50 protein-coding genes and 3 pseudogenes are annotated in these 52,924 nt (G+C 54.5%); 32 read left to right on the top strand and 21 right to left on the bottom strand.

Features of this window, described 5'->3' with window-relative positions; translation table 11 throughout:
• Window positions 1–371: 371 nt before the first annotated feature.
• Window positions 372–1,055 (bottom strand): dimethylsulfonioproprionate lyase family protein, encoded by a 684-nt coding sequence (locus tag AB9F29_RS19030; RefSeq protein ID WP_335586594.1) that lies wholly within the window; start codon window positions 1,053–1,055, stop codon window positions 372–374.
• A gap of 171 nt (window positions 1,056–1,226) precedes the next feature.
• On the opposite strand from AB9F29_RS19030, the gene AB9F29_RS19025 reads away from it, so the two are divergent.
• Complete coding sequence (locus tag AB9F29_RS19025) at window positions 1,227–1,934, top strand: IS6 family transposase (RefSeq protein WP_335586612.1); 708 nt, start codon at window positions 1,227–1,229, stop codon at window positions 1,932–1,934.
• An 88-nt stretch (window positions 1,935–2,022) separates the two neighbouring features.
• Here the strand turns inward: AB9F29_RS19025 and AB9F29_RS19020 are convergent, their stop codons facing one another.
• A complete protein-coding gene (locus tag AB9F29_RS19020) occupies window positions 2,023–2,256 on the bottom strand; it encodes a hypothetical protein (protein ID WP_369756832.1) in 234 nt (77 codons plus the stop codon).
• Window positions 2,257–2,416: 160 nt separating this feature from the next.
• Here AB9F29_RS19020 and AB9F29_RS19015 point away from each other — a divergent pair, with 160 nt between their 5' ends.
• Entirely contained in the window at window positions 2,417–3,142 is a 726-nt protein-coding gene (locus AB9F29_RS19015; protein WP_335586596.1) for a Crp/Fnr family transcriptional regulator, read from the top strand.
• A gap of 29 nt (window positions 3,143–3,171) precedes the next feature.
• Here the strand turns inward: AB9F29_RS19015 and AB9F29_RS19010 are convergent, their stop codons facing one another.
• From AB9F29_RS19010 to atpD, 16 genes are all read right to left on the bottom strand, one after another.
• Complete coding sequence (locus AB9F29_RS19010; protein ID WP_369756831.1) at window positions 3,172–4,131, bottom strand: carbamate kinase; 960 nt, start codon at window positions 4,129–4,131, stop codon at window positions 3,172–3,174.
• Window position 4,132: 1 nt separating this feature from the next.
• Window positions 4,133–5,134 carry an ornithine carbamoyltransferase gene (argF, locus tag AB9F29_RS19005; protein WP_335586598.1) on the bottom strand — a complete coding sequence of 334 codons (1,002 nt, stop codon included), beginning with the start codon at window positions 5,132–5,134 and terminating at the stop codon, window positions 4,133–4,135.
• 10 nt (window positions 5,135–5,144) lie between these two features.
• A complete protein-coding gene (gene arcA / locus AB9F29_RS19000; RefSeq protein ID WP_335586599.1) occupies window positions 5,145–6,368 on the bottom strand; it encodes an arginine deiminase in 1,224 nt (407 codons plus the stop codon).
• A complete protein-coding gene (locus AB9F29_RS18995; RefSeq protein ID WP_369756830.1) occupies window positions 6,365–7,813 on the bottom strand; it encodes a YfcC family protein in 1,449 nt (482 codons plus the stop codon). The genes arcA and AB9F29_RS18995 overlap by 4 nt, the downstream gene beginning before the upstream one ends.
• Before the next feature lie 113 nt (window positions 7,814–7,926).
• The gene (locus AB9F29_RS18990) at window positions 7,927–8,304 is read right to left on the bottom strand and encodes a hypothetical protein (RefSeq protein WP_335586601.1); all 378 of its coding nucleotides are present in this window, start codon (window positions 8,302–8,304) and stop codon (window positions 7,927–7,929) included.
• A gap of 1 nt (window position 8,305) precedes the next feature.
• On the bottom strand, window positions 8,306–8,710 hold the full coding sequence (locus AB9F29_RS18985; RefSeq protein WP_369756829.1) for a hypothetical protein: 405 nt from the start codon (window positions 8,708–8,710) through the stop codon (window positions 8,306–8,308).
• 124 nt (window positions 8,711–8,834) lie between these two features.
• On the bottom strand, window positions 8,835–9,080 hold the full coding sequence (locus AB9F29_RS18980; protein WP_369756834.1) for a hypothetical protein: 246 nt from the start codon (window positions 9,078–9,080) through the stop codon (window positions 8,835–8,837).
• 159 nt (window positions 9,081–9,239) lie between these two features.
• Window positions 9,240–10,079: a F0F1 ATP synthase subunit gamma gene (locus AB9F29_RS18975; RefSeq protein ID WP_369756828.1), complete on the bottom strand. Its 840-nt coding sequence runs from the start codon at window positions 10,077–10,079 to the stop codon at window positions 9,240–9,242.
• Window positions 10,076–11,620, bottom strand: coding sequence for a F0F1 ATP synthase subunit alpha (locus AB9F29_RS18970; protein WP_369756827.1), 1,545 nt, complete (start codon window positions 11,618–11,620; stop codon window positions 10,076–10,078). Before AB9F29_RS18970 ends, AB9F29_RS18975 begins: the two co-directional genes overlap by 4 nt.
• Entirely contained in the window at window positions 11,610–12,344 is a 735-nt protein-coding gene (locus AB9F29_RS18965; protein ID WP_369756826.1) for a F0F1 ATP synthase subunit delta, read from the bottom strand. Before AB9F29_RS18965 ends, AB9F29_RS18970 begins: the two co-directional genes overlap by 11 nt.
• A gap of 4 nt (window positions 12,345–12,348) precedes the next feature.
• Window positions 12,349–12,594, bottom strand: a complete 246-nt coding sequence (locus tag AB9F29_RS18960) for a F0F1 ATP synthase subunit C (protein ID WP_039001729.1) — start codon at window positions 12,592–12,594, stop codon at window positions 12,349–12,351.
• Entirely contained in the window at window positions 12,594–13,307 is a 714-nt protein-coding gene (locus tag AB9F29_RS18955) for a F0F1 ATP synthase subunit A (protein WP_369756825.1), read from the bottom strand. Before AB9F29_RS18955 ends, AB9F29_RS18960 begins: the two co-directional genes overlap by 1 nt.
• Complete coding sequence (locus AB9F29_RS18950; RefSeq protein WP_369756824.1) at window positions 13,304–13,615, bottom strand: ATP synthase subunit I; 312 nt, start codon at window positions 13,613–13,615, stop codon at window positions 13,304–13,306. The genes AB9F29_RS18955 and AB9F29_RS18950 overlap by 4 nt, the downstream gene beginning before the upstream one ends.
• Complete coding sequence (locus AB9F29_RS18945) at window positions 13,591–13,872, bottom strand: AtpZ/AtpI family protein (protein ID WP_082802260.1); 282 nt, start codon at window positions 13,870–13,872, stop codon at window positions 13,591–13,593. The genes AB9F29_RS18950 and AB9F29_RS18945 overlap by 25 nt, the downstream gene beginning before the upstream one ends.
• A complete protein-coding gene (locus tag AB9F29_RS18940; RefSeq protein WP_335586607.1) occupies window positions 13,869–14,279 on the bottom strand; it encodes a F0F1 ATP synthase subunit epsilon in 411 nt (136 codons plus the stop codon). Before AB9F29_RS18940 ends, AB9F29_RS18945 begins: the two co-directional genes overlap by 4 nt.
• Window positions 14,276–15,739: a F0F1 ATP synthase subunit beta gene (gene atpD / locus AB9F29_RS18935; RefSeq protein ID WP_369756823.1), complete on the bottom strand. Its 1,464-nt coding sequence runs from the start codon at window positions 15,737–15,739 to the stop codon at window positions 14,276–14,278. The genes AB9F29_RS18940 and atpD overlap by 4 nt, the downstream gene beginning before the upstream one ends.
• Before the next feature lie 239 nt (window positions 15,740–15,978).
• Here atpD and AB9F29_RS18930 point away from each other — a divergent pair.
• From AB9F29_RS18930 to AB9F29_RS18800, 27 genes and pseudogenes are all read left to right on the top strand, one after another.
• Window positions 15,979–16,685 (top strand): annotated as a pseudogene (locus tag AB9F29_RS18930) (IS6 family transposase).
• 109 nt (window positions 16,686–16,794) lie between these two features.
• Window positions 16,795–17,476, top strand: a pseudogene (locus AB9F29_RS18925) (IS6 family transposase).
• A 245-nt stretch (window positions 17,477–17,721) separates the two neighbouring features.
• Entirely contained in the window at window positions 17,722–18,378 is a 657-nt protein-coding gene (locus AB9F29_RS18920) for an ABC transporter ATP-binding protein (protein WP_335586609.1), read from the top strand.
• A complete protein-coding gene (locus AB9F29_RS18915) occupies window positions 18,375–20,753 on the top strand; it encodes an FtsX-like permease family protein (RefSeq protein ID WP_369756822.1) in 2,379 nt (792 codons plus the stop codon). The genes AB9F29_RS18920 and AB9F29_RS18915 overlap by 4 nt, the downstream gene beginning before the upstream one ends.
• Window positions 20,743–21,783, top strand: coding sequence for a lipocalin-like domain-containing protein (locus AB9F29_RS18910; RefSeq protein WP_369756821.1), 1,041 nt, complete (start codon window positions 20,743–20,745; stop codon window positions 21,781–21,783). The genes AB9F29_RS18915 and AB9F29_RS18910 overlap by 11 nt, the downstream gene beginning before the upstream one ends.
• A gap of 98 nt (window positions 21,784–21,881) precedes the next feature.
• A pseudogene (locus tag AB9F29_RS18905) lies at window positions 21,882–22,549 on the top strand (IS6 family transposase).
• Window positions 22,550–22,767: 218 nt separating this feature from the next.
• Complete coding sequence (locus AB9F29_RS18900) at window positions 22,768–23,223, top strand: hypothetical protein (RefSeq protein WP_369756820.1); 456 nt, start codon at window positions 22,768–22,770, stop codon at window positions 23,221–23,223.
• 141 nt (window positions 23,224–23,364) lie between these two features.
• Window positions 23,365–24,621: an ABC transporter substrate-binding protein gene (locus AB9F29_RS18895; protein WP_369756819.1), complete on the top strand. Its 1,257-nt coding sequence runs from the start codon at window positions 23,365–23,367 to the stop codon at window positions 24,619–24,621.
• Window positions 24,622–24,693: 72 nt separating this feature from the next.
• Window positions 24,694–25,707: an iron-containing alcohol dehydrogenase gene (locus tag AB9F29_RS18890; RefSeq protein ID WP_369756818.1), complete on the top strand. Its 1,014-nt coding sequence runs from the start codon at window positions 24,694–24,696 to the stop codon at window positions 25,705–25,707.
• A gap of 653 nt (window positions 25,708–26,360) precedes the next feature.
• Entirely contained in the window at window positions 26,361–27,203 is an 843-nt protein-coding gene (locus AB9F29_RS18885) for a helix-turn-helix domain-containing protein (RefSeq protein WP_369756817.1), read from the top strand.
• Window positions 27,204–27,328: 125 nt separating this feature from the next.
• Complete coding sequence (locus AB9F29_RS18880) at window positions 27,329–28,342, top strand: branched-chain amino acid ABC transporter permease (RefSeq protein ID WP_369756816.1); 1,014 nt, start codon at window positions 27,329–27,331, stop codon at window positions 28,340–28,342.
• A gap of 4 nt (window positions 28,343–28,346) precedes the next feature.
• Window positions 28,347–29,417 carry a branched-chain amino acid ABC transporter permease gene (locus AB9F29_RS18875; RefSeq protein WP_369756815.1) on the top strand — a complete coding sequence of 357 codons (1,071 nt, stop codon included), beginning with the start codon at window positions 28,347–28,349 and terminating at the stop codon, window positions 29,415–29,417.
• Window positions 29,414–30,214, top strand: a complete 801-nt coding sequence (locus AB9F29_RS18870; RefSeq protein ID WP_369756814.1) for an ABC transporter ATP-binding protein — start codon at window positions 29,414–29,416, stop codon at window positions 30,212–30,214. Before AB9F29_RS18875 ends, AB9F29_RS18870 begins: the two co-directional genes overlap by 4 nt.
• On the top strand, window positions 30,207–32,348 hold the full coding sequence (locus tag AB9F29_RS18865; RefSeq protein WP_369756813.1) for an ABC transporter permease: 2,142 nt from the start codon (window positions 30,207–30,209) through the stop codon (window positions 32,346–32,348). The genes AB9F29_RS18870 and AB9F29_RS18865 overlap by 8 nt, the downstream gene beginning before the upstream one ends.
• A gap of 3 nt (window positions 32,349–32,351) precedes the next feature.
• A complete protein-coding gene (locus tag AB9F29_RS18860) occupies window positions 32,352–33,176 on the top strand; it encodes a phosphoenolpyruvate hydrolase family protein (protein ID WP_369756812.1) in 825 nt (274 codons plus the stop codon).
• 25 nt (window positions 33,177–33,201) lie between these two features.
• The gene (locus AB9F29_RS18855; protein WP_369756811.1) at window positions 33,202–35,937 is read left to right on the top strand and encodes a flotillin domain-containing protein; all 2,736 of its coding nucleotides are present in this window, start codon (window positions 33,202–33,204) and stop codon (window positions 35,935–35,937) included.
• Window positions 35,937–36,374, top strand: coding sequence for an SRPBCC family protein (locus AB9F29_RS18850; RefSeq protein ID WP_369756810.1), 438 nt, complete (start codon window positions 35,937–35,939; stop codon window positions 36,372–36,374). The genes AB9F29_RS18855 and AB9F29_RS18850 overlap by 1 nt, the downstream gene beginning before the upstream one ends.
• Before the next feature lies 1 nt (window position 36,375).
• Entirely contained in the window at window positions 36,376–36,819 is a 444-nt protein-coding gene (locus AB9F29_RS18845; protein WP_369756809.1) for an SRPBCC family protein, read from the top strand.
• A complete protein-coding gene (locus AB9F29_RS18840) occupies window positions 36,820–37,599 on the top strand; it encodes a xanthine dehydrogenase family protein subunit M (protein WP_369756808.1) in 780 nt (259 codons plus the stop codon).
• On the top strand, window positions 37,599–38,081 hold the full coding sequence (locus AB9F29_RS18835) for a (2Fe-2S)-binding protein (protein WP_369756807.1): 483 nt from the start codon (window positions 37,599–37,601) through the stop codon (window positions 38,079–38,081). Before AB9F29_RS18840 ends, AB9F29_RS18835 begins: the two co-directional genes overlap by 1 nt.
• Window positions 38,081–39,913, top strand: coding sequence for a xanthine dehydrogenase family protein molybdopterin-binding subunit (locus AB9F29_RS18830; protein WP_369756806.1), 1,833 nt, complete (start codon window positions 38,081–38,083; stop codon window positions 39,911–39,913). Before AB9F29_RS18835 ends, AB9F29_RS18830 begins: the two co-directional genes overlap by 1 nt.
• A gap of 1 nt (window position 39,914) precedes the next feature.
• Window positions 39,915–40,940: a xanthine dehydrogenase family protein molybdopterin-binding subunit gene (locus tag AB9F29_RS18825; protein WP_369756805.1), complete on the top strand. Its 1,026-nt coding sequence runs from the start codon at window positions 39,915–39,917 to the stop codon at window positions 40,938–40,940.
• A complete protein-coding gene (locus AB9F29_RS18820) occupies window positions 40,940–41,821 on the top strand; it encodes an AAA family ATPase (RefSeq protein ID WP_369756804.1) in 882 nt (293 codons plus the stop codon). Before AB9F29_RS18825 ends, AB9F29_RS18820 begins: the two co-directional genes overlap by 1 nt.
• Window positions 41,818–42,915 carry a VWA domain-containing protein gene (locus AB9F29_RS18815; RefSeq protein ID WP_369756803.1) on the top strand — a complete coding sequence of 366 codons (1,098 nt, stop codon included), beginning with the start codon at window positions 41,818–41,820 and terminating at the stop codon, window positions 42,913–42,915. Before AB9F29_RS18820 ends, AB9F29_RS18815 begins: the two co-directional genes overlap by 4 nt.
• Window positions 42,912–43,787, top strand: a complete 876-nt coding sequence (locus tag AB9F29_RS18810; RefSeq protein ID WP_369756802.1) for an amidohydrolase — start codon at window positions 42,912–42,914, stop codon at window positions 43,785–43,787. The genes AB9F29_RS18815 and AB9F29_RS18810 overlap by 4 nt, the downstream gene beginning before the upstream one ends.
• 16 nt (window positions 43,788–43,803) lie before the next feature.
• Window positions 43,804–44,652 carry an N-acyl homoserine lactonase family protein gene (locus AB9F29_RS18805; RefSeq protein WP_369756801.1) on the top strand — a complete coding sequence of 283 codons (849 nt, stop codon included), beginning with the start codon at window positions 43,804–43,806 and terminating at the stop codon, window positions 44,650–44,652.
• A 20-nt stretch (window positions 44,653–44,672) separates the two neighbouring features.
• Window positions 44,673–46,274 (top strand): isochorismatase family protein, encoded by a 1,602-nt coding sequence (locus AB9F29_RS18800; protein ID WP_369756800.1) that lies wholly within the window; start codon window positions 44,673–44,675, stop codon window positions 46,272–46,274.
• Between the two features lie 68 nt (window positions 46,275–46,342).
• Here AB9F29_RS18800 and AB9F29_RS18795 read toward each other — a convergent pair whose 3' ends face one another.
• Window positions 46,343–46,750 carry a GFA family protein gene (locus AB9F29_RS18795; RefSeq protein ID WP_369756799.1) on the bottom strand — a complete coding sequence of 136 codons (408 nt, stop codon included), beginning with the start codon at window positions 46,748–46,750 and terminating at the stop codon, window positions 46,343–46,345.
• Between the two features lie 102 nt (window positions 46,751–46,852).
• On the bottom strand, window positions 46,853–47,692 hold the full coding sequence (locus AB9F29_RS18790; RefSeq protein ID WP_369756798.1) for a fumarylacetoacetate hydrolase family protein: 840 nt from the start codon (window positions 47,690–47,692) through the stop codon (window positions 46,853–46,855).
• A 357-nt stretch (window positions 47,693–48,049) separates the two neighbouring features.
• Here AB9F29_RS18790 and AB9F29_RS18785 point away from each other — a divergent pair, with 357 nt between their 5' ends.
• Window positions 48,050–48,757, top strand: coding sequence for an IS6 family transposase (locus tag AB9F29_RS18785; RefSeq protein WP_369756797.1), 708 nt, complete (start codon window positions 48,050–48,052; stop codon window positions 48,755–48,757).
• Here AB9F29_RS18785 and AB9F29_RS18780 read toward each other — a convergent pair.
• Window positions 48,702–49,229 (bottom strand): exopolysaccharide biosynthesis protein, encoded by a 528-nt coding sequence (locus AB9F29_RS18780; RefSeq protein ID WP_369756796.1) that lies wholly within the window; start codon window positions 49,227–49,229, stop codon window positions 48,702–48,704. The two genes, AB9F29_RS18785 and AB9F29_RS18780, sit on opposite strands and share 56 nt — an antisense overlap.
• A gap of 426 nt (window positions 49,230–49,655) precedes the next feature.
• On the opposite strand from AB9F29_RS18780, the gene AB9F29_RS18775 reads away from it, so the two are divergent.
• Both AB9F29_RS18775 and AB9F29_RS18770 read left to right on the top strand, forming a co-directional pair.
• Window positions 49,656–50,729, top strand: coding sequence for a YcjF family protein (locus tag AB9F29_RS18775; RefSeq protein ID WP_369756795.1), 1,074 nt, complete (start codon window positions 49,656–49,658; stop codon window positions 50,727–50,729).
• The gene (locus AB9F29_RS18770) at window positions 50,716–52,290 is read left to right on the top strand and encodes a GTPase family protein (protein ID WP_369756794.1); all 1,575 of its coding nucleotides are present in this window, start codon (window positions 50,716–50,718) and stop codon (window positions 52,288–52,290) included. The genes AB9F29_RS18775 and AB9F29_RS18770 overlap by 14 nt, the downstream gene beginning before the upstream one ends.
• The last annotated feature ends 634 nt before the right edge of the window (window positions 52,291–52,924 follow it).

Genomic DNA, 52,924 nt, shown 5'->3' with positions numbered 1-52,924 from the left:
CATCGCTGAGAGGAAAGGCCAGCGGTCACATGCACCGCGTCAACAGGCCGGACACATGACCGCAACCTGCAACGATCAAAATCAGCTCAAATAAATCCTTGCAAAACAGGGGCCGTCAACACATGACACCACCGTCCATACATGGCACCACCCTTGGAGCCAATGAGGAAGAAGCGAGAGGGAATTCATCCATTGCCCGGCAGGCGATTGTAAAGCAATCTGCCGAATGGGGGGCTCGCGGCGACGATACTTCGGGCCGCATTCAGAAGCCGGATATACGTCAGAAACCGTGAAACCTATCCAGATCTAACTAAGGTGTTGCAAAAAGGAGGGGTCCATAAATGTCCACACATGATAGCACCACTCTGCCACTACTTTGATCTCCGAAAATTCATGGTATTTGAAGTTAGAATCTCGGGCGGTGCGATCCAAGCATATGCGAGCAGTGCCGGATCGATATCGGAAACGGTTATCCGGTGTAGTTGTTCGGGCGGGTTGAATATCATAGATCCAGGGGTGTAAACGCCCTGATGGTTCTCGCTGACGGCACCAGAAAGGCAGACATAACTCTCTGTAATGCCATTGTGTGCATGAGCGGGATAGGTGCATCCTGGTGCAAAAAGGACTACTCCAAGAATCACCTCGGTCGTGCGGATCGGCCCCTTGGGGCCCGCAATCTCGGCATAACCGTACTTTTGAGCTAAGCCCTTGGGAATTTTCTCGTAACCGTATTCCCAAGAAAGATCGTCACGTACAGCGTCAAGTGCTCGGACCATCGACACCATTTGATCCTTCCGACCAAGGTCAATGGAGCGACGCAAATGATCCGTTACTGGCAATCGGTCTGGGGTGCGCAAAACAACGGGAGGATTTGCCTTGATGACGCGCCCAATTGCTTCTCGAACAGCGCGCTGGTGGCTCCGTATCTTGGTGCTCCCACCGGACGCGATTTTCCGGTAAAGATCATAGTATTCCCTTAAAAGGTAACGCATATCGACGGCATCATTTAGCCGTAGTTGTGTTTGGGGTGGTGTTGGATCTTGGTCTAGTGTCATGGCTGTGCTCTTTATTTGTAGGCAGAGAAAATTTTAGGCAACTATGCGAAAGAGAGTGATTAAAACCTCACATTGACAGCACGAATTGAAATTTTGAGCAATATGTTTCATTATGTCATTGTCAGAAGAAACTGCCTTGAGCGGTGCGGGGCAACCAACTAGCGTTTGATTATAACAAAACGCTCTCCTTTTCGCTATTTCAAAACGAGCCCTAAGCTTATTTGCTTAGCGGCGATGCTTTACGTCCGATTTCCGCTCTCACTTCGAAACGTAGAGGATTTACTCCACGAGAGAGGTATTGAGGTGAGCCACCAAACGGTGCGATTTTGGTGGAACAGGTTCGGGCCAATGCTTGCTTCAGAGATACGGAGGAAACGAGTGGAACGATTGAGGTCCTGGCCTCAATGGCAGTGGCACCTAGATGAGGTTTTTGTAAGGATAAACGGTGAGAGGCACTATCTTTGGCGTGCGGTTGATAGCGAAGGCGAGGTGTTAGAAAGCTACGTGACCAGGCGTCGAGATCGGGCCGCGGTCCTTAAATTCATGAAGAAAGCAATGAAACGGTACGGCCAACCTGAGGTAATAGTCACTGACAAGTTACGTTCCTATAGCGCGGCGATGAAGGTCATCGGGAATTTGGCCAGACAGGAAACGGGGCGTTGGAAAAACAATCGGGCTGAGAATTCACACTTGCCGTTCCGACGACGAGAACGAGCGATGCAGCGCTTTCGCCGAATGCGAACATTGCAGAAATTTGTTTCTGTTCACGCCTCCGTTTTCAACCACTTCAACAAAGATCGCAGCCTTTTCCAAAGAGTTCATTTCAAAGCAAACCGCACCGCCGCTCTGGCTGAGTGGCGCGGTCTTTGCGCGGCATAAAGGGCAGTTTCTCTGTCCTTGCAGAGACGAGTTCGAATTGGTCTTACAGCACCTAGGCGCGTACGGCCTATTCCAAGGTGAGATTCTACTATTTGCGGGAGAAATCACCACCAGAGAGGATGCGATTAATTAGGCTTGCCACAGCCTTGTGCGTTTCAAGGTCAGCCTCTGAGCCGTCAGCATTTTCATGTGTAGCAGACGCGTCCTTGAGAACCCCTAAAATTTCGCTTTCGGGCAGGACTTTTGCGTCGTTTAGCGCAAGAAGTAGCGCTTCGCAGATCGACAAGGCCGCGATTCCTGAATAGGCTTCATGGTCAGGCATGTTTTACTGCCTCTGATAAAGAAGGTACCCGATATTCAGGGTGTTTGAATTGCTCTCTGAACAGGTATACAGATAATCCCTAAGTTGCACTGATCCACATCAGCAAATAGTGCCCTTTTTTCGGAAGAGTTCGCTGTGACTCGAAATGAGGACGACATTGATGAATAATGCCTATTTGGTTCGTAAGTTGGGGGCCTTTGTCGCCCTATCCGAAACCGAACTTGCATCCCTTGAAGCCCTGCACAAGCGGCGACGGGTTTTTACCGTCGGGCGCGATCTGGTGCACCAAGGGCAATCGGAACATACGGCCTATGTTCTCGCGTCGGGCTGGGCTTGCTCGTATAAAATTCTGCACGATGGCCAACGCCAGATTATCGACTTTCAGATTCCAGGTGATTTTTTGGGTCTGCGCAGCGTTTTACTACATATGTCGGATCACAGCATTGAGCCGATCACCGATATTGAAGTCTCCGAATTTTTGGTCTCGGACTTAATGGAGGCCTTCACCCAAACGCCCCGCTTGGCCATGGCGATCCTCTGGGCCGCGTCCCGTGATGAAGCGATGGTGGTTGAACATCTGGCGGATATCGGACGGCGGAGCGCGGCGGAACGGATGGCGCATTTCCTGCTGGAGCTCGGTGCCAGACTTGCGTTGGTCGGGTTGGGCAGTAAAAAAGGCTATGCTTGCCCCCTCACACAATACCTTTTGGCGGATGCCCTTGGCTTGACCGCAATTCACGTCAATCGCGTCCTACGACAGTTGCGCGAAAGCGGTTTAGTCACGTTTCGGGATGGGTACGTGACCTTCGATGCCTATGACCGCCTGACCGAATTCGCGGAGTTTGACCCAACCTATCTGGATCAGATTGGGCCGTTGTTGAGCTAAAGGTTGTACCGCAATTTTTAGTGCAGCCTTTAATCCAGCGCTCCGCCTTCGTTGTCCCAGACTTTAAGCGGTTTGGCCGCGTCCGACAGGATGTTGGTTCCGGCGCGCTGCTCCAGAATTGCGCGGGCGTCCGACAATTGGCCGATTCCGGCAAATGCGCCGCCACCTTGCACAAAGGCTACCGCAGCACTGACCTTGGGTCCCATTGAGCCGGGGGCAAGATCGAGTTTGGCCAAGGCCTTGGGGGTGGTCATTCCGATCAGGTGCTGGTTGGCTTGGCCGAAATTCTCAAAGACGGCCTCTACATCTGTAAGCAGCAAAAGCGCGTCCGCCTTAAGTTCCGTCGCAAGAAGCGCTGCCGTTCGATCCTTGTCGATCACGGCCTCCACTCCCTCCATCGCACCGTCCGCATTGCGCAGGACGGGAATGCCACCACCACCCGCACAAATCACGCAGTGATCCGCGTTGAGCAAAGCATTGATTGCCTCGATGCCCAGAATCCGCAGGGGCAGGGGCGAGGGCACCACGCGGCGCTGCCCGCCTGTGGCCTCGGTTACCATGGTCCAACCATGATCCGTCGTCGCGCGCCTTGCCTCGGACGCGGTATAAACAGGCCCGATGGGCTTGCTTGGCTTCTCAAAAGCGGGGTCTTTTGCGTCGATTTCAACGCGGCTTAACAATGTGGCACAGCGGGAGCCCGCAGGCAGGGCGTTCATCAATTCTTGTTCGATCAAATAGCCGATCATACCATCGGTTTCCGCCCCTAGCACATCCAACGGCCAAAGCTTTTCGGGATCATAGGCGGCCGCCTGAAGCGCGAGTAGGCCAACTTGTGGGCCGTTTCCATGGGCGACAATGATCTGATGATCGCGAGCTAGATCCGCAAGGGCCGTGGCCGCAATTCGCACATTCGCAAGTTGCGCCGCCGCCGTCATCGGCTGACCCCGTTGCAACAACGCATTCCCGCCAAGGGCAACAACTATGCGCATCCTATGCCCCCATCGTGGCGACGAGAACCGCCTTGATTGTGTGCATCCGGTTTTCGGCCTGATCAAACACAACCGAGGCAGCGGATTCAAACACCTCGTCCGTTACTTCCATGCAATCGATGCCGTATTTTTCAAAGGTCGCGGCGCCAACTTCTGTGTCGCGATTGTGGAAGGCAGGTAGGCAATGCAGGAACTTCGCGTAGGGGTTTCCGGTCTTTTCCATGACGTCGGCCGTGACGCGGTAAGGCGATAGAAGGGCGATCCGCTCTTCCCAAACCTCCTCTGGTTCCCCCATCGAAACCCAAACGTCGGTGTAAACAAAATCGGCGCCTTTTAGCCCCTCAGCGTGTTTTTCCGTCAGGGTAATCCGCGCACCGGAGGTTTCGGCAATTGTTCTGCATTGGGCGACGAGGTCAGGATTCGGCCAACAGCTTTTCGGTCCGCAGAGGCGAATATCCATACCTATCAGGGCAGCTCCAATCATAAGCGAGGAGCCCATATTATTGCCCGCGTCGCCCATAAAGCAAAAGGCGGTATCGGACAGATGTTTGTGCGTGAATTCGCGCATGGTCATTAAATCCGCGAGGATTTGTGTGGGGTGAAAATCGTCAGTTAGCCCGTTGAACACGGGTACACCTGAGAATTCAGCCAAAACTTCAGCATCCTTCTGGCCAAAACCACGATATTCGATCCCGTCATAAAATCGCCCCAACACGCGAGCGGTGTCTTTCATCGATTCCTTATGGCCGATATGACTTCCCGTGGGGCCTAAATAGGTTACATGCGCCCCCTGATCAAAGGCCGCCACTTCAAAACCGCTGCGTGTACGGGTGCTGTCTTTTTCAAAAATCAGGGCGATGTTTTTGCCCTGCAGTTTTTGCACCTCAAAGCCACCATTCTTAGCGGTTTTAAGGCTCGATGCCAGTTGCAGCAGGTGTCTGATCTCATCGGGGGTGAAGTCGAGAAGGGTTAAAAAGCTTCTGCCGTGTAGGTTCTGTGGCATAATAATATCCTTAAATTTCGTCGCGAATGAGGGGGCAGGTCATACAGTGCGAACCACCGCGCCCGCGCCCAAGTTCAGATCCGGGGATGGTGATGACCTCCACGCCTGCTTTGCGCAGCAAGGTGTTGGAATAGACATTGCGCTCGTATCCGACGACCACACCGGGCTCCAAACACAGAAGATTGTTGGCATCATCCCATTGCTCGCGGGCGGATTCATACGCATCTCCCCCCGTTGGAATGGTCCGAAGGGCTTTGATCCCAAGCGCATCGGCCACGACCTCAAGAAAGGGTTTTGCCTCCACTTCAACGGCGATGGTGTTGCCGTCGCCGGGGCGCAGGCTGGTACAGCGGATAGCGTCTGTGACCTCGGAAAAGACCGTAACAAGATCGCGGTCACAGAAGGTAAATACAGTATCGAGGTGCATCGCGCCGCGAGATTTGGGGAATTGGCAGGCGATAACGCGGGTTGCGCCGCCACTCGCAAAGAGGTTGCGCGCGATCTGGCTGACGGCCTGTGGCGTGGTGCGTTCGCCCATGCCAATCAGGACTGTGCCGTTGCCGATTGGCATGACATCGCCGCCTTCGACGGTCGCGGGGCCATGATCCTGCTTTGGGTCGCCCCACCAGATCGGAAAACCTGCATCCTTGAAATCTGGATGGAACCGATAGATCGCGGCAAGGTTCAGCGTTTCAAGGCGGCGTGCGGGCCAATGCATGGGGTTCAGGGTGACGCCGCCATAAATCCAGCACGTGGTGTCACGGGTGAAAATATGATTGGGCAGCGGCGGTAAAATGAAGTCGGCGGGGTCCAGCATCGGTGCGAGAACACCGTTGGACTTGATGGGAAGTTCGCCGCGACTCATGCCACCGATCAGGATGGTGGACAACAGATTTGCATCGACCTCCATCAGATGCGCCAGCAGATCATCAGCAAGGCCCACGCCGACGGTATTGTCGTTGATCCGCGCCTCCAGCAGCCAGCGGCGGGCCTCCATATCGGCAAGGGTCTCGGTCAGCAGTTGCCGCAAATACACCACCTCAACCCCGCGGTTGCGCATCGCATCGACAAAAGTCATATGCTCGATACGGGCCTGTTTGACCCAAATCACATCGTCAAACAGCAGTTCTGCGCAGTTTGAAGGCGTCAGACGTGCCATCGCAGCACCGGGTTTGTGAACAAGGACGCGGCGCAGTTTGCCGGCCTCAGAGTGAACGCCATAGGTCAGGGTCATGCGGTTGTTCCTTGTAGGAGGACGCCAAGACTGAGAGCGACCATGATGATAATTGAGAGCCCGAGAAGCACAGGCCAGACGAAACGGAGCCAACGTTCATAGGGGACACGGGCGATAGCGAGACCGCCCATGACGACAGCGGATGTCGGGGTGACGAGGTTAACGACGCCCTCAGCCGATTGGAACGCAGTGACAACGAGGCTGCGCGCGACGCCCGCAAAATCGGCGACGGGGGCAAGGATCGGCATCGACAGCACCGCAAGTCCCGACGTTGACGGCACGAAGAACGACAGTGCGACTTCGATCCAGTACATGACATTGATAAAGACAATCCGGTTCAGGCCAGTGACGGCGCCTTCGGCCCAATGCAGGATGGTGTCGGTGATGTGACCTGCGTCCATGACAACGACAATGCCCCGCGCAAGGCCGATGATCAGGGCTACGCCAAGTAGATCGCGCGCGCCGCCGACGAAGGCCTCAACCAAGCCTTTTTCGCCCAACCGCCCAACGATGCCGATACCGATGCCCGCAAAAAGGAATAGCCCGCTCATTTCGGCCATCCACCATTCGTTGAGGGAAACGCCCCAGATCATCACAGCAAAAGTCGCCCCGAACAGCAGCAAAACGATTTTGTGCAGAGGGGTGAATTCGGTGGTGACGCCTGCTTCGCTGCGAAAGTGCGCCTCGTTTTCGGCTTTGCGATCAAAGACCAGCGAGCGTGACGGGTCGGCCTTGACCCGCGCCGCATAGCGCATGACATAGGCAACGGTTGCCACGAAAGTGACGGCCAGAATGCCAAGCCGCAGCGCTAACCCGTCCGTAAAAGGAACACCCGCAGCATCTGAAGCAATCACGGTTGAAAACGCATTCACGGTTGAGCCGAGGACGCCAACCCCTGCGCCAAGCATAATTACCGCCACAGCCGTCAGTGAGTCATAGCCCGCCGCGATCATGATGGGCGTTAGTAGCACGTAAAAGGCCAGCGTTTCTTCGGCCATGCCCTCGGTTGTGCCGCCTAATGCAAACAACCCCATCAAGATCGGGATCATCCATTTTTCCCGCCCCTTCATACGCGTCATGGCTTGTTTGATGCCGGCGTCAATGGACCCCGTGGCCGTAACCACACCAATAAACCCGCCGATCATCAGGACGAACAGAGCCACGTCAATGGCGTTTGCCGTATAGCTAACAGGGTCGTAAAAACCGGCAATCGGGGCGAGGAGGATGTCAAAAATGCCCTGAGGGTTCGCCTCTGTGAGGGCGTAGGAGCCCGCGACGGGGACGTCTTTGCCCAGCACCTCCGAGGCTTCCCGCATGTATTCACCGGCTGGGATCACCCAAGTCAGCGCCGCGATAATCACGATCAGCAAAAAGAGGATGGTATAGGCCGACGGAAAGCTGAATCGGGATGGGTTTTCGGATTGTTTGGAGTTGGGGGAAGCCATGGATGTGTCCTTTGCAAGCCAGCCATAAATGGACGTTGGCGCATGTGGAAAATCTTGGTGAGGAGAATTTAGAGACGTGGTTTGAGGTTACGGAGTGGCCGTGGTTCGGCCCCTCATGGTAGGGGAGTTTGCTGGTGTGACAGTCGCAGCCACGTAGCGTCGTCTTTCATGTAGGTCGAAGTGCAGAGTGCTGTGTAGAGCGGCACGCCCTCTCGCTCAGCAGAGACACGATAGGCCACAACCGCGATACCGCCTTTGCGTGTAATATAGCGCTCGCTCATCACAACCGAGCGCCAGCGCTGCGACACGTCCGAGGATTGTCCAATCGCGTCTCCCTGTAAAAATCCGGCAGGATATGGATAGACAAAGATCGCATTCTTGGCCGTCATTTGACGCGCACTTTCGGCACCCTGTGTCCAAAACCGTTCTTCGAGGTCCCAAAGGGTGATCTCGGTCTTGATCGGGGTCGCGGGCGTTGTGGTGGTGTTCATCTCAATATCCCTGCGCCAGTAGTGCAATCCAACCAAACAACAGGACCGTCGCGATGATCTTGTAAATAGGTGCTCCAAAGGGTGGCATCATAGTTCCGGTGGAGTCCGTCGGTGCGGAGGCGGCCGGTTGGGGCATACGAGCCAGCAACGTTGCGACGGTTTTATCGTAATTCGGTGCGCCTGCGGGTACGTCTGTGAAGGTTGCAATCAGCGTCTCAAGACGTTTTCGCGCCGCGCCCACGGGCAATGTGGCTAAATCCGAGGCTTCGGCCCATGGATCGACGTCAAGCCGCGCCAGCATCGACAGGAGGGAGACATGCGCCCCTTTTTTGTCTTGGCCGACAGGGGTGCTGAGAAACGCCGCGAAGGCTGGGTCTCGCTCTAGCGTTTCGGTTGTACATGCCATTTGTGAAATTCCTTGCTTGTGTCGAGGGGGAATCCGATATGTCCCGTGAGTCGGAACACGCGGCATTCACCTCCGTGTTTATGCGTATCCTAAGAGAGGAAGTTCGGCCTTGGGCTGACTCAAATCAGTATGCGGCCATTAGGGTGCATCTGGGAGCGTTGCTTCCTCTGTTAAACGCGATGTCTGTGGCGGATATGGATTTTTCCTGCGGCAGATATAGCATCACTCCGGGGGCGAGCGCCCCACAGCGGCGGCCCATAATCAGACTGTCCAGCGCGGCGAATCTCATGCTGCTTGCAACACTGCGCCGGTGTTTGAGGACGCACATGCTTGCACCGCTGCCAAGATGTTGGTGCAGGGTGCTGGCGATATCCTCATAGGGCAGGCCGTGGAACCCTTAGCGGCAGGATAAGGCCCGTCGCTATCGTAAACCTAGGGCATTATCTGCGGCGCAACCTTGATGTGGGTCAGCGGCCGGTCCTGTGGTGCGTCTTATCATTCTGAGCAACCGGATGTGCCGTCACCAAGCCTACTTTCGGGCTTGGGCTGCCCCAGTGCCCAGTTCTATGATTTCAGCGGTAATTGCTTCTTGTCGTACACGGCGTAATTTGGCTTGAAACGCTTCCAACTCACGCCCGATTTGGCTGCCCGCAGAGGACATGGCCTCCATACGCGCTTCATTTTCGGCGGCAAAGGCGTGCAGCGCGGCCTTGCAAACCTGTGCATGAAAGTAATCCTGTCCGAGGCTGTCTAGCAGGGCTGTTTCGGAAATCTGGGTTAGGGGACGGTCGGTTTTGGATGCGGGAAGATCAGAGAGATCAAGCGGAAACAGCCGTCGTCGCAGGAGCGCGGGTCGCCCAGAGGTCCACCCCGTATAGACAACGTCGAGTTGGGTAATCCGCCTCGATTCCACCGCGTGATAGATCGCTTTCGTTGCGTCATCTGCCAGTTTCGGGATGCCATTCGTATGCGACGGCAGTGGCCCCGCCCAATGCGGTGTGATCCCACGGGCGGCTATAATCGAAAGGCCGCGGGTGCCGATCAGGAACAGGGTTTCTGGGGTGAGGTCTTTGGGCAAACTGTCAAGCACACGTTCGCTAAAGGCCCCCGCGAACCCTTGCTCGGCGCAAAATACGAGCAGGCCAGTCCTGTCTGAATCCGCGTCCAAATTTTCGCGCGGATCGGTGCGGGGGCCGATGGCGTTTGCCATTGCCGCCGCAATTGTCGCTGCATAGCTATCGACGACATCAACTTGGCTGCGCGCCATATGGGCGCGGGCGGCGGCGATGCCCTTCATGGCATTCACCACGGCACCGAGTTGGCGAATACCCGTGATGCGGGCGCTGATATCGGCCAGACGTTCGGTCATGGACTTGCAGGGTCTTCGCTCGCCTCGGTCTTGTCTTTGGCCAGCGACGCGGCAAAGTGGGACAGCGCCGTCATCAAACTCTCGCGCGATTTCGGGTCAAGTTTTCCCGTCTCGGCAAGGGTACTGAGGGCATTTGCGGCAGTATTGTCTAACGCGGCGGGCAAACCTGCGCGAAACGCCGTCACTGCCTCCAGCGGCAAACCGTCGAGCAATCCCGATTGCACGGCCAGCATCAGGGCGACCTCGTCGGCCAGTCGGAACGGTTCATGTTGTGCTTGGCGCAGCACTTCGCGAATGCGTGCCCCTCGCGTCAATTGTTGGCGCACGCGGTCATCGGGCATGCCACCAAAACGGGTAAAGACCTCCAGCTCCAAGAACTGCGCATAGTCCAGCCGAAGCGTGCCTGCCGAAGTGCGCAGGATCGGGGCTTGGGTTTTCCCCCCCACGCGACTGACGCTCAGGCCGACATCCACGGCGGGTTTCTGGCCCTGATGGAACAAGGCCGCATCCAGCACGATCTGCCCGTCAGTGATCGAAATCAAGTTCGTCGGAATATAGGCCGATAAGTTGCCTGAATCCGTTTCGGCAATGGGCAAGGCCGTCAGCGATCCGCCACCTCGCTCTGGCGACAGTTTGGCCGCTCGTTCGAGGAGCCGCGCATGGATATAAAACACGTCCCCTGGATAGGCCTCGCGCCCTGGTGATTGGCGAGTCAGCAGCGCGATCTCGCGGTGTGTGGCGGCATGTTTCGACAGATCATCAATCACAATCAGCGCATGTTGCCCTTTGTCGCGGAAATGCTCAGCCATGGTAATCCCGGCGTAGGGCGCGATCCATTGCAAGCCGGGAGGGGAGGCCGATCCGGCAACCAATACGATACAGCGCTCGAATGCGCCCCGCGCCTGTAGCGCATCAATGGCGCGGCGCACGCTGGATGTTTTTTGCCCCACGGCGACATAGATACAGATCATATCGCTCTGCGCTTGGGCGATAAGAGCGTCAACCGCGAGCGTCGTTTTGCCAGTAGAATGGTCGCCGACGATCAACTCGCGCTGTCCTCGGCCAAGGGCGAAAAGCGTGTCCACCACGACAATTCCAGTCTGCACCGGTTCGGTCACAAGATCGCGCTCAATGATCGACGGCGCCGGACGCTCAATCGGCAGAACCGCATCGGCCTCGATAGCGCCTTTGCCATCAAGGGGGCGACCAAGGGGATCAACAATGCGCCCCAAAAGCGCCTCGCCCACAGGCACATTGACCACTTCGCCCGTGCCAAAGACGGCATCGCCAGCCTCAACATTCGTGGCACTGTCAAGCAGGACACAGCCGATCAAGTCGGGGTCCAGCACCCGCGCAAACCCCACCTGACCGCCTTCAAATCGTAACACTTCGTCAAGCCGCACATCGCTCAACCCCGAGATCATCGCCACGCCGTCGCTTATTTCTTCAACCCGTCCACGGTGTTCGGCGCGCGGCCCCAACGGGGCGCTTTGCACCGCATTCTGCGCAGTGGTGAACCAGTTAGATGTGTCATGCGGCATCCTTCACCGCCTTTCGAATACGTGCCAAATCTGCTTGCCAACTGTTGTGCAGCACAAAATGTGCGCTGCGCAGTTCCAGCCCTGCAATCAGATCGGGATCGGTGACGAAATGCAGCGACGGCGTGCCGCCAAGGGAGTCGCATATCGCTGTTTCGAGTGCTTCGCGTTCCGTGCCAAGATCGGTCGCGGTGATGATCTCAATGCCCGAAGGATTGGCAACCAGCGCGGCGCGATCGGTGGCGGATATCTTTTCGATAGCTTCAATCAGCAGCGTCAGAAACGCAGTCTGTACCGTGGGGCTGTTCAACCGCTCCAACAGTTTGACCGCGATGTCTAGCGAAAGATCAGAGGCCTGCGTTGCGTTGGCTTTGCGGGCAGCTTCGGTGTTTCGTTCGATGGTGGCCTGTGCGGCGGCTAACGTCTCCTCGGCCTTGGTGCGCGCAGCGCTGCGGGCGGCCTTCGCGGCGGTTTCTGCTTCAACAGAGGCTTTGGCGAGGACGGCATCTCGTTCGGCGTCGATATCGGCCCGCGCCCGCGTCACCTCTTCTAGAGCGGTATCCGCTTTGTCCTGCGTAGCATGTGCCGTATCCATTATCGCTTGGCTTTCGTCCTGACGTCGGGCAATTGCACCCGCCACCGGACGCCAAAAAAGGCGCGAGAGCAGCCAAATAAGGATCAGGACGTTTACCGCCTGCAAGCCAAGGCCCCAGAAGTCGATTGTCATGGGTTTATCCTAGCAACGGGTTGGCGAATAACAATAAAAGCGCGATAACCAAGCAATAAATCGCCGTGGTCTCGATCATCGCGAGACCGACAAAAAGGGTGCGAGAAATCGTATTCGCGGCCTCTGGTTGGCGCGCAATAGCGTCCATGGCCGCGGCGACAGCGCGCCCTTCGGCCAGCGCGGGTCCAATGGCGCCAAACGATACGGCAAAAGCTGCGCAGACGATGCTTGCTAGGCTGAGATAATCCATCATATGTCCTTTTGTTTTGGGGGAAGGGCCTGCTTGGTGTCAGGCTCTGAACTTTGGCCGTCCTCGACCGTAGCGGTGATGAAAACCAATGCGAGAACGGCAAATATATAGGCCTGTACCAGCCCCGTCAGCAGATCGAGCGCCATCAGGGGGATCGGCACAAGAAGCCCCGCCAGCGAAGCAACAATGCCAACGATAAACACGCCGCTCATCACGTTGCCAAAAAGGCGGACGAACATTGAGAAGACGCGGGTAACGCTTTCCAGCATGTTCAGCGGAATCATAACGGGATTGGGCGCTGCGAAGGATTTGAGATAGCCCCCCAACCCGTTGCTGCGCATTCCAAACCAGATCACCGAAAGGAACACGAGAACCGCAAGTGCGGCATCGGTTTCAAGCTGTGCGGTTGGAGGGTCTAATCCGGGCACAAGGGAGGTCCAGTTGGCGACGAGGATGAACAGGAACAACGAGCCGATAAAGGCGCGATACGGGGCCGGTTTTGCGCCGGTTGTTTCGCGGATTTGGGTATCGATTGTGTCGACAATCAGTTCCAGCGCGGCCTGCCGTTTGCTTGGAACGAGGGTGAGATTTCTCGTTAACAGCACAGCTCCCAGCACCAGCACCGCCATGATCGCCCATGTGGTCAGAACCGCCTGCGTAATTGGCACGGGGCCGATATAAAACAGGACGACGGAAGATAGCGGCGAATTCATGCGTCAACCTTTCGCGCCCAGCGGAGCATCAACGCCTTGGCGCATAAAACCCCAGCAAGGGCCGCAATCAGCGCAAAACCATCCGCGCGCACCGCGATATAAAAGCCCACGCCAAGGCCCGCCAACCGTCCAAAAGTCAAGAGCAGGGCAAGCAATGGATGGCCGTGCCCGATAATGAGATCTGCGGTCACGCGCAGAGCGTAAAAATACGCATATCCGAGCACCAGACCGCCCAGAAAACTGGCCGGAAGGAGGAGGGAAAGGGGCAAGTTCGCGAGGTAGATCATCGTGCATTCATCCATTTCCATGCGGTCCAGCCGCCAAGGCAAATTCCCAGCACCATAAACGGGGCTGTCCAGAAAATACCGCTCTCAAGGCGCGCATCAAGCCACCGCCCAAAGAACATTCCGCCAAGCGTTGGCACCACAAATATCCACCCCAGCACCCCGATTTGGGCGAGGCGGCGCCCCACAGAAAGGTCGCCTTCGCGCAACCAACGGTCGCGCCGTTCGCGCCGCAGACGGGCTTGGGTTATGAGCGGGTCATCTTCTGGCTCAGGTTTCACCGGAACGCTCCCTTATCTGCGCCAGAGTGAAGCCGACTAACCATGCGCCGGATCGCGTTTAACTGAAGCGCGACCGTTTCGGTTCGCTCGACACGTTCGGCTTCTGCGTCGGATTGAAACCGCGCCAAAATCTCCCGGTCGAGGGTTGCAAGGTCATTTCCCGCCACGGCCTCGCGGGTGGCAATGGCGACCGTGGTGCCGTCGGTCACAGTCAGCACGCCGCCGCGCACCGCGCAGAAATGCTCCTGTTTTGCCCGTCGCCAACTGACGATTGAGATGGTGAGCGCCGTCAGGAATGGCGCGTGGCCCGTCATTATACCAAAACTGCCGCTGGGGTCTTCGGCGCGCAGGCTGTCAATGTCCTCGTCCACGATGACCGACAATGGCGTCACAATCCTGAGTTTCATGCGACGGCCTCTTTATCCGAAGAATCAGATTTCTTTGCGGCGGCTTCTTTTTTGCGGGCATCCTCTAGGGTGCCGACCATATAAAGCGAGCTTTCGGACCAATCATCGGTGGTCCCGTCGAGAATGGCGCGGCATCCCGCGAGGGTGTCAGCAAGGGGAACACTCGCGCCCGATATGCCGGTAAAGGCCTCGGTCACCATGAATGGTTGGGTCAGAAACCGTTGCAAACGCCGTGCGCGCTTAACGACCAAACGGTCAGCAGCCCCGAGTTCCTCAACGCCAAGCAGGGAGATAATATCGGTCAACTCTCGGAAACGCGCCAGCGCTTGACGGACGGCTTCGGCGGTCTGGTAATGTGCCTCGCCCACGACAAGCGGATCGAGCAACATCGAGGAGGAGGCTAGCGGATCAATTGCGGGATAAAAACCTTCGGCTGCTTGCGCGCGGGACAGGACAATAACGCAGTCCATATGGCTGGAAATTGTGGTGACGGCGGGGTCGGTAAAATCGTCGGCAGGGACATAGACGGCCTGAATCGCTGTCACAGCAGACCCCGCAACCGAGGCAATTCGTTCCTGTAGCCCCGCAACTTCGGTTGCCAATGTCGGCTGATAACCCACGCGAGAGGGCAGGCGGCCCAAAAGGCTCGACACCTCCGCGCCAGCCTGAACAAAGCGAAAAACATTGTCCATCAAGAGCAGCACGTTTTGGTGTTTCTGGTCGCGAAAATATTCCGAAACAGTGAGGGCCGTGAGCGCCGCGCGCCACCGCGCCCCGGGGGGTTCGTTCATTTGACCATAGACCAGCACGGTGCGCTCAAGAACGCCGGAGTCGCGCATTTCTGTGAGAAGTTCATGTCCCTCGCGAGACCGTTCGCCAATGCCTGCGAAAACCGAAATTCCTTCGTATTTCTCGACCATGGCGCGGATCAATTCCATGACCAGCACCGTCTTGCCAACCCCCGCGCCGCCAAACATCGCCGCCTTGCCACCCTGCGCCAATGGCGTCAGGAGGTCGATGATTTTGATGCCGGTTTCGAACACATCGGTGGTGCGGGTTTGAGCGCTTAACGGTGGTGGTTTGGCATGGATGGATCGACGCGGCGTATCCTCAGGCAGGTCAGGCCCGTTGTCTTGCGGATTGCCTACAACGTCCAATAGCCGCCCGAGGACAGCCTCGCCAACGGGCACGGCAACGGGGCCGTCCATGGAGCGCACGGACACCCCGCGCGCAAGTCCCGCCGTGGATTGAAACGCCACGGCGCGCACGGTTGTGAGGTCTAAATGGCTGTGGACTTCGAGTATAAGGGGTGTTGGCACATCCCACTCAACGGTGAGGGCAGTATTGATCGGCGGCAGCTCGGTCCCCGCAAAAACCACATCAACAACAGCGCCTCTGACGGCATGTACAATACCCTCGGGTAGGATTGGCGGCTTCGGCTTCGCGTCGTGCTTTCGCATGAAAAATCGGTCTTTCGGTCGTGGGATTCTGCATTCTCAACAAATGTAAAAGGTCGCTCAGGCGGCTGTGCTAATCGATGTTAGCAATATGGGAGAGAATTTTTGGAGGTTTTCGAGCCCCATCTGAACGCACCCGAAACACAGGGCTCTTATTTAAGAGCCTTGTCCTCCAGCATCCTCGCAGGCACTGTCAGAGGAAACTGACTTGAGAAGGCAGGGTGGCGATCTAGCGTTGTGTCATGATAAAACGTTTCCCTTTCCGTTACTTCAAAACGATCCCCGAGATAATCCGCCTGGCGGTGATGCTTTACGTAGATTTCCACTGTCGCTTCGGAATGTTGAAGATCTTCTGCATGAACGAGGCATCGATGTAAGCCATGAAACCATTCGATTTTGGTGGAACAGATTTGGTCCCATGTTTGCCGCTGAAATCCGCCGTCGACGCGTCCAACAACTGCGCTCTTATTCAAACTGGCAATGGCACTTGGATGAAGCTTTTGTGAAGATTGACGGAGAACGGCATTACCTTTGGCGAGCCGTTGATCACGAAGGAGAAGTGCTGGAGAGCTATGTAACAAAACTCCGGGATCGCGTCGCAGCCCTCAAATTTATGAAGAGAGGGATGAAACGGCACGGCCAACCTGAAGTTATCGTCACGGACAAACTACGTTCGTATGGCGCAGCGATGAAGGTCATCGTAAATGCGGGCAAACAGGAGACGGGGCGCTGGAAAAATAATCGAGCCGAGAATTCTCACCTACCTTTTCGACGACGAGAACGCGCCATGCACCGCTTTCGTCGAATGCGAAGTTTGCAGAAATTTACCTCCGTCCATGCATCCGTTTTCAACCACTTCAATCAGGAGCGCAGCCTTTCACAAAGAGATCATTTCAAGAATAACCGCACCGCTGCTCTGGCTGAGTGGCGCGGTCTTTGCGCGGCATAAAGGGCAGTCTCACTGGCCTAGCCGAGACGAGTTCGAATTTGTCTGACACCACCAACGCTCTCCTTTTCGCTATTTCAAGACGTCTCCTGAAATCATCCGTCTTGCGGTGATGTTGTACGTCAGATTCCCACTCTCACTTCGAAACGTGGAAGATTTACTCCACGAACGAGGGATCGACGTGAGCCACGAAACGGTTCGGTTTTGGTGGAACAGATTTGGCCCAATGTTTGCAGCTGAGATCCGTAGACGGCGGGTCAGTCGGATGCGATGTTACTCGAATTGGCAATGGCACCTGGACGATGCATTGCCCGGCAAGGCATGCTTGCATGCCTGAGAGGGTTTTTGTGAGGATAAACGGCGAACTGCACTATCTCTAGCGGGCCGTGGATCACGAGGGTGAGGTGTTGGAATCCTACGTTACGAAACGCCTAGACCCCAAGGCCGCATTCAAATTCCTCAAGAAAACCATGAAACGTCATGGCAGAACCGAGGTGCAAGTTACCGACAAACTGCGTTCCTACTGCGCGGCGATGACAGTCATTGGCAACGCGGCGAAACAGGAAACAGGACGCTGAAAAAACAATTGCGCTGAGAATTCACACTTGCCGTTCCGACTACGAGAGCGAGCGATGCACCGCTTTCGCCGAATGCGAACCTTGCAGAAATTCGTTGCGGTCCACTCTTCCATTCACAACCATTTCAATCAAGACCGAAGCCTCCCCCAACGGGATCAATTCAAGGCCGCTCGTACTGCCGCTCTTGCAGAATGGCGTGGACTTTGTGCGGAATAAAAGGGCAGGGCTACTGGCCTAGCTGAGACGCGTTCGAATTAGTCTGACACCACTCCCTGGGTACGAAAAGCGGCGCGTATACGAACCAAATACACCCTAAAAAAACCGTAAACCACCCTGCAAGGCAGGACCATTCCAAGTCTTGGGTTGTGGGCGACCAAGTGTTCACCTAGCTTTGTTTCGGTAAAACTTGGGTATCCGCACCCGATGACGCGCAATCTCTTGGGAGCGAATAGGGGCACAGAATGCTACTTGAATTTGATTCCGTCCAAAAGTCTTTCCCTAGCAGTGATGGACCGGTGCCGATTTTAAGGGGTGTCACTTTTGGGTTGGCCAGGGGCCAAACGATGGCCTTAACGGGGGATTCCGGAAGCGGCAAAAGCACACTTTTGCACATCGCAGGTGGATTAGAACCGTCTGATTCTGGTGCGGTGCGCGTATCCGGTCACACTCTGACACACCTTAATGATGCAGCGCTCGCCGCTTTGCGTCGAACAGAGATCGCGTTGGTTTTTCAGCAATTTAATCTGATCCCCTCCCTTACCGTTGCTGCAAATATTGCGTTTCAGGCACGGCTGTCAGGTCGCGAGGACCAGGCTCATATTGACCATCTCGTTGCGGCTTTGGGTCTAGCGGACCAATTGAAAAATTACCCAGAGACACTGTCTGGCGGGCAGCAGCAGCGGGTCGCCATCGCTCGCGCCCTTGCCGCCAAGCCCAAGCTGTTGTTGGCGGATGAACCTACCGGAAACCTCGACGAAACAACTGCTGCGGATGTTTTGGAGCAGATGATGCAACTGGTGGCGGACACCGGTGCGGCGTTGCTGATTGTTACCCATTCCCCAAGAATTGCGGAGCGCATGGACCTTGAAATGCATTTGCGCGGCGGTCATCTGGCGTGATCCGAACCTGCTTGGCTGCATTGCTGTCGCATTGGCGTCGCAACCCGATCCAGCTATTTGCCTATATCACGGGCCTTGCGCTGGCGACGGCGCTGTGGTCCGGCGTGCAGGCGATCAACTCCGAGGCCCGTGCGAGTTATGATGCTGCTGCTTCCACGCTTGAAGACGGCCTGTTTGACCTGTTGCTCCCACGGCAAGGCGAAGCGATCCCACAGGCTGTTTTTGTCTCGCTCAGGCGGTCTGGATGGCTTGTTTCTCCTGTGATTGAGGGGCGATTGGACGATGTGCGAATTTTGGGTATTGATCCAGTAACCTCTCCTCTGAGCTTTGGGGCAACTAACGGGACGGATGGGCCGCGCGCACTTGAGTTTATGCGCATAGGAGGTCTGTTTGCTGACGCAGAAACCGCGCGGAGCCTAGAAGGGGTGGTCGAGGTTTCGGTCGACGCGAATATCCCAACTGGCATCGCCGTCGGAGATGTTGGGGTTGTGCAAAGGCTGCTAGGGCGCACCGATCTGACGCGCCTTATCCTGCTGCCAGATCAACCAATCACGCAACCTCAACTGAGTCTTGTAGCGCCTGACTTGCGTCTTCAACCCGCTCAGCAAGGAACCGACATCGGTCAGTTGACCGATAGTTTCCATATGAACCTAACGGCCTTCGGTCTGCTCAGTTTTGCTGTTGGGTTATTCATCGTCCACAGCACAATTGGGCTGGCTTTTGAACAACGACGCGGCATGATCCGGACCTTGCGGTCACTGGGAATGCCGCTGCGAACGCTTGTTACGCTGATCACGGTAGAGATGCTGACTTTAGCCACACTCGGGGCTGCCTTGGGGATTGCGCTGGGTTACTTCATCGCGGCGATGTTGCTGCCGGATGTGGCCGCCACACTGCGTGGGCTTTATGGCGCGGAAATCTCCGGTACGCTTGAGTTGCGCGCGGAATGGTGGGTGTCTGGCCTCCTGATCACTGTCCTAGGAACGGCGATGTCCTTGGCGGGCCGAATCTGGCAAATCTCAAAAATGCCGCTTTTGGCAAGTGTGAAACCAAGGGCGTGGGCGATGGCCTCCGCATCGCGGTTTCGTCTTCAGATCGTAAGCGCGGTGGTCTTACTTTTGTCAGCATTGCTCCTTGCGATTTTTTCGACGAGTCTCGTTGCAGGCTTTGTTCTACTAGGTTGCCTTCTCATTGGTTCGGCACTCGCTCTGCCGGTGCTGCTGGAACGGATCATAACATTGTTCGAAAACCTGACACATTCACCAGTGTGGAGTTGGTTCTGGGCCGACACGCGGCAACAGCTGCCCGGGTTGAGCCTTGCTTTAATGGCGCTGTTATTGGCGGCTTCTGCCAATATTGGCGTCTCGACAATGGTGTCGAGCTTCCGGTTGACCTTTGTCGCCTTTTTAGATCAACGGCTTGCACCAGAGCTGTTTATTCAAACAGATAGCGCCGATCAAAGTGCCGAATTAGAGGCGTTCTTGTTGCGAGAAGTGACCGAAGTTCTGCCGCTCCTCTCGACAAACATTCAGATTACGGGGCAGCCTGTGCGCTTGTTTGGCGTGCGGGTCGGTCCGACTTATCGCGAAAACTGGGCTTTTTTGGATGCCGCGCCTACCCCATGGGATATGGTCAAAGCTGGAGAGGCCGTTGTCGTCAACGAGCAGTTGGCACGCCGCTCCGATCTGTGGGTTGGAGACATGGTGCAGATTGCGTCGGATTTTAACCTGCCCATTGCGGCGGTTGTTGGGGACTATGGAAATCCAAGAGGGCAGGTTGTTATGTCCGAGACCGTATTTCAAACGATGTACCCAGATATCCTAGTGTTGCAATTTGGGGTGCGGACCCAAGACGCCGCGGGTCTGCGCCAAGAGATCGTGCAAAATTTTGACATCCCCAACAGCGCGATCACCGATCAGGAAGCGATCAAGGTTCAGGCACTGCAAGTGTTTGAGCGGACCTTTACCGTGACGGCCGCTCTGAACGCTCTGACACTTGGCGTGGCAAGTTTTGCTATACTGATGTGTCTTCTGACACTTGCCGATATGCGTGTGCCTCAACTGGCGCCCGTCTGGGCTATGGGCCTTACGCGCCGAAGCTTGGGCCAGTTGGAACTGTTACGCATCGTTCTCCTTGCGGCGCTAGTGTTTCTATGCGCATTGCCGCTTGGTTTGGCGCTGGCATGGGTGCTACTCACAATCATCAATGTCGAGGCCTTTGGCTGGCAATTGCCGCTCTACCTTTTCCCGCAGGAATATGCGCGGCTGGGGGTTTATGCTTTGATAGCCGCGCTCTTGGCGGCAACTTGGCCTGCGCTGCGTCTGATGCGAATTGCACCGTCCTCCCTGTTGAAAGTTTTTGCAAATGAACGTTAAGCTGCTGGTTTTTATATGCTTATGGCCGATGAGCGTGATGGCGCAGGGTTTTTTAGGCCTAGGCGCGGATGCCGAAGGGTTTGCGATTCCGCAACCTGATCCGAGCTTCTCTTTTCCCACCGAACACGGTCCGCACCCAGACTACCGTATCGAATGGTGGTACCTGACTGCAAACCTTACGGGACCGGACGGAACGCCTTATGGTCTGCAATGGACGTTATTTCGGTCTGCCCTTTCACCCGGTGATACGAACGGCTGGCAGTCGCCCCAGATTTGGTTTGCCCATGCGGCCATCACGACCCCCGACCAACATTTTGCCACCGAACGCTTTGCCCGTGGCGGGATCGGCCAAGCAGGGGTGCAGGCAAATCCTTTTCATGCTTGGATTGATGAGTGGGCGCTGCAAGGCCCGGATTTCAACAGGATGACACTTACCGCAAACGGCCCAGATTTTGGCTACGCAATGTCGCTTAATGCAGAAGGACCTTTGGTCTTCCACGGCGACGACGGGTACTCCGTAAAGTCCGCCGAGGGGCAGGCGAGTTATTACTATTCCCAGCCGTTCTTTAATATCGAAGGGGTATTGACGCTGCCGTCTGGCGATGTGCCTGTCACAGGTACCGCATGGTTGGATCGGGAATGGTCATCCCAACCTCTGTCTGACACCCAAATAGGGTGGGACTGGTTTTCGCTCTCCTTTGAGGAAGGGTCAAAGCTCATGGGGTTTCAATTGCGACAAACTGACGGGTCGTTCTATTCATCCTCGACATGGATCGCACCCGACGGGGCAAGCACGTCCTATTCCGACGGCTCGTTTACTGCGGAACCACTCGCCGAAAGTAGAGTCGAAGGTCGAAAACTACCAACCCGTTGGCGTGTCACATTGCCAGAAGAAGGCGTCGATGTGAGCGTCGCTGCCCTAAACCCAAATGCGTGGATGGGCCTGTCGATCCCATATTGGGAAGGTCCAGTCACGGTAGTCGGCAGCCATGAAGGACGGGGATATCTGGAGATGACAGGCTATGATTGATCCGGGCATTGTCAGAGGAAATTCGCTTGATGCGGGCATCTGGTGTTGTCAGCAGAAACTGGCTTGAGACGGGCAGGGAAGGGGTTTAGCGTTCTACCATGACCAAACGCTCCCCATTTCGCTATTTCAAGACCAGCCCAGAGATCATTCGCTTGGCGGTAATGCTGCACGTTCGATTTCCGCTTTCACTGCGCAATGTGGAAGACCTACTGCATGAGCGCGGTATTGATCTTCGCCATGAAACTGTCCGTTTCTGGTGGAACCGGTTTGGCCCGGTGTTTGCTGCTGAAGTCCGGAGGAGACGGGTTCAGTAACTTGGTGCTCATTCGAATTGGCAATGGCATTTGGACGAAGTGTTCCTAAAAATCAACGGTGAAACCCATTACCTCTGGCGGGCCGTTGACCACGAAGGTGAGGTGCATGAAAGCTATTTCACCAAGCGCCGGGATCGCAAGGCCACATTGAAATTCTAGTTACCGATTAACTTAGCTCATACGGCGCCGCGATGAAGGTAATTGGTAACGCGGCGAAACAGGAAACTGGTCGTTGGAAAAACAAACGCGCCGAGAACTCGCACTTGCCGTTTCGACGACGGGAGTGGGCAATGATCCGCTTCAGGCGCATGAGAACCTTGCAGAAATTCGTTGCCGTCCACGCTTCCATCCACAACCTTTTTAACCAGGACCGAAGCCTCTCCCAACGCGATCACTTTACGGCCAGCCGCACCGCCGCACTGAATGAGTGGCGCGGCCTTTTTGCGGCATAAATAGGCAGGGCCACTGGCCTAGCTGAGACGAGTTCGAATTTGTCGGACAGCAACTCACTGAGGCGTTTCGGAACCGTCGGACAGCGCCAAAATTTATTCATTGGAGCAACAAGTCAGACGCTGAGATATCTAGGCAACGTCATTGGAATGGATTTTGCGGGATTGGTCGGCCACTGTACGATTGTGTCCCATCTGTTCAAAGAAGAAAGAGTGCGCTTATGGTAAACTCAGAAAACAGCAATTCATTCTTTGCTGCCTTCCAACGTCCGGCATGGATTGTCATGATGGTGGCCCAAATGTTGTTGGGGCTCGCATTGTTCCTCACATTGATCTTGAAGTTTTACATGCTCGTTGTCGGGGTGGATGGCTGTCTTGAAGGAAGCACATCCACGGGAAATTTGATCCGCTGTACAGGGACATTAGAGATCGTCGCCAATTTTATCTTTGCTTTGGCCGGATTTAGATTCGCAGAATTTATGTTCCAAGAACGACCGCGAGCGATGTTAGGGCCATTGATGGTGGCTGTTTCTGGGGTGTTTGTTATGCTCATGTCCGGCCTGACGTATCAGGTTGCCACATGGTCCGTTGCTGCGACGATTCTTACGCTTATGCTGGCCATTTCGGCGATTATTGCGGCGCAGGTCTACCTGCGTTCCAACAATCACCGGTCCTAATCTTCAGATAAAAAGACGTTTGGTTACGCCGGCGCACTTGTCGTGATCAGGGAATGGCTGTGAATGAGTCACGGTAAATTCCATTCCCCAAGCGCCCGTGTTGGTGGTTTGGGGGTTATAACTAGATGGGAGGAACGACACATGAAAAAAACACTTTTAGGATCATTGTCCATGCTGGCGCTTGTCAGTACGGGGGCAACGGGTGTCATGGCAGAAACGCTGAAAATTGGTGCTCTGGCAACGCTGGAAGGCACGTATACCCAACTCGGTGAAGATGGTATCCGCGGAATCACAACCGCTTTAACAGCGGCAGGAAACATGGCTGGCGGTCGCGACGTTGAGGTCATCACGATTTCCACCGATGGCTCACCTGACAGTGCGTTGCGTGCGGCGCGCAAATTGGTTGAGCAAGATGGCGTGGACATAATCCTTGGCCCCCTCTCCGGCTCTGAAGGAATTGCTCTACGGGATTATTCAAAAACCCAGCCTGGAACGACATTTATCAACGGTATTTCTGGTGCACAGGAAACCACCTATGTCACACCGTCAGAAAACTTCTTTCGTTTCAATTCGGATGGCGCGCAATGGTCCGTTGGCTTAGGCAACTATGTGTTCAACGAAAAGGGCTACAAAAAAGTTGCCACGATCGGCGAGGATTATTCCTTTATCTACACACAGGTGTTCGGTTTCGCAGTCGAGTACTGTAGTGCGGGTGGAGAAATCACAGAGCGCTTCTGGGTGCCGCTAGGTACAAAAGACTTCGGCTCGATTATCGCGGCATTGCCTGATGATGTAGATGCGATCTATCTCGGACTTGGCGGCGGCGACGCGGTTAACTTCCTCAACCAATACCAGCAAGCAGGCGGCGAAGCCAACCTGATTGGTGGTTCGATCATGGTTGATGGTACTGTGCTAAACTCCGAAGGCTCTGCGAAAGAAGCTCTGATTGGCGTTCCCTCGTCGGGCATGATGGCGGACACGTCAACCGATCCGCGTTGGACCAGCTTTGTTGACCTGTACCAAGGCACGTTTGATGAGGGCGACCGCTTCCCATCACCGTCCCTGTTTGCCCTTGGGTACTACAACGCGTCGTCGGCCATGTTGCAGTGCATGGATGCCGTTGGGGGCGATCTTTCCGATGGCCACGCGGCGTTCCGCAGCTGTCTGAGCAACCTGACATTGGAAGCGCCAAATGGCGACATCACGCTTGACGAAAACCGCCAAGCCGTTGGCTCCAACTTCGTTGTTGAAGTGGTCGAGCAAGCCGACGGTAGCCTCGCAACTGAAGTTGTGTCGGTTGTTGAAGGTGTGAACCAAACTCTTGGCCTTGACGCCGAAGCCTTTGCGGCAATCGGTCTTCCAGGACGCGACACACCGGTTTGTAAGGCGACTTACTAATCTAAAAATGGTCCGGACGGACTCGCTCGTCCGGACCCCCATTTCCACGTATTCATTGGACATCGCCTCGACATGACGCTCATCACTTACCCGACTCGCGTCCATTTTGCCGATGATGTCTTGCAGGAAGCACTTCACTCCGAATTGGAACGTTCAGGGTGCAAAGCCCCGCTTTTGGTTTCAGAAGCCTCGCTTTTGGAATCGGAATTCGCCGACAGGATATTGTCGGGCCTACCTGTTTCTTCTCGACCTCAGCAATTGACCTTTTCGCACCATAGCGATTTGCGCCAAGCAGCGAAAACGGCGATTGAACAACCCTACATTCCAGACGTTATCATCGCATTCGGATCTGCGCGGGCGATCGAAGTTGGCCGAAAATGCCGGTACAAATTGATGCAAGCTCATGGCAAACGGCCGCTGCTTTTTGCAGTGCCTGGAGTGGACGGGCTTCCCGGGCCCTGTACTCGAAACCTAGAAACATGGCGTTCTGGCCTGCCGTCGGTGCTGATTTGTGATCCGACAGTCGCTTTGGGTGTCGAGACTGTTCAACTTTGGCGATCTATTATTCTAAGCCTTGTTCGTTGTATCGAATCCTATTTGGCTGTTGCCTATAATCCAACAGCCGACGGGATGGCTTTGGACGCCCTTATACGATGCGTTTCTAACTTTCCTAAAATAGATAAAAATCAAGAGCTTAACCTTTTGCGCGAGTTGATGGCGGCAAGCCTGAACGCGGCGCTGTCGCAAGAAAAGGGGGTCGGCCCGACCCTGACCTTGGCGGCGGCGCTGGCCGACCCGCGTGCGGGAATTGAGGAGCCCGAGTTGGCGCATGCCATTTTCCCAAGTGCGATCAAATTTGCGTCTCTAAACGGAGAAAAGGTTGAGACCCTGTTGAAGTTGATGGGCGCGCCAGATCAAAGTCTTGAGGTTGCCTTGACACGTTTGATGGCGCCTGTGCCCTTTTCCAAAAACCTATCTGACCTCGGAGTTGCTCCAGAGATCCTAGATTCAATTGCGCATCGGGTGGATGGGCAAGCAGGGCTGACCAATGAAATGATTCATAAAGTGTTGGACCCCATTTTTTGAGGCCGTGAAGTGGTTTCGCAATAACGGGTAGGAAAGCTTGGGTTGATTCGGAACTATTCGCGTCGAAATAGTGTAGGATGGAGGGCCGAAGGCAATAATTCCAACATTTGACCGGTAGTGGGCTGTTTAGAAACATGAGACGGAGGGGCATTTTTTGAAATCTGTTCGGAACATGAATTCCCTCGTAAAAAGAAGCTCATTTGAAGCGGCATAAAAGGCAGGTTTGTTTACGTCCGCGCTTTATTTCGTGATTTTGAAGGACAGTTCATTGTAAAATTAAGCAAATTCTACCAAGCCATCTAGTTGGACTGGTTTCCTATAATAATTCAGTGTTTTCAACCGAAAGTATGGGAAAATCACTTGTCAGACTGCTTATTCCCCGCACATTATTCGTCATAAAGTAGCCACGCCAGCCTTCAATTGCGACAACGCTTTTTGGCCGAGGTTATGACAGCGTTAGTTCCCGTAAAAGTTTACCCATATATTCTTTTTGGCGCTAACTTTTGCCTCGGCAATGTGTTGTTGGGCGTAACGTTGGGTCTGATTCTTAGAACGGATGGCTTGCCAGAAAACCTATGTGTGTGCCTTGATCATGAAACGATTTGACGTTCTTTCGCTTTAACGGGCGGAATTTGACTTGGGAGGGTCAGTCAATGAGCCAAGCAATCGCAGTAAGTCATGGGGAATTTGGACGGGCGGCTTTGTACCGTCTAAACAAAACCATTATCACGCATGCTCATCGTGAAGGGCATCTCATTTACTATCTTGAGGGGAGCAAAGCGGATATCCGCGTCCGCGATGAAATCTTTGAAGCAAGTGCAACACATGCAATTGCAGTGAGCCCGTGGGAACCCCATAATTTTGAGCTTGAAGAAGGGGGAACGGCGATTTGTTTGGTCCTTTACATCAAGCCGATGTGGTTCTTGGAAAACAGTCCTTCTGCGGAGTATTCCCTCAAGTTTGGGTGCACATCTGTGCGCATGTCAAACGAGATGAACCATTATGTAAAACGGCTGACTGCATTGCTCTTGGAAGTTGAAGACCAGTCTCAATTCGACGAATTTCTATTTGTCCTGACCAAAGCTAGTTTTGATGAAACCTGGAAAAACAACAATGCCGAAAACCGCAAACAGACCTATGACCGTCTGAGCGATTTTCGCGTTAGGAAGTCTTTGCGGATCATCCAGGAAAAGATGACCGAGGATATCGAAATGGAACATCTTGCGCGCAGTGTTGGCCTTTCTCGCCCGCATTTTTTCAAATTGTTCAAACAATATCTCGGCGTCACCCCAAACGTTTATATGAATACGCTCCGGTCTGAACGCGCAATTGAGGAGCTGTTGAATACCAACAAAACAGTGACCAACATCGCGTTTGATTTGGGGTTCTCGTCGCAGGCAAGCTTCACGCGATTCTTCTCTTCCAACGTCGGCATCGCTCCTAGTGAATATCGCCGCGTCGCACATGTGACAGAGGGCGCTTTTCCGATGATGTGAAACCCTAGAAGACTTTTGGGTACGCCCAGAATTCGACCCCTAGAGTAACCTCCTTCCTAAGAGGACCCCAGCAACTGGGGCAGGGAGGAATACTTGGAATATGTACCAACAAATGGCACTGTGGCATGAGACGTTTTGCGAATTCTCATCCCGTGTGGACCGGCATCATCGCGCTGGCAATTGTTGTATTGCTCTGGCTCATCTTTGCGCTTTGGCCTCCGGGGTTGGAAGCTGTAATGGGCAGGAAGAAAGTGTTCCTAGCGGCGCTCTTTAACGGCATCACTTTAGGCGGTTTGTACTTCCTCGTGGCCAGCGGATTTACTCTCATTTTTGGCCTGATGCGCAACGTGAATATGGCGCATGGCGCGTTGTATTTACTGGGCGGATATGTCGGGTTTCATACGGCGGATATCACCGGGTACTGGCTTTTAGCCTTCCCCGTTGCCTTTGTGGTTGTGGGCTTTTGCGGTGTACTACTGCAAGTATTGGTGTTCAGCCGAATGGAAGGCGAAGACCTGCGCCAAACGCTTGTTACCATCGGGCTATCAATCGTTTTTGCCGACCTGATGCTCTGGGGTTTTGGTGGCGATTTCTTCAATATTTCTCCACCGGAATGGCTTTCCGGCCCGATCGAAACCTTCATTGTCACGGCGCAAAAGAGCAATGGCGACGCCGTCTTTATGAAGTACCCAATGGTGCGGATCGTGATCTTTTTAGCGGCAGTATTCTTGGGGCTTGCGATGTGGTTCGCTCTGAATAAGACACGCATTGGCATGATGATCCGCGCAGGCGTTGACGACCGCGACATGCTGCGGGCAACTGGAGCGCGCATTCAAATTGTGTTCGTTGGGGTCTTTGCATTTGGTGCAGGACTGGCCGGCATTGCAGGTGTGGTTGGAGGCACCTTTCAATCGGTCGCACCTGGGGAGGACATCAGGTTCCTATTGGCCAGCCTTGTAGTCGTTATTGTGGGCGGAATGGGGTCGATCCCCGGCGCAGCCCTTGGTGCTCTTCTGATCGGTTTGGCCGAGCAGTTTGGCTCAGTTTATTTCCCTACCTACGCAGTTGTTCTGACGTTTTTAATCATGGTTGTTGTGTTGGCGTTCCGCCCACAGGGCTTGATGGGCAGGGAGGGATAGCGGAATGGTTGACGTGACCCCTTCGAATATTGGCGCTGGTAAAGCACGCGCGCCTTCTTGGATTGAAAGCATCTCGCCGGCCTATTGGATTGCGGGTTTGATCCTCCTCGTGATCCCTGCCTTCGTCAGTCCATTTTTCATGTTCCAATTAATGGGCTGGACCTTCATCCTCGGCATCATTGCCCTAAGTTTGATGTTTCTTGGCGGATATGGTGGCATGATCAGCATGGCGCAAATGGCCTTCGCTGGTTTCGCGGGCTACATGGTTGCCATTTTTGGCGATAGTGCGATTGAGACGATTTCCCAAGGTTGGCCATGGTGGATTGTGATCCCGCTGGCTCTGTTCCTCACGATGGTTTTTTCCACCGCCGTTGGCTGGTTGGCCGTGCGGACAGAAGGCATCTATACCATTATGATCACCCTCGCGATTGCGGCTGCGTTCTTCTATTTCACGCGCCAGAATTATGATTTGTTCAACGGATTTCAGGGCTTTAACTCCGTCATACCGCCAAAGCTGTTTGGTGTGGATTGGCGCGGTCCTTATGCGTTTTACTACTTGTCCCTGTTCTTTGCCGTTGCGTCCTATGCGCTCGTTCTTTACATCAGCCGCGCCCCCTTTGGCTTGGCGTTGCAAGGGGTGCGCGACAACCCGCGCCGCATGGCGGCCCTTGGCTACAATGTCACAGCGCACCGCGTCGCTGCCTATGCTTTTGCGGGGTTCCTCGCTGGAATTGGCGGCATACTCCTAACCTGGCAGTCGAGCCAGATTTCGCCAGGTACCGTCGGTATTTCTCCTGCAATCGACATCCTGATCATTGCCGTTATTGGCGGCCTTCGCCACCCGATTGGCGCGTTTATTGGTGCTTTCATCTATGTGATCCTCAAAACTTTTGCCGTTGATATACTGGTGGGCCTTGGGTTGGCGGGCGAGCGGTTTCAATTGGTGATCGGCCTTGGTTTCCTCGCGATTGTTTTCTTTTCGCCAGACGGAATACTCGGCCTTTGGGCCAAATTCAAAGACAGCCGCAACCGTGATCCTTTGACGGAGAAAGAAAACGGAGGCCGTCCGCTATGAGCGTTATGAGTGTCATGTCAAATGGGGCGGCTGCGGCTTCGGGGGGGGCGGGCTATGCGCTTGAGTTGCGCGGTGTGTCCAAGAAATTCGGCGCCCTCGAAGCGTTAAGCGACATCAATATGTTGGTGCGTCCGGGCGAACGGCGCGCGGTGCTTGGCTCCAACGGAGCAGGGAAAACCACCCTGTTTAATTGTATCACAGGGGACTTCCCGCCAACGACTGGGGCGATCCGGTTTTTTGGTGAGGATGTAACCGTTTTTCCCGCGCAAGAACGTATTCGGCGAGGGCTGCGACGGACTTATCAAATCTCGCTGCTGTTCAACGGATTAAGTGTTCTAGACAATGTTTACCTTGCGTGTCGCGGTGTTTCGCGGGGCAGGTTCTCCTTTGTGCGCCCAAATAAATCGGATGCCCTGATGCAAACCGCCGAGGAGCTGGTCGCCACCGTCCATCTTTCGGATGTCGGCAAAACTATGGTGAGTGATCTGTCTTATGGGCAGCAGCGCCAACTTGAAATTGCCATGGCCTTGTCGGGCGCACCGCGGTTTATTCTGTTTGATGAACCCGCAGCAGGCCTCTCGCCAACCGAGCGTAATGAGCTGGTGGATATCCTGTTGGGGCTGCCTGGCCACGTTGGTTACATCATCATCGAGCATGACATGGATGTCGCGCTGCGCGTCAGCGATATGGTGACGATGATGCACAACGGTCGCATTTTCAAAGAGGGAAAACCCGCCGAGATCGAAGATGATCCAGAAGTGCAGGCGTTGTATCTGGGGGGTGGTGGCGATGAGTAACGCCCTCGAAGTTCGCGACCTCAACGTCTTTTATGGCCAATCTCACGCGCTTCAAGGGGTGAACTTGACGCTGAGTTCCGGCGTGCTTTCGGTTGTTGGCCGCAACGGCATGGGTAAAACCACCCTTTGCAAGGCGATCATGGGCTTGGTGCCGGTTCGGTCTGGCTCGATCTCTTTTGGAGGTCAGTCGCTGGCAGGACTAGGGCCTGCCGAAATTGCACGGCTTGGCATTGGCTATGTCCCGCAGGGGCGACGTCTTTGGAAATCCCTGACCGTAGACGAGCACTTGCAACTGGTTGCGACCAAGGGTGGTGACTGGACTCCAGAGCGAATTTACTCGGTTTTTCCCCGCTTGGCCGAGCGTAAATCAAACGGGGGTGCGCAGCTCTCCGGTGGCGAGCAACAGATGTTAGCGATTGGCCGAGCGCTGTTGTTGAACCCAAAACTGCTGGTGATGGATGAGCCGACCGAAGGTTTGGCACCGGTTATCGTCAATCAGGTCGCGGAAATGCTGGTTCAACTAGGGCGTCAAGGCGACATGGATGTTCTGGTGATTGAACAGAATATTGGCGTTGCAACCTCCGTGGCCGAGCAAGTGGCCATCATGGTCAACGGCAAGGTCAATCGGGTGATGGATGCGGGGCTTCTCGCGGCGGATCGCGATTTGCAGCAAGCGTTGCTTGGCGTAGGTCGCCACGCGCATGATGAAACCCCTGATGACGCGCCTGCTGGCAAGGCAGAACCAGAAAAAGTGGCGCCCTCAAGTACTAAAATTTACCTCTCCAATCCCAATGTGCCGACGCGCTGGTCTCCTCCAGTGCCCGCGCATGTTATCGCGCAAGCGGCGCGGACCGTAACGGCTGTTGCTGCTCCCGCAGCGGTTGTTGCGGTGCCGCGGGGAGCAGGCACGGCGCGCAATGGTGTCGTTTATATTTGTGGAACGATGGACACCAAAGGGGCCGAACTTCGGTTCATGCGTGACATCATCAAGGGGCAGGGGTTGCGCGTGGCGCTTGTGGATCTCTCGACCAGTGGCAAATCTTCTGGTGCGGAAGTGCCGCCAAATGCAGTTGCAGGTTTTCATCCCCGCGGCGTGGCTGGCGTTATGACCGGAGATCGCGGCACGGCCGTTGCAGGTATGACCTTGGCGTTTGAGCGTTGGGTGCGGCAACGCCGCGATATTGCCGCCGTAGTTGGGGCGGGTGGATCGGGCGGAACGGCAGTTGTATCCCCTGGGTTTCGCGCGCTTCCCGTAGGGGTTCCCAAGTTTATTGTATCAACTGTCGCGAGTGGGAACACAGAACAATATGTGGGCGCTTCTGACATCACGATGATGCATTCGGTGGCCGATGTTCAGGGGCTCAACTCGATTACCCGCGAGGTTTTGGCAAATGCCGCCAACGGGGTTGCAGGTATGGCAAAAGGCCGCCAAAAAACCGTGCCGGTTGTGGACAAACCAGCCATTGGATTGACCATGTTTGGTGTAACAACCAAATGCGTTCAACAAGTCGTATCACAGCTGGACGGTGTGTATGATTGCCTTGTTTTTCATGCCACGGGGACGGGTGGCCGTGCGATGGAAAATCTGCTGTCGTCGGGTATGCTTGAGGCCGTTATTGATCTCACCACCACCGAGATTTGCGACATGGTTACAGGCGGTGTTTTTGCAGCGAATGAAACCCGTTTTGATGCCATGATCAACGATGGTCGCCCCTATATTGGGTCCTGCGGCGCGCTCGATATGGTGAATTTCAACGCCCCAGATACGGTTCCTGCCAAGTATCTGGGTCGTCTGTTCTATGAGCATAATCCGCAAATCACCCTGATGCGTACTACCCCAGAAGAAAACGCCGAGATGGGGCGCTTCATTGGCGAGAAACTCAACAAAATGAATGGCGTTGTGCGGTTTTTCCTTCCCGAGGGCGGTGTCTCGGCGCTTGATGCTCCTGGGCAGCCCTTCTGGAATCCGGCGGCAAACAAAGCGCTGTTTACAGCCTTGGAAGAAACCCTGCGCCCGACAGCGAACCGTCAATTGGTTCGCGTACCACACAATATCAATGACCCTGAATTTGCGGACCTTGTGGTTAAGACTTTCCAGTCTTTCCACGCCCGCCCAGTTCAAAGGAAAGCTTAGACTATGTTTGATCGTGCAACACTGATGAAGAATTTTCGCGCCATGCGGGACCGTGGAGAGCCGATTATCGGCGGCGGAGCGGGGACGGGATTGTCGGCGAAATGTGAAGAGGCGGGCGGGATTGACCTGATCGTAATTTACAATTCGGGGCGTTACCGAATGGCGGGCCGCGGGTCTTTAGCGGGTTTGATGCCCTATGGTGACGCGAATGCCGTTGTCATGGAAATGGCGGGCGAGGTTTTACCCGTTGTTAAGAAAACCCCAGTTTTGGCGGGTGTGTGCGCCTCTGATCCGTTCCGTCTGATTGACAAGTTTCTGGATCAGGTGAAGGACGCAGGTTTTAGTGGCGTCCAAAATTTCCCTACAGTGGGTCTGATTGACGGTAATTTTCGTGCCAATTTGGAAGAAACCGGCATGTCGTACCAGCTTGAGGTCGATATGATCGCCGCCGCCCACAAGAAGGATATGCTCACAACGCCCTATGTCTTTTGCGAAGAAGACGCGCGTGCCATGGCAAAGGCTGGCGCGGATATCATCGTAGTTCATTTGGGCCTAACGACGGGTGGATCAATTGGGGCGGAAACGGGCTGCACGCTGGAACAGGCACCGGCCCTAACCGACGCTTGGGCGAAAGCGGCCCTAGATATAAATCCAGACGTCATCGTGTTGGTCCATGGCGGCCCCGTTGCGATGCCAGAGGACGCAGAGTTCGTGCTGAAAAACACCAAATACTGCCACGGCTTCTATGGCGCTTCTTCGATGGAGCGCTTGCCTACCGAAATTGCACTGACTGCGCAAACTAAGAAATTCAAGGAGATTGGGCGCTAAGGCGACCCAAGTTGGAGGAACCGACATGACCGGCGAACTAATTGGACAGTTGATCTTATGGCTGATTACAGCTGTGATCGTAATTTTCATCCTGTATTGGGTGATGAACTGGCTGTACCGCCGGTCAACCAAAGAAATCGCATTCGTGCGAACGGGTTTGTTCGGCGAAAAGGTTGTGATCGATAGCGGCGCTTTCGTCTGGCCGATCGTGCATGACATTACGCCGGTTAACATGAATTCGATGGACCTGCATGTTGTTCGCGAAAAAGGCGACGCGCTGATTACAAAAGACCGGATGCGGATTGATATCGAAGCGTCGTTTTATGTGCGTGTGGGTCAAACAAAAGAGGCCGTTACTCTGGCGGCATCAACGCTTGGTCGCCGCACCCTTGAGCCTGAGCGTATTCACCAGCTTTTGAACGGTAAATTCGTTTCTGCCTTGCGCACAGTTGCGGCTGAAATGACCATGGAAGACTTGCACGAAAAGCGCGGCGATTATGTGGCACGTGTGATCGAAGCTGCCCAGCTGAGTTTGGATAAAAACGGACTTGATCTTGAGAGCGTGGCGATCCTCGATATCGATCAATCTGACATCGAGTATTTCAACCCCTCCAACCGCTTTGATGCAGAAGGTTTAACGAGTGTCATTGAGGCCATCGAAGGCCGTCGCAAGCTGCGCAATGACATTGAGCAAGACACTATGCTGCAAATTCGCACACGCAATTTGGCAGCGGAAAAAGAAAGCCTAAATATCGAGCGGGAAAGTGAAAACGCACGTCTCGATCAAGAGCGCGAAATTGAGTTCCGTCGCGCGCAACAACGGGCCGAGCTGACACGCGAGCGCTCTGAGCGCGAAAGGGAAGGCGAGCAGGCAACTTTCTTGAATCGCGAAGCCATTGAGACTGCCCGCATCGCAAATGACGAGCATATCGCCCAAGCGCGGATTGCCTCTGAGAAGACCATTCGCAAGCAAGAAATTGAGCGTCAGGAAGTGATTGATATCGCTGAGATCGCTACTCGTGAAACCATCGAAAAAGCGCGAATTTCCCAAGAAAAAATTCTGACAGAAACGCGCATAAAATCATCCAAAGATACCGAAGCGGCGGAAATTTCGGCAAAGGAAACGATCGAAAAGGCGCGGATTACACAGGAGCGCAATTTGACCGAGGCGCGTATAGCCAGGGATCTGGATACGCAAAATCTAGAGATTGATCGCAAGCGGGTCGTTGATGCAGCGGAGATCGTTGCAAGGGAAATCATCGAAAAAGCACGTATTGCACAAGAGGACGAAATCACCCATGCGCGCATTGATTTGGATCGTGTCACTCGAGAACGTGAGATCACCCGCGAAAAGGCCATAGAAGTGGCGGATATAGCGCGGCATAAAACAATTGCCGCCGAGCGGATCAAATCCGAAAAAGAGACGCGTACGTTGGAAATCGCGTCCTCGGAGGAAACTTCGAAAGAGTTGATTGCCCAAGAGGAGCGTGTGCGAAGTCTTGAGATTGCGCGCAACGAAGCCCTAGATCAGGCGCAAATTGCTAGCCAAGAAGCTATTGATAAGTCTCGCATTCTAACCCAGGCGCGCCTCGCCGTAGAGCGGATCGAGAATGAAGAGCGTACTGCGGAACGTGATTTGGCGCGCGAACAAGCAATTGCTATTGCCAATGAGGCGCGTGCTGAGGCCGTTGAAGCCAAACGTATCGCCAAAGAGAAGCATTTGGCTGCGGAACGCATTGCCTATGAGCAAGACATGCGTGAACGCGAGATTGCCCGCAACAAGGCCGTAGATGTGGCGAATGTTGAAGCGCAGGAAAGCGTGAAGGCCGCGAAAATCGGGGAAGATGGCCGGACTCGTGCTGCAGAAATTGCCCGCGATCAGGTGCTGGAAGCCAGACAACTTGAACGCAGAAAATCGCTTGAGCAACTCGAAATCGCGCGTGTGCAAGTGTTGCGAGAAGCAGAAATTGCAAGCCGCGAGGATATCGAACGTGCACAAATTGCCTCGGAACGTGGTCTTGATGACGCTCGAATTGGTCATCAAACAGAGCGCCGTAAATTGGAAATTGGGCGCGAAAAAGCGGTCGAAGAAGCGAGTATGGAAAAGGCTATTGCCCTTTACCAAAAGTCGCTGGATGAAAGTGCAGCCGCTATTGAAGCGGAAAATGCCCGTGGGCGCGCACTAGAAGCCGCCGAGAAGGCTACCACGGCGGGTCATGCCGAAGTGGCAAACCGTGCGAAAGCAATCGGTATAACTGCGGCCGAACTTGAATCCGAACGTCAACGCATCCATGCAGAAGGTGAGAAAATCCGTGCGGCAGTCGAGGCTGAAGCGCAGAAACTCATCAACGAAGCTGAGAATGTATTGACCAATGATGCCCGCCAGAGCCTGTTCAAGCGCAAAATGCTTGAACATGTTGAGGGCATTGTCAGCGCCTCTGCGAAGCCGCTTGAGAAGATCAACGACATCAGAATTATGCAACTTGGTGGGTCAAACACTCAGGGGCTCGATTGGAGTGGCGCTGGGGGCGGTTCAGGTGGTGGTGGTGGCTCAAGCCCCACCGATGAAGTGATGAACTCAGCACTTCGGTACCGCGTTCAGGCGCCGATGGTTGATAGCCTCTTGGCCGACATCGGGATCGACGGAAGCAATATCGCCAAATCCGATATTTTCCGCAATGTGTCCGATATGACCCGCGCAAGTTCAGAAATATCGCGTGCCGAAGCGGCGAAAACGCCGAAGAAGAAGGAGTCCGAATAATGGCCCGCGTCTTTGTTTCAACCGTCATTAATGCTGAAGCTTCCGCTGTTTGGGACCGGATCCGCGACTTTAACGGAATGCCAAAATGGCACCCTCGGATTCGGGACAGCCGCATCGAAGACGCGCTTCCCGCGGATAAGATCGGTGCAATCCGCAACTTCCATTTGCAAAGCGGGGATATGATCCGCGAACAGTTGGTTGGGATGTCGGATTACGACCTGTTTTATAGCTATGCCATGCTTGAGGGGCCGATGCCTCTGTGGGACTATATGGCCACGTTGCGCCTGACCCCGATTACGGACGGCAACCGTTGTTTTGCGGAATGGTCAGCAGAGTTTGATTGCGACCCGTCCAACGCGTCCGATCTTCAGAATGGCATTGCGACCAATGTGTTTCAGGGCGGTTTTGACGCGCTTAAACGACATTTCGGGGGCTAGCATGGTCAAGGTCATCCGCAGCACAATCCTACCTGCACCGGTTGAGGCCGTTTGGGACGTATTGCGCGATTTCAATGGGCATAGCGCGTGGCATCCGATTGTTACAAGCAGCCAGATTGAGCGGGGTCTGCCCAGTGATAAAGTTGGTTGTATTCGCAAGTTTAAATTGGAAGACGGGTCGGAATTGCGCGAGCAGTTGTTGGCGTTGTCGGATGCAGATTTGGCCTATTCCTATTGTCTATTGGAAACGCCGGTTCCCCTGTTCAACTACGTCAGCCACGTGCGTTTGATCCCAGTCACGGACACGGATCACACGTTTTGGCATTGGGAAGGCAGTTTTGACACCCTCCCAGAAAAACGCGACGCGATGATCGATTTAGTCGGCCATGATATTTATGAGGCGGGGTTCAATGCGATCCGTTCCGCCATGAAATTGGAGGGCTGAATGGTCACCGTCAGCACATATCAAACAATGAGTGAGGCCGCAGGAAAGCTGGCCGAAGGAAGCATGTATATGGCCGGTGGCACGATTGTCATGCGCAGGGTCAATTTTGGCGACCAGAGCTTTCATAACATCATTCGTGTTCAGCAACCTGAACGTGGAATCACAAGCGATGCGCAAGGGATCAAGATTGGTGCGGGCACGACTATGGCCGAGATTTTGGCCCATCGCGATCTGGATTTTCTGCATCCTGTCGCTAGACAGATTGGGGGGCCTGCGATCCGCAACATGGCGACCATTGGTGGCAATCTTTTTGCAAGAAATCCCAACGGCGATATGGCGGCCGCGCTTCTGGCTTTGAATGCACAGGTGGTGATGGCTGATGGTCACGCTAGTCCGATCGAGACGTTCTTGTTGGACCGTGGACATGTGCGCGGTTTGGTGGCCTCACTGATCGTGCCGCGCGTGCCGCATGGCGCTTTCAAATATGTCAAAATTAGCCGAGTGAAGCCCCGAGGCGTCGCCATCATGACAATCTCGGTTCTGCTCGGCGGTAGCGATCCTCGGGTAGTATTTAGCAATATGGGCCCAACGCCCCTGCGTGCAAAACCTGCCGAACGGGCGCTCGCGGGGGGCGTGAATCCCTCCGCTATTGAAGCGGCCTGTGCCGTTTGCACCCAAGGGCTTTCGCCCGCTGAAGATGCGCTCGCGAGTGCGTGGTATCGAACCGAGGTCGCCCCAGTTCATTTGCGGCGCTTGTTGACAAACGGAGGGCTGCGCTAATGGCCAAAACACCGGTTACTTTTACTCTGAATGATGCCGAAACAGCCCTTTTTGTGGATGGTGGTGCCGCGTTGATCGAGGTGTTGCGCCGCGGGGCAGGTGATCTGACGCCAAAACAGGGCTGTGCTCAAGGGAGTTGCGGGGCGTGCACGGTTTTGATCGACGGCGAACCGCATTTATCCTGCCTTACGCTGGCGGAAACCGTTCAGGGTAAGCGCGTTAATACAACGGCAAGTCTGGCGAACGGTCCAGAATTGCACCCGTTACAAAAGGCCTTCATGGAAGGTTTTGCCGCCCAGTGCGGCTATTGCACGCCAGGAATGTTGATGTCTGCAAAATCGCTTTTGGATCATAATCCCAATCCATCGCGCGACGAAGTTATTGAGGCGATCTCTGGCAATCTTTGCCGCTGCACGGGGTATGAGCCCATTGTCGACGCAATCCTTGCGGCCTCGACCCAACTCCAGCGGAGGGTTGTCTGATGTCTTCTATTGAGTTTCGCAAAGATCTGTTCGCGGACGAACGTGACGACAATTTGAAAGAGATCGGTAAGCCGACAATTAGGCAAGATATTCTGGGCCATGTGACCGGCCGAACGCCTTACTACGACGATCATTTGTTCGACGGTTTGTTGCATATGCGCGCTGTACGCAGCCCACATCATAACGCTCAGATCGTTTCACTTGATATTTCGGCGGCGGAAAAAATGCCGGGCGTGCGCAAGGTTGCGACAGCCAAAGACGTGCCCCGCAATCTGAATACCTTGTTGTCACTTATCAACTTCGGTCGGGATGACGAACCCCTCTGTGCACATGACTTTGTGCGCTATGTTGGGGAAGCGGTGGCGTGGGTTATTGCCGACACCGAACGTCAGGCGCGCGACGCGGTGGCAAAGGTCCGAGTGACTTATAACGTGCTCCCCCATGTTTTGGATGTTGAGGAGGCCATTGCCTCCGGAGCGCCGGTGGTTAACGATATCTACCCCAACAATTCCTTCGACTATCACGCAAAATACGATCACCAGAAAATTCGCTTTGGCGATGTGAACGCGGCATTTGCCAAGGCGGATCACGTCATCGAGGCAGAGTACCAGATGTCACCGATCGAGCAGGCCCCGATTGAGACTTGTGGCGCGATTGCAGCCCCCGAAACCAATGATCGTTTCGTATGTTACACCAACACACAGGCGCTGTTTTTCTCTCTCGGTACAACGGCGAAGCTACTTGATATTGCGTCTTCACGGCTGCATTTTATTGGCGGAACAGCAGGGGGCGGCTTTGGGGGTAAGGTGGATTCCATTGTGGAACCCACGGCTGTTTTAGGCGCAATGCTCACCGGTAAGCCCGTGAAATTCGCATGGGATCGCGAAGAGGAAATGCAGGTAGGTGCCCCCAGGGGAGGTGAGCGCTGGCGGATCAAAGATGGTGTCATGAACGATGGTACGATCATTGCACGCGAGCTAACCGGCTTCTTTGATTGTGGTGCCTACATGCGGTTGTCGCCCTATGCGATCATCAAATGTTCAGGGCATATTCCTGGTCCGTATTCGATCCCAAATGTATCGTCGAATGTGTACTGCTGCATCACCAACCGTACGCCCGCGACGGCGATGCGCGGGTTCGGAATTACGGCGGTAGACTTCTCAATTGAGTGCCACATGGATCGTGTGGCTGAGGCCGTAGGCATGAACCCGATCGAGTTGCGGATCAAGAATGCTTATCGGGATGGCGACATGAAAGCCCATCGACGCAAGGCCAAAAATACGGCGTTGATTGAGTGCTGTCAGGTTGCCGCTGGAAAAGCCGGTTGGGCGATCTCGCCCGAAGCCGCCGCGCAATCGTCGCTTGTTGGCGGTGGCGGGGATCGCGCCCTCATTCCCGAGACTTTGATCGACGAAGAAGGCCGAATTGGCGAGCGACGTCAAGGGCGGGTGGCAAGTACCAGTCCAAGCAAAAATCCAACGTCGCGAGTTGCTGCAGGTGTTCATGGAGAGACAAAAGTCGGTGCTCCGGTTCAAAATTCCGACATGCAAATTGATGCAGAGCGGATTGGCCATAAAATGGGTGCAACGGAGGTTGCCGTTCCAAATCCGCCAATCGCCGCGACCCCAACGGCCCCTACTAGGGCACCTCTCCCCATTGCACCGCCAGCTGCCGCAGCCCAGCCTGTGATTGCGCCGACCTATGTGCCGCCGTCCGCGCCTCCAGCCGCTCCCGCACCCGCGGGACAGCAAAAACCCTACGAACCAAAACCCTATTCTAGCAGCCCAAGGCCGGGCAGTTCCACGTTCACTTCTGGCTATCGGAGACGTTGACATGACCATTCACAAAGGCCGCGGTTTTGCCTGCATTAATTATCCCATCGGTATGAACCTTGGCGGCGACCCTAGCCAAGCTTTGGTGCATTCCACACCGGACGGGAAGTTCATGGTTGCCTTGTCCTCCATTGATCTTGGGCAAGGGATGAAATCTGTCACCCGCCAGATCGCCGCAGAAACGCTGGGCGTGCCGGTTGCGGACGTTTACGTGGATACAGCTGATAGCGACACTGGTCCCCATTGCATGGGATCCTTCGCCTCTCGCGGCACGCACCGTGTGGGAAACGCGGTCATCCGTGCCGCCGCAGAAGCGCGCAAACAGATGATGGAAGCCGCCGCCGAGGAGTTGGAAGTCAACGCGTCTGATTTGGATACCGATGGTGCGGGCAACATTCACGTAAAGGGTGCACCCAGTCGCTCTATCACCGTGGCTGAAACCGCGATTGCTGCGCAGTTCAAACAGGGCCGGACTCTCTCTGGGCGGGGTATCTTTTTGATCCCTCCAAATGAAGCTAATCCAGAAACGGGCGACATGACCCCTGTAACGTGTTTCGCCCACGCCGCCCTTGTGATCGACGTTGAAGTTGACGATGAGACTGGCGAAGTCGAGGTCAAAGAGATCAATTCGGCCTATGAAGTTGGCCGCGCTTTAAACCCCAAATTGGTCGAGCAGCAATTGATCGGTGGGGCGTGGATGGGCGTATCGCACGCGCTTTATGAAACGACCGAACCTTATTATCCGCGCCGTGATCACGGACCCAAGGATTTTAATACATACCTGCAACCTGGACCCGGGCAAATTGTACCGCATCACGTGGCAATTTTAGAGCGCCCCGCAGAAGACGCACCCTATGGTGGCAAAGGTCCCGGCGAGATGTGCGCCAATCCCGTTTTGCCCGGTATTGCAAACGCGATTTTCAATGCCGTGGGAGTGCGTTGTGACTTTCTGCCGATCACGCCCGAGAAGGTGTTGAAAGGTATTCGCGCCAACGGTGGTGCGCGACCCAAAGGCGCGCCTGCATAATGGTCGTCACACCGAACATATCGGGTATCAATGACCCTGCCGCGCTTCAACGAGCGCTGACGGATGCGCAATATCTAGCGGATGATGCACTGGCGACGTCCTGTTATCTTGCGCTCGCGCTGGGTAAACCGATGTTGCTTGAAGGTGCTCCTGGCGTGGGAAAAACCGAGGCAGCAAAGGCGCTGGGTGGTGTATTGGGGCGCAAAGTTGTGCGGTTGCAGTGCTACGAGGGCATTGACGCAGCAGCGGCGCTCTATGAATGGAATTATCCACGCCAAATGTTGGCGATCCGACAGGCAGGCGACGACTTTGTGAACCTGTATGGCGAGGATTTTCTATTGGAACGCCCTTTGCTTGAAGTTTTACGGAACCCATTGCAAACGTTACTTCTTATTGATGAAATCGATCGAGCAGACCATGAGTTTGAAGCGTTTCTGTTGGAGTTTTTATCGGATTTTACGATATCGATCCCTGAAACGGGCACTGTGCGGGCGACACAACCGCCTGTGGTGGTTCTCACATCGAACCGGACGCGCGATTTGAATGAAGCTTTGCGGCGGCGCTGCGTGTATCACTGGATTGATTATCCTGATGCCGCGCTGGAGGCGCAGATCGTTATGGCCCGCGCGAGCACTGTCGCCCAAGCTACCGCTCAGGCGGTTGTGGCCAGTGTCGGCATGCTACGCCAAGAGCCCCTGTCCAAGCCCCCCGGTGTTGCCGAAACAGTCGAGTGGGCCGAGGCTGCGACCCTCCTTAACAGTCAAGGTGCGCGTTGGCCGGAAGCCTTTAAACGCTCAATCGGTGTCGTCCTAAAGGATCACGACGATCTAACCTACCTTGCCGATAGATTGGCCACGATTTTACCGGGAGAGGCCGCATGACTCTGCCGCGCGCCCTTGATCCGTTTGTAGGATTTGCACAGGCCTTACGCGGTGCACGGTTTGCGATTTCGCCGGACCAAACCGTAGATTTCATCACCAGTATCGGTATTCTTGGGCCGCGTGATATGACGGATATTTACCGGTCGGGCAGGGCGCTGTTTTCTATTCCGCCTGAGCGCGTCAATGAATATGACGCCATATTTCGTGCAGTTTTTCTAGATCAGGTGATCCAAGCACCAGCCGATGGCGACGAAGAGGATGATCTAGAGGCCTATGAACCCACCAGCGAAAGCACAGAAATTGAGGCCGCGGACGACGAGAGCGAAGTAGGTGCCGAGGCCACGACGGTAGAACGTTTAGGGCAACGATATCTTGGCCGTGGTTCAGAGGAAGCCGTCCAGCGATTGATCAGAGAAGCGAGTGGCGCTTTGCCGCGTCGAACATCCTATCGACGGCAACAATCAAAATCTGGGGATCGGATTGATATGCGCCGTACGCTGCGGGATGTAGCAAAACGCGAAGGCGAAGTGTTCAAACTTTTTCAGAGCAAACGCAAAACGCGGCAACGGCGCGTGCTGCTTTTGATCGACGTGTCAGGTTCGATGAAGGAACGCTCCGAAGAGTTGCTGCGTTTGGCGCATGCGGTTGTGCAAACTGCCGATCATGCCGAAGTGTTCACATTGGGCACCCGTTTAACCCGAATTACCACCGCGTTGCGCCCCACGGACCGAGGGCAGGCATTGGCGCGCGTCGCGCAGAGCATTTCCGACTTTGATGGTGGCACACGTATCGGCGACGCTTTGGCGGCGTTTCTATCTGTCCCGCGCTATGCGGGGTTTGCCCGTGGAGCGGCGGTGGTGGTTTTGTCCGATGGTTTAGAGACGGGCACGCCAGACGTCATGATCGATGCGGTGCGGCGCCTCTCTCGAAGCGCTTGGCGGCTGGATTGGTTGACGCCGCTGGCCCACGATCCTGATTATACTCCCGCGACCCAAGGCCTTGTGGCCATATTGCCCGTTCTAGACCATTTGGGCGACGGCAATTCGGCGGCGGCCGTTACAGATCACATCTTAACAATGGCGAGGCGCATATGATCGACGCACACCACCACATCTGGCTGCAAAAAGACCTTCCTTGGTTGATGGGCCCCGAACAGCCGCGTATTTTTGGCCCCTATGCTTCGATCATGCGCGACTATGGCACCCGTGAATTTTTGGCGGATATTGCCGGAACTGGCATCACAAAGACGGTTTATATTCAGGTCAACTGGGCAACCGAGCGGTTTGAGGATGAAGTTGCGTGGGTTCAAGATCAAGGTGATGAACATGGCACAATTTCGGGCATTGTAGGCTATGCGGACTTTATCGGCGACGACACGCGTGCGCAGCTTGATCGCCTAAAAAAGTATCCATTGATGCGCGGGATTCGTCAGCAGTTTCATTGGCATGAAAACCCGATGTACAAATTCGCGCAAGTCCCTGATTTGTGTGAAAACGCAAATGTTCAGCGCAACGTGGCGATGCTCGCGGATTACGGTTGGTCGTTCGATCTACAAGTCTTTGCGGGACAAATGGAGGGCGCGGCCCAGCTTGCACGCGCCTGTCCTGAAGTGACGTTTATCCTGCAACACGCCGGTATGAATGAGGACGCATCCGACGCGGGGCAGGCCAAATGGTCGGATGGAATGAAGCGCTTGGCGGACTGTCCTAATGTTGTCAGCAAACTGTCGGGTTTTGGCACGTTTATTCACCGAAACGACCCCGCATTTATCAAACGAATGGTCACGGATACAGAAGCGTTTTTTGGGGCGGATCGATGCCTCTTTGGATCGAACTATCCGATCGAAAAGCTTTGGACCAGCTACACCGCCCTTTTCCATGCGTTTCAGGACGCAACCAAGGACATGACCTCGGAAAAACAACAAGCAATCTTTCACGACACGGCAGCACGCGTTTACCGGTTGTGATCTAGGAGGATAGATAATGGCGTTAGAAATTCATATACTTGATTACGGCGACATCGAACTTGAAACCAGCTTTCTGGTGCTGGGACATGAATGCGGTCGTATCCGGCGGGTGCCCGTTTACGGCTTTTTGATTACGGGCGGGGAATACCCTGTGCTGGTTGATACTGGCTATCGTGACAACGCGATTATGGAGAGCCTTGGGATGCGGGGGCTTCAATTTCACGACAATATGATGGAGCAGCAACTCGCGCGACATGGCCTGCGCTTGGGCGATATTCGCTATATTTTGCACACACATTTGCACATTGATCATGCAGGGCAAGACGACAAATTTCCCATGAATACGACGGTGGTATTGAACCGTCGTGAGATGGAATTCAGTGTGTCGGGCATCATGTATCCACAATATCCAAAACCAGATATCAAGCATCTTGTGGACAGAATTTATGAGCCTGAGGCGATCCGGTTCCTTGATCTGGATATCACGGGTGCCGAGGAAATAATGCCGGGCGTTTGGTGCGAACACGCGGGCGCGCACACCGAGGGTTCAATGAATGTGATCGTTGAGACCCTCGAAGGGCTTGCCTGTATTTGCGGCGACGTGATTTATGATTTTAACGACCAGATCGTGAACCATGTGAACACCAATAACTGGATGGAACCGCGGGTGACGGGCAACCATTCCCAGTCCAAACGCGAAGAAAAGGGCGCAATCAAGAAGTTGCTGAACAAGTACACTTTTCTGCTCCCCATCCACGACAAGCCAGCCAAAATTGAGCGTCAGAAAGTTGTGGGCCGCCTTGGTATGCAAGTGCCCGGTCCTCTGACAGAAACGCTACCAAATCGGCCTTGGTTCGCGGTTTAAAGCAGGGAGAAGGACAACAGATGACTCATCAAGCGATTGCAGATAGTTTCCGGAAACTTGTTGATGTGAGCGAGCCCATGGAGAAGTTGGGCACAGGCTTTATCTTTACGGAAGGGCCGCTTTGGCACCCCGTCGAGCAGTCGCTTATTTTCTCGGACATGCCCGGAGATGTCCGCCGAAAGTATAGCCCGAGTGCAGGTGTTACGGAAATTGCGCGGCCCTCAAACAAGGGTAACGGCATGACCTATGATGCTGACCTAAACCTTTTGATTTGCGAGCATTCGACATCGTCGGTTGTGCGCCAGCGTCCTGACGGCACGCGCGAAACGCTGTGTACACACTTCGAAGGTCGCGAACTAAACAGCCCGAATGACATTATCGTTGCGCGAGACGGTAGCATCTATTTCACCGATCCAACCTATGGCCGGATGGAAGGTTTTGGCGTGCTGCGCGAGTTGCAACAGCCGTTCCGAGGGGTTTACCGTTTGCCGCCCAATCACGTTCCGGGAGATGAGCCACAACTGGTTGTACCGCGCAATATGTTCGGCCAACCCAACGGTCTGTGCTTTTCGCCCTGTGAAAAATGGATGTGGGTCAATGACACTGAACAGGCGAATATCCGTATGTTTGACGTCGCGAGTGACGGGAGTTTAACCAACGGTCGAGTCTTCGCTGGGGGCATCATTGACGATGATCTTGCAGGTGTGCCCGATGGGATGAAAGCTGACCGAGACGGCAACCTCTATGTCACGGCACCCGGTGGAATTTGGGTGTATTCCTTTCACGGGGAACTGATCGGCAAAATTACCTGCCCCGAACTTGTCGCCAATATGCATTGGGGCGGGCCGGATTGGTCGACATTGTACGTTTGTGCGACCACCTCCCTTTATGCGCTGAAAACACGCACAAAGGGACGAGATGAGCCCTTCATGGCTGCAACCTCAGTGCCGACCGACGCCCTAAATATCCAAGGAGACTCTAAGGTGAACTCTGACTTAGTCCTGCAAGAAAATCTGGTTTTTCGGATTGATGGATCCCGCACCGCGATGATCATCCAAGACATGCAAAACGATGTGATGATGGACGGCGGCGCTTTTGCCCACACAGGATCGCCCGATCACGCACGCGCGCAAAATGTGGTGAGCAATATTCGACGATTGGCCGATCATGTGCGCTCGCGTGGTGGGATGATCGTACATGTTTGGATGGTTTTAGAACCCGGTGCGCCGTACCTATGCCAACACGCGGGTTTGCAACGCGGATTGAAAGAACACAATGCACTGGTGCGGGGCACCTGGGGCGTGCAACCGGTCGCGGGGCTAGAACCACAACCCGGTGATTTGATCGTTGAAAAAATGTCGATGTCAGCTTGGGAGACCTCGCGACTTGAAGCGTATCTTCATCATGGGCAACGTGACACGATCATCAATACCGGTAGTTGGACGAATATGAGCGTAGAACATACTGCCCGCACCGGGGCCGATAAGGGCTTTCATATGATTGTGCCTGAGGATTGCTGTTCGACGCAAAACCACGATTGGCACCGCGCTTCTGTGAATTACGGCCTGTCCGATGTCGCGACCGTAACTCGCGCGAATGGGGTGATTGCGGCGCTTAATTAGGGCCGAGTTGGGAATGAAATGGAAGCCGCCCGCCAAATTGTAGCAGGCGGCTTTTGGTTTTTGAACGCTTAGCTTGGCATACCACGGTGCTTGGGCAGAGAAGGGTCCATCGCTGTCGTCGGTATGGCGCTATCCGTGTAGATATTGGCCGTCGGTTTGATGATGCTATGATCATCTGCAGTGCCAGCACGAATGCCCAATGTGCCCGGACGGTTGGTGTTTTTGCTAAAGAGTTGCGTGCCACAGTTCTCACAGAATAATTTTGTCATGCCAGAACCGCTGTCCGCTCCGTGACTGAATGTGCGTGGATAGCCACTGATGCTGACCTTGTTTTCGGGCACGAACATGGTTGTGGCGAATACGCTGCCCATTGCCTTTTGACAGTCGCTACAGTGGCAATTCATGACCAGAGCAGGCTCAGCCTCGCACGTGTATTTTACGCTGCCACAAAGACAGCCGCCGGTAAATTTTGTCATTCTACTTTTCTCCTTCAGGCCGTTGGGCCATTTTCATTTCATGTTGAAGTTGCCGAACCCTTTGGTTCCTAAGTCGCACCAAATAAGCATATTTGGGGTCCATCAACCGGGAAACGCCACCACTTCTTGGCGTTGTTCGCCTAAGCCGGAAATTCCCAATGTCACGACATCCCCAGGGCGCAAGTATTTTGGCGGTTTCATACCCATGCCAACTCCTGGAGGAGTGCCCGTGATGATCACATCCCCAGCGCGCAATGTCATAAACCCTGAGAGGAAAGATACGATTTTCTTCACTGGAAAAACCATGGTGCTGGTGTGGCCGGTCTGACAGCGCAGGCCGTTTACGTCCAAATACATATCGAGGTTTTGTGGATCAGGCACTTCGTCTTTGGTGACAAACCACGGGCCAATTGGTCCAAATGAATCGCAGGATTTTCCCTTCGTCCATTGGCCCCCAAATTCCGTTTGAAACGCTCGTTCTGACACGTCGTTGGCCACAAAATAACCGGCAACATGGTCTAAAGCGTCGGCTTCGGAGACGTGTTGCGCCTGCGCGCCAATCACTACGCCCAACTCGACCTCCCAGTCCGTTTTGACCGACCCTTTTGGGATTGTAATCGGATCATTTGCACCGCTAACAGGGCAAGATTTCATAAAGAGGATGGGAAATTCTGGGATCGGAAGGTTTGACTCCTTGGCGTGATCTGAATAATTCAGGCCGATGCAAAACACGCGGCGCACATCGGATAAAAAAGGCGCGTAGCCGCCCTCTAGTTTGGGCAGGCTCTCAATGTCGACTCCCGCAAGCGCGGCCAAAGCCGATGCACTTGTTGTTGCGGGTGAAATGTCACTGGTGTGCCTACTCAAATCCCGCGGCGTGCCATTTTCGTCAATGATTGCGGGGCGAATTCCAAGTGGAGTACGAATACGAGCTAATTTCATGCGGACATTCCTTTGGTCAAGTTATTGATTTAATATCAAATTGTTAGTCTGCAAACATAACTCCTGGTCTGGTTTTAATTGGATTCTGTCGCGAAAGGGTGTTTGCACCATCTATTTCATCACCCTGCGCTACAGTGTCTTGACTAAACGCACTGAAGTAGCCCAGTAAATCTGACTGTGAGCGATGCTTGAAGTGCGACTCTTGTTAGGCTGTAGGGTAGGGGTCTCATTGCATTTCCTCCAACATCTTTTCGCGAAAGACTTCAGCTGGTGTCTTCCAGCCGAGGCATTTGCGGGGTGGGCACTGTCAGAGGAAATTCGCTTGGGGCGGGCAGGGCAAGCAACTAGCGTTTGGCCATGACAAAATGCTCCCCTTTCAGTTACTTTAAAACGAGCCCTGAGATTATTCGCTTAGCGGTTATGCTCTACGTCCGATTTCCGCTCTCACTTCGAAACGTAGAGGATTTACTCCACGAACGAGGGATCGATGTCAGCCACAAAACGGTTCGGTTTTGGTGGAACAGGTTCGGTCCGATGTTCGCATCTGAGATACGCAAGAAACGAGTGGAACGATTGCGATCCTGGCCTCAATGGCAACGGCACCTGGACGAGGTTTTTGTGAAGATAAACGGCGAACTGCACTATCTATGGCGGGCTGTTGACCATGAAGGAGAAGTGTTGGAAAGCTATGTCACTAAGCGCCGGGATCGTAAGGCCGCGTTGAAATTTCTCAAGAAAGCCATGAAATGTCATGGCAGAGCCGAAGTGCTAGTTACCGACAAACTTCGCTCATACGGCGCCGCGATGAAGGTAATTGGTAACGCGGCGAAACAGGATATGGGTCATTGGAAAAACAATCGCGCCGAGAACTCGCACTTGCCGTTTCGACGACGGGAACGGGCAATGATCCGCTTTAGGCGGATGCGAACTTTGCAGAAATTTGTTGCTGTCCACGCTTCCATTCACAACCATTTCAATCAAGACCGAAGCCTCTCCCAACGCGATCACTTCAAGGCCAACCGAACCGCCGCACTGACTGAGTGGCGCGGCCTTTGTGCGGCATAAAAGGGCAGGGAGTCTGGCCTAGCTGAGACGAGTTCGAATTAGTCTGACACCACAGGCACAAGGCCCCGATGATCCTTTCACGGCGTCCCAGTACTGACAGGCGGTTTCGGCTCACGCGTTCGACCGAGCGAAGCGGCCGGATCATATAGCGCGACATCACGGCGATCACCTCATGCGGAATTTTGATATTGCGGGCACTCGCTGGCAGGTCGCCCCGTTCACCGTAAATCGCCAAATGCGCGGATACAGCGATGAGAGGTACGCCCAAAATCGCCCCGAAACTGGGTATGGGCAAAGGAATGCATTCAGGCAGCGCCATCAAAAAGATTGCAACCCCATGCATGCGTGTGCTCGCCCGGTCGATCGTCTCACCCAGCGTCACATATCCGATCGATTGGCTTTGTTTATCCAACTCTTGGATGAGCGCTGCAAAACCTGTTTTCTGCGCTTCGGATGGTGGGGCATCTTCCAAATCTTCGGTCTCTAGTTCAGCCAGTATTTGGCATCAGTAAGTGATAATCTTTGTAGTCGGGGTCCAAAGGTGAATCCCTCATATTTGTATCATCTTCTGCTTCCATTCTTACCATGTAAAGTGTGTGCTATTCCAGAGACACCTATTGTCTAGGGAGTCCATGTTTCTTCAAAATGTCTAACGCTTTGAAAATAAGCGCGTTTCTACGGGTCGCAACTAGGTTCACTTTTGGTGCGCAGCCTTCGTAATGAGCTTGCAAGAAGGTTGCGCGCGGAACCAATGCTTACGATTTAACTGAACTTCTTAATGATTTGTTAGCAGATAACCGTTGGCCAGCTTCAAAATTTGAGGCAATATTTCGGCAGGACAAACGATGGGCGCAGAAGAAAGCTGATGCGGAGCGTTAGACCGCGGATCGGACACTAGATGCTAAACAAGATACTAGGGCGCTCCAAGAGCCAACCATTCGACCAAACTGACGAAGTCGTCCTTCCTGTCGTCTGGCTTCTCGGCAAAACCGGGGCGGGAAAGTCATCCCTTGTCTGCGCTCTTACCGATCAATCCGATGTAGAGATCGGCAATGGGTTCAAGTCATGCACGCGCTCTGCAAATAGCTACGACTTCCCCCCTGAGCTGCCTCTCGTTCGTTTTCTGGATACACGCGGCTTGGGAGAGGCTGGCTATGACCCAGCCCAAGACCTTGAAGCTTGCCGCGATAGAAGTCATGCCCTGCTCGTCGTATGCCGTCTAAATGACCCAGTGCAAGGCATGGTTGCAGACGCCCTTGCTGACATCGTACGCCAGGACAAGAGCATGCGTGCCATTCTAGTCCTAACTGGCAAAGACCTAATCACCGATTTGGATGCCCAAGAACGAGCTAGGCGCGCAATCACCGCACAGATGAACCGGGCTGCAAGGCAGGAACTTCCCGTAGTCACCCTGACACTGGCACCGAGTGAGGCTAAAGATGTCGAGGGGCTCGATGAACTCAGTCGGCACTTGTTAGGCGTATTGCCTGCTGCGGGCCTCCTTCTTGAGAAAAACCGCGCCAGCGATGCTGAACAGATTGAGTTTCAGAACCATAAACGATGTGTTCTGTCCTACGCCAGCGTTGCCCTCACAACCGGTGTTGCGCCGGTCGTTGGCATTGCTGCTGTGCCGGCCACCCAATTGAAGATGCTGCATGAACTTGGGCGCCGCTACGGTGTTAAGTGGGACCGTAGGATTGGCGTAGCATTCCTAAGCACCATGGGGCTCGGCATCGGAGCTAGGTACGCAACCAATTTCGCGCTACGCGAGATCACGAAGCTGGTACCGGTCTACGGTCAGACGGTAGGAGCAGCGACCGCCGGTGCCATTAGCTTCGCTTCCACTTACGCTCTCGGTCGCGCCGCGTCCTACTTCCTGTTCCGAAAAGCGAACGGAAGCCTTCCCAGCGAAGACGAACTACGTAAAGTCTACCAGCGAGCATTCAATAGGTCTTCAGATGAAGCTAATTGAGCGTCTTCGGCCTGCCTTGTTGCGCTGGGACAGGCTTCTCGCATTCGCAGTACTTCTACTACCGTTCGTGGCCGCTATGGTCGCGGGTTTCGCATGGATGATCGAACATGGCTGGGTTGTGGAGTTCATCGTAGCTTCAATCTCGCTTGGCGGATTGGCCGCTCTCATCCGGTTCGCAAGAGTTTGGGTGCGTGCCAAAGATTCCGAGCATACACCCCGTCCCAATCAACTGCATGCCCGGACCGATCCTGCTTGGAGTGCCCGCGAAACTGAAGCATTCAAGTCTGCACAGACTTTCATCGTAGAGAAAACGACTAACACTTTGCCCTGGGAAGACCTTCAGCCGATTGCCTTAGAGGTGGTTCAAATGATCGCGATGGCCTCTGGCAAGGGCGGCAAGGGAATTCTCAATTTTACGTTGCCCGAGGCGTTGCTTCTCATCGATCGCGTCACAGTCCGCTTGCGATCTGACATTCGGGACAAGGTCCCGTTCTCGGACAGCATCTCTGTTGGCACTCTTCTGTGGCTGTGGGAGCAGCGCGAAGTTGCTTGGAAGGCCAAAAAGCTGGGGTGGAACGCATGGCGAGTGCTCCGTGCTATAAAGTCACCCCCCACTGCCTTCCTGCGCGAGATCGAGGGCGTCATCGCGGAAGGTCACTCGTCGTTCATAACAAGCGAAGGGACGGCCATTCTTCAGGCTCTTCTCCTTGAAGAAGTGGCCGCGGCCTCAGTGGAACTATACTCAGGGAGATTGAGGTTCTCCGACGCTGAACTGCTCGATTTAGGGCTTGCTGCGAGTGATCTCGATCGGGCGCGCCTGGCGGCAAGCAACATGCCTGTCCGCATCGCGGTTGCTGGACAAGTCAGCGTGGGCAAGTCGAGCCTGATAAATGCGCTTGTCGGCAATGACCTCGCCGAAGTTGACGTGATTGCAACCACTGCTGATGCAAAGACTTACCCCACAGACTTCGACGGGGTGGATTCTATGCTACTCGATATGCCGGGACTCGATGGATCGCTCAAGCCAACCAAAATAATTGTCGAGGAACTATCGCAAGCGGACCTCATTGTCTGGGTTGTCCGCGCCGACAGGCCCGGGCGTGAAATCGATCGATCGACAATCGCCGCTCTTCGTGAATCCATTTTAAGTAATCCGCTTCGGAGAATGCCTCCGTTCATTATTGTTGTCTCTTGTGTCGATGAATTGCCGAAGTCTTGTTTCTTGCCCGAAGGTTTCCTCAGCGAAGAAGCCATGGAAGGTGTGACTGAGGTCGTGGCGGCTGTGAAGCATGACATTGATGACTCCCGTGTTACAGCCAACATAATACCTGTTGTGCTCACCGAACCAGACTGGAACGTTGACCGGTTGCGCGCCCGTATTGTGAGCCTCATCGGGCAAGCGCTGCACACGCAGAGGAACCGCCTACGCATTGAAGCGAAGACCACAGGGGGGGTAAAAGAAGCGGGACGCGCCGGGCGAGGACTGCGTGGAGCCTTCAACACTATCGCAAGAAAGTATGTGCAACAGGAAGATCAAGTCGATGGCAACGTGGAATCCTGAAAATACCGTTTTGGAAACCTCACGAGCCTATTAGAGACGAATGCTAATTTTTCTGAAGGTGAGGGAGGTGTGCGAAAATGGGCGAGGCTCAATTTGGCAATAGTTCACATCTCTATGTGAATTAACTAGCTTTGATAGAATATGGCGACGACTCGAATTGGGGCAGTTAATGGAAAACATATGTGCAAGAAAGAAAAGAGTGCTGCCTTTGGTCCTTAGGCTGCGATCCTGATTGAAGAAGTTGAAAACGGATGCGTGAACGGTCTTCAATCGCTACGTTCTGCCGTCCGTCGTCAGGGTTTTTGGAACCAATTGCGGCTTAAACTAAGAGAGAGTTCGGCTCATCTGGTTGATTGCATTATGCGGCGCGTTGTCTGTGATGCAAGCGCCGCGCTTCGAGTGTCTTTCGTTTGATCCTTTCACGTTGCTGTAGAATGGCCTTGTCTCGTCCTAAGTAGACGTCAGATGGCGTGACGTTGTTCAGGCTCTCGCCCCTCTCGGTGATGCACGCATCTGGACCTGTCGCGCTTTAGTGCCGCCCCAAGTGCTCGTTTAAGCCACTTTCCGTTCGAAAGCGACGGGACTTTTCCATCCCAGTGCTGAATGGCGCCGTCGCGGATTGTAGAACCCATTG

Origin of the sequence: Falsihalocynthiibacter sp. S25ZX9, assembly GCF_041205405.1 — a bacterium.
GTDB classification, from domain to species: Bacteria; Pseudomonadota; Alphaproteobacteria; order Rhodobacterales; family Rhodobacteraceae; genus Falsihalocynthiibacter; species Falsihalocynthiibacter arcticus.
This window is presented reverse-complemented; position numbering and strand designations above follow the sequence as displayed.

Bases quoted from the DNA above. Each gene is read 5' to 3' on its own strand.
- AB9F29_RS19030 (WP_335586594.1), bottom strand. From the start codon at position 1,055: ATGACACTAGACCAAGATCCAACACCACCCCAAACACAACTACGGCTA.
- AB9F29_RS19020 (WP_369756832.1), bottom strand. From the start codon at position 2,256: ATGCCTGACCATGAAGCCTATTCAGGAATCGCGGCCTTGTCGATCTGC.
- AB9F29_RS19015 (WP_335586596.1), top strand. From the start codon at position 2,417: ATGAATAATGCCTATTTGGTTCGTAAGTTGGGGGCCTTTGTCGCCCTA.
- AB9F29_RS19010 (WP_369756831.1), bottom strand. From the start codon at position 4,131: ATGCGCATAGTTGTTGCCCTTGGCGGGAATGCGTTGTTGCAACGGGGT.
- argF (WP_335586598.1), bottom strand. From the start codon at position 5,134: ATGCCACAGAACCTACACGGCAGAAGCTTTTTAACCCTTCTCGACTTC.
- arcA (WP_335586599.1), bottom strand. From the start codon at position 6,368: ATGACCCTGACCTATGGCGTTCACTCTGAGGCCGGCAAACTGCGCCGC.
- AB9F29_RS18995 (WP_369756830.1), bottom strand. From the start codon at position 7,813: ATGGCTTCCCCCAACTCCAAACAATCCGAAAACCCATCCCGATTCAGC.
- AB9F29_RS18990 (WP_335586601.1), bottom strand. From the start codon at position 8,304: ATGAACACCACCACAACGCCCGCGACCCCGATCAAGACCGAGATCACC.
- AB9F29_RS18985 (WP_369756829.1), bottom strand. From the start codon at position 8,710: ATGGCATGTACAACCGAAACGCTAGAGCGAGACCCAGCCTTCGCGGCG.
- AB9F29_RS18975 (WP_369756828.1), bottom strand. From the start codon at position 10,079: ATGACCGAACGTCTGGCCGATATCAGCGCCCGCATCACGGGTATTCGC.
- AB9F29_RS18970 (WP_369756827.1), bottom strand. From the start codon at position 11,620: ATGCCGCATGACACATCTAACTGGTTCACCACTGCGCAGAATGCGGTG.
- AB9F29_RS18965 (WP_369756826.1), bottom strand. From the start codon at position 12,344: ATGACAATCGACTTCTGGGGCCTTGGCTTGCAGGCGGTAAACGTCCTG.
- AB9F29_RS18960 (WP_039001729.1), bottom strand. From the start codon at position 12,594: ATGGATTATCTCAGCCTAGCAAGCATCGTCTGCGCAGCTTTTGCCGTA.
- AB9F29_RS18955 (WP_369756825.1), bottom strand. From the start codon at position 13,307: ATGAATTCGCCGCTATCTTCCGTCGTCCTGTTTTATATCGGCCCCGTG.
- AB9F29_RS18950 (WP_369756824.1), bottom strand. From the start codon at position 13,615: ATGGAAATGGATGAATGCACGATGATCTACCTCGCGAACTTGCCCCTT.
- AB9F29_RS18940 (WP_335586607.1), bottom strand. From the start codon at position 14,279: ATGAAACTCAGGATTGTGACGCCATTGTCGGTCATCGTGGACGAGGAC.
- atpD (WP_369756823.1), bottom strand. From the start codon at position 15,739: ATGCGAAAGCACGACGCGAAGCCGAAGCCGCCAATCCTACCCGAGGGT.
- AB9F29_RS18920 (WP_335586609.1), top strand. From the start codon at position 17,722: ATGCTACTTGAATTTGATTCCGTCCAAAAGTCTTTCCCTAGCAGTGAT.
- AB9F29_RS18910 (WP_369756821.1), top strand. From the start codon at position 20,743: ATGAACGTTAAGCTGCTGGTTTTTATATGCTTATGGCCGATGAGCGTG.
- AB9F29_RS18900 (WP_369756820.1), top strand. From the start codon at position 22,768: ATGGTAAACTCAGAAAACAGCAATTCATTCTTTGCTGCCTTCCAACGT.
- AB9F29_RS18895 (WP_369756819.1), top strand. From the start codon at position 23,365: ATGAAAAAAACACTTTTAGGATCATTGTCCATGCTGGCGCTTGTCAGT.
- AB9F29_RS18890 (WP_369756818.1), top strand. From the start codon at position 24,694: ATGACGCTCATCACTTACCCGACTCGCGTCCATTTTGCCGATGATGTC.
- AB9F29_RS18885 (WP_369756817.1), top strand. From the start codon at position 26,361: ATGAGCCAAGCAATCGCAGTAAGTCATGGGGAATTTGGACGGGCGGCT.
- AB9F29_RS18880 (WP_369756816.1), top strand. From the start codon at position 27,329: ATGAGACGTTTTGCGAATTCTCATCCCGTGTGGACCGGCATCATCGCG.
- AB9F29_RS18875 (WP_369756815.1), top strand. From the start codon at position 28,347: ATGGTTGACGTGACCCCTTCGAATATTGGCGCTGGTAAAGCACGCGCG.
- AB9F29_RS18870 (WP_369756814.1), top strand. From the start codon at position 29,414: ATGAGCGTTATGAGTGTCATGTCAAATGGGGCGGCTGCGGCTTCGGGG.
- AB9F29_RS18865 (WP_369756813.1), top strand. From the start codon at position 30,207: ATGAGTAACGCCCTCGAAGTTCGCGACCTCAACGTCTTTTATGGCCAA.
- AB9F29_RS18860 (WP_369756812.1), top strand. From the start codon at position 32,352: ATGTTTGATCGTGCAACACTGATGAAGAATTTTCGCGCCATGCGGGAC.
- AB9F29_RS18855 (WP_369756811.1), top strand. From the start codon at position 33,202: ATGACCGGCGAACTAATTGGACAGTTGATCTTATGGCTGATTACAGCT.
- AB9F29_RS18850 (WP_369756810.1), top strand. From the start codon at position 35,937: ATGGCCCGCGTCTTTGTTTCAACCGTCATTAATGCTGAAGCTTCCGCT.
- AB9F29_RS18845 (WP_369756809.1), top strand. From the start codon at position 36,376: ATGGTCAAGGTCATCCGCAGCACAATCCTACCTGCACCGGTTGAGGCC.
- AB9F29_RS18840 (WP_369756808.1), top strand. From the start codon at position 36,820: ATGGTCACCGTCAGCACATATCAAACAATGAGTGAGGCCGCAGGAAAG.
- AB9F29_RS18835 (WP_369756807.1), top strand. From the start codon at position 37,599: ATGGCCAAAACACCGGTTACTTTTACTCTGAATGATGCCGAAACAGCC.
- AB9F29_RS18830 (WP_369756806.1), top strand. From the start codon at position 38,081: ATGTCTTCTATTGAGTTTCGCAAAGATCTGTTCGCGGACGAACGTGAC.
- AB9F29_RS18825 (WP_369756805.1), top strand. From the start codon at position 39,915: ATGACCATTCACAAAGGCCGCGGTTTTGCCTGCATTAATTATCCCATC.
- AB9F29_RS18820 (WP_369756804.1), top strand. From the start codon at position 40,940: ATGGTCGTCACACCGAACATATCGGGTATCAATGACCCTGCCGCGCTT.
- AB9F29_RS18815 (WP_369756803.1), top strand. From the start codon at position 41,818: ATGACTCTGCCGCGCGCCCTTGATCCGTTTGTAGGATTTGCACAGGCC.
- AB9F29_RS18810 (WP_369756802.1), top strand. From the start codon at position 42,912: ATGATCGACGCACACCACCACATCTGGCTGCAAAAAGACCTTCCTTGG.
- AB9F29_RS18805 (WP_369756801.1), top strand. From the start codon at position 43,804: ATGGCGTTAGAAATTCATATACTTGATTACGGCGACATCGAACTTGAA.
- AB9F29_RS18800 (WP_369756800.1), top strand. From the start codon at position 44,673: ATGACTCATCAAGCGATTGCAGATAGTTTCCGGAAACTTGTTGATGTG.
- AB9F29_RS18795 (WP_369756799.1), bottom strand. From the start codon at position 46,750: ATGACAAAATTTACCGGCGGCTGTCTTTGTGGCAGCGTAAAATACACG.
- AB9F29_RS18790 (WP_369756798.1), bottom strand. From the start codon at position 47,692: ATGAAATTAGCTCGTATTCGTACTCCACTTGGAATTCGCCCCGCAATC.
- AB9F29_RS18785 (WP_369756797.1), top strand. From the start codon at position 48,050: ATGACAAAATGCTCCCCTTTCAGTTACTTTAAAACGAGCCCTGAGATT.
- AB9F29_RS18775 (WP_369756795.1), top strand. From the start codon at position 49,656: ATGCTAAACAAGATACTAGGGCGCTCCAAGAGCCAACCATTCGACCAA.
- AB9F29_RS18770 (WP_369756794.1), top strand. From the start codon at position 50,716: ATGAAGCTAATTGAGCGTCTTCGGCCTGCCTTGTTGCGCTGGGACAGG.